We start from the raw sequence: 56,639 nt of genomic DNA, 5'->3' as shown, positions 1-56,639 counted from the left end.
CGATAATCTACACCTAATGCAGAGCTTTTTTCTTCTCTGCTCAGAGCATTCCATACAAGAGAAAAACGTGCCGAGAGCGTAGCCGCTTCAATTATGCTCCTAGCGATATTCACTTCAAATTGTGGAAACCTCACGAGCGCATTTACTGCGATTTCGGGGTTCAGCCACACGCATCCCTCCTCGACCAAGCGCTCGACTTGCATGATAGCGCTAAGGACCCAGCCAGCACACTGGAAACGGTCGAGCCTGACGATGGCGAATTCCTCACTAATACGAGAAAAATCCAAACACACCGTGCTGTGCGTCTCACATGTTGAAACACTTATTTCGTAGGCCAATCGAGAATCCTCAGCTTGCAATCATATGCTAATGATCCCTATAAACTTTATCGTGGTCAACTGATCAATATTACAATGGCAATGTGCTTCTAACTGGCAGAGGCAAGAATCCAGCACTGAGAGAAAAAATTAAAGCTGTTGTTCCTAGCTCAGCCAACCGCACACACAAGCAATAGCTAATATTTATAAATCATGCAAGACCACAATAATCCCTGCATGCAACTCACACCTAATTATATCGATACCTGGCAATTGAATTTCCAGACGATACTGAGCTGGTAAGACGATAGCCGAACCACAATTCAGGTCGGTCAGTCATGGCTTTCACCAAAACTGCTGCTTTTGCTGACTCTCCCGTATGCATCGTTTTGGAGAATGGCATCTCCTTCTTCCTCAAACATTACGCCAACCCATCGCGTCCGCTTCATGGTTGAAACCTGCACAAAGAAGCAGTTCTCGCATAGGTGCAGTTCGTACTCCTCACCGGAATGTGGGGAACCCTCGCCCCATGACGCATGCATCGTCCCGTACTGAAGCTCACCGGCCGCAACACGTGTTGAATCTCCACACATGTCGCAGATGACATCTGTGACCATACCTGGATCGGTTTCGCTAGCGACTTTCATCTGCTATTCCCCTCGCCGCTGTCAGGTGGTGAATTACCAAATCAAAAGCTGAGCTAGCAGTGCTAGTGCTGAGCCTTTGAGCCCCCTCTCGCACCATCTGCCGCCCAGTCGCAGACGACGTATGTGCTGTTGAGGGTGCGCGCAATCACATAGCCCAGGAGCTCTTCGTAGGTCACGATGTTGGAGGTGCGAATGGGATCACCATCATCAAACCGCCGCTCACGGTCACCGAAGACAACACCTCTCAGGAAAAGCTCGTGCGGCCCGTACTCCACCGAAGATAGGTACGCCGTGACCTCCAAATTGAAATCGATCTGCATCGCCTTGGCTACCGTGCTGGGCATGGCTGATGGCGAGACATTGACGATCTTGGACGTGGAAAGCGGCGCTCGGCGTTTAACCATTTTTCTCTCCTATACATGACGATCTCGGAGCACTCCTCACGAGACGCATACCAATGTACCCACCAGTAACAGGCGATTGAGCGCGAGCATGTTAGCCTACACAGAGGTTCAATCTGCGGAGCGCCTACTTGAGCAATCCTGTTCCTGGCTACTACGAAACTCTTCTCACCGCCCCTGTGTTCTCCGATGACCCGATTGGTGTTCGTCAGAACAAGCGCTGGCAACTCATCGTTGATGACATCCACCTCAGCAGCACGGAAGCTGACCTGCGTGAAGCTCGCGGCAAAGCTGAAGGCTACATCCAGGGCTTGGTGGATGCGGGGCATCTCACAACCGATCGACTTCGAGATTACAAAATTCTCAGCAGCGTTAATCGGAGGCGCATTGTCTTAAGAACCAGTTGAACTGCGCCTCGATTCGATGCTCTAGCGCATGGAGGCGCGTGGCTACCATGATCAAGCAGCTGGCAAATCTGGTTTGTCAGCAACAGCAATGAGCGCCCTCAAACTTCTCCTCCCATAACCTCGCTTGAACGTCGCCAACACGTAGTTGCCGCTGTTCGTAGACACCACCCAGAACCGGCCAAACCTTCGCAATTCGTAGATCGGGGCGGTCTGCAGAATGTGCCCGTCCGCGTGCTGCTCGTAGGGCCCCGGATCGCTATGGCCAAAGACGATTCCTGCGGCGCACTCTGATGAGATGAACACATCGCTCAGGTAGGCTGTGATCGGCACAGGATATTGCTGAGCCATGGCACGAGCGATCCGCTTGAGCTGGAAATCCGAGAGCTCTTTGACGTGATACTCCATGACGACTTCGTCTGACATTCGTTCTTCCTACTTCTGCCGCTGGTGCTCGTCGCTCGTGCAACGCCTCACGGCAATTTAAATCTCGATGGTGAAATCCGGCGAGAAGCCGGTGCGCTCGCCTGGATAGCCTCGAGGGTTCGATACAAGTCGGCAGCCGGAAATGACCGTGTCGACCGCGTGATGCGTGTGACCAAAAACCCAGACATCAGCTTGAGCGACCAGGTCATGCCACTGGTTGAAGTACGCCGCGCCGAGATGACCTTCATGACCATCGCCGGCGACTTCCTGGATGGGGCAATGATGGGTGATCACCACGGTTTTGCCGTCGAAATCCTTTGCCAGCTCTGTCGCCAGGAATTCTCGAGTGGCGATGTTCCGAGCGATGAGATCCACAGGCCGAAGCTTGCTGTACCCCTCCCCGATCCGGATCCTCTTGAAGTCGGTCATCCACTCGGCACACACCCTCATCGCAGCCTTGTAGTCGCCCGTGGCCGTGTAGTCCGTCCAGGCTGTCGCGACTAGGAAGCGCGTGTTACCGATGATGAGAGTCTGGTTATCCAAGATGTGCACGTGCTCAGCAGCAGCGTCACGCATTTTGGTGAGCGTCCGGTCGATGTGGCCCTTGTAGAACTCGTGGTTTCCGCAGACGTAGATCACCGGGCATTCGAAAGTGTCGTTCGCCCACGCCACTCCTCGCCCACGCACAGAGATATCGCCGGCCAAAACAATCAGATCGGCATCTATCGCTGGAGGTTGGAAGTCGGTGAACTCCAGATGGAGATCTGAGTAGACCGTGATTCTCATCGTATTGCGTGGTCTCCGTATCGGCAGGCTAATCGCTTATCCAGTGCCTCCAACGGAGTGGAGGCCTGGCTACCAGCAATTACTTGAACGCTTTACTGAACCGCTGAGAAAGCTCAGCAATGCCGATCGGCGCCCAACCCTCTGGGTCGTTGCTCTTCCGGATGAAGTTAATCGCAAATCCAACCATGACCAGACCCGAGATGATGCCTTCCCAGAACGCCCAGACGAAGGTGGTCGGCACGAGGTAATCCGGATTCTCGCTACCCGTAACCAGGTAGATGAAGTACGGAGATGCGAAGCAGCCGATGATGAAGGTCAAAATCATCACAGGAATGGCAGACACCAAGATGAGAATAGGCACCTTGACCTGATACTCACGGGCTGCCACCAGCGTGCCGTTCTCGCCCTTCATGGCGTAGATGACGGCTTTGTTCTCCATCTTGTCCTTCTTCTTGGTGAAGATGCCGTACAGGGTCACTCGCTGTCCCTTGTCGAGCTCCTCGTAGATCTTCCCTGGCAGCAGCACTTTGGGAAGCACCTGCCCATCGATGACCATGTAGGCCGTTACCGTGCCCTGCTCCGTGCTCGCGACATGGAGGGTTTCGATCACCCCAGTGACCTGCCTGCAATCAAATTTGAACAAAATCTGCTCCTGCAATTTTTACAGCGCGCAAGCATCCCCACCGCCTCGAAATCAGTGTGCGTCGATGTGCTGAGTCAGCTGCGCGATAAACGAAAAAACAGTGCTGAGGTCAGCCTGCTTCTTTATCCCTCTCCGCTACTGCGGGTTGTGGGAATTTTCCGATTTCTCAGATGCCCTGTGGCATTAGAACTTCTGGAACTTCGCACCCCTCGATCTGGTGAGAAATGCTCACAATTTTCAGATGCGAACTTGAAGGAAAATCGCATCGGCGTACTACACACTCGCTACACAGCTACCTGGCGCTCGAATAGATGTGGCCGTTCTGAGTGACGAACTCGTATACCGGGCGGGCCTCAGTACCAGGCTGCATTCGGATCTCGGAGAGCAGTTCCATAGCGTACGATCCATGCCGGTTCTTATCGGACGGCGTAATGAGATGGATCTTGCTCACGCTCAAAAAGTTACCGATCTCCGCATTACGCATTTTCTGCACGGTCGGGACATCCGTCACCAGGTGAGCTACAGGCCCGATGCAACCGTCCTCAAGCCCCATCCCCTCGATCAAAAACGAATACTCACACCGACTAATGTCAACTGTTCTCCAGAGCATTCGGGCCCCATCTGGGGCGTTGAACTGCCCCATAAGCTCGCTGCCATAGGTTACTAACACTGCTACTTGACCTCCTGAGTACCCGGGCTGATTTAGGCGTCGGTGCACGGTACTGCGGCAACCTGACTGCCTCCGGATAGCCGAACCGCTGGCACAACTGAGCTCATCAATCACCGCCGCACCCACCGGATGGCCATCATAGGGAAATCAACCACCAATAACAACGAAATGTATTTGGTGGTCGAAAGCAGCTGTGGCTTTATCCTGCCTTTTGAGACGCATAAAAGTGAAGGACGAGCTGGCCATAGCCATAAGAGCGGTGCGGCAGATGAAGGGTTTGAGCTTCGAGGCGATGTCAGGTGCCGCAACACAGAACAGTCTTAGCCTGATCGAAGGCGCAAAAATTCACCCGTCGCTCCCAACCCTACTGAAGCTTGCTCAGTCACTGGACATCAGCGTCCTCACGCTGCTGGCTCTGAGCTTAGGGGTGCGAGACGGTAATTCTCCTAAGGATCAGCTTCACAGTGCCTTGAAGGAAGTCGAAAACTTCATCAAAGCAGATGGCTTGCTACTCATTGAGGGTCAGATCAAAAACGGTGTGATGGTAAAGCGCCCCAGAGGCACAACTGCTGATGCTGAACGGGTGCAAGCAGTCCTTGACCTCAAACGGCAGGGCAAAACTCAAGCAGCAATAGCTCGAGAGCTTGGATTACCTCCGACGACTGTCAGGCGGTACTGGCTGCGTGACTCGTGATTGAGATTTATCAGGGATGCGGAAGGGATTGACGACGGGATCATGACCCTACAGGTATTGGATGTAGCTAAGGCTAGGGGAAACATCGAGCCGTTTAGGACAAACCAGCCAAGTCAGGGATCACGCCTTGAGAGGTTCTGTCCACTCCCCGTCATGATCGCACCTATCCTTTCTCATCCACGCATCACTTGGAGAATTGGGTCGTTCACCAGAATCGACAAAAGGTGGGGTGCTAGCCGTGATGACTGCTCAGAAATTGACACTGAAAGCCAGGTGTCCAGAAAACGGCTTCACTGCCAACGCCCCTCAGGAGCTGCCGGTGCCGGAAGGCAACGAGATCGCCCCGGACCTCAACGCCATGGCCTTGCGCGCCGACCTGCGCCTGGGCAGCAAGGACGCTCACCCTGCCAATGCGGCGTGGGTGGTGGCCGAGCCCGGCCAGATGCTGCAGCCGCTGACCCTGGCCAACGCCGACCTGACCTGGGTCAGCCACTGCGTCCCCGGCACTCCCGGCTTCGAACTGCTGCCCGGCCTGCCCGCCCCGATCGATTACGACTACTTCGTCTGGAAAGGCGTCGAGCCCGACCTGCACCCCTACGGCGCCTGCTTCCACGACCTCGCCGAGCGCCGCTCCACCGGGGTCATCGAATACCTGAAGGTGCAGGAGGTCGGCGCTGTGATCGTCGGCGGCCTGGCCCTGGACTACTGCGTCAAGACCACCGCCCGGCAACTGCGCCAGGCTGGCTTCCAGGTGCTGCTGTACCTGCCGGCCTGCCGCGCCCTGACCCAGGAAGGCGCTATCACCGCCTGCGGTGCGCTGGCCGCCGAAGGCGTGATCCTGTGCGGCGATGAAGCCGCGCTCGACTACCAGCTCTCTCTGATCAAGGAAGACCGCCCATGAGCGAAAGCGTTTTCGGCCCACGGATCATCCAGAACCTGCTGGACACCGACTTCTACAAGATCACCATGATGCAGGCGGTGCTGCACAACTACCCCAACGCCGAGGTGGAGTGGGAGTTCCGCTGCCGCAACAATGAAGACCTCTCCCCTTACCTGGCGGAGATCCGCTACCAGATCGAGCAACTGAGCGAAGTCACCGTCACCCACGACCAGCTGGCCTATTTGGAGAAGATCCCGTTCCTGAAGCCGGACTTCATCCGCTTCCTCAGCCTGTTCCGCTTCAACCTGCGCTATGTGCAGGTCGGCCTGGACGCCGCCGGGCAATTGGCGATCCGCGTGCGCGGGCCGTGGCTGCACGTGATCCTCTACGAGATCCCGTTGCTGGCGATCATCAGCGAGGTGCGCAATCGCTACCGCTATCGCGACGTGGTACTCGAACAGGTGGGCGAGCGCCTGTACCAGAAAATGGACTGGCTCAAGGCCGAGGCCAGTGCCGACGAGCTGGCCGGTTTCCAGCTGGCCGACTTCGGTACCCGGCGGCGCTTTTCCTACCGGGTGCAGGAAGAAGTGGTGTACCTGCTCAAGCACGACTTCCCCGGCCGCTTCGTCGGCACCAGCAACGTGCACCTGGCACGCGAGCTCGAACTCAAGCCGCTCGGCACCATGGCCCACGAATGGTTCATGGCGCACCAGCAGCTCGGCCCACGGCTGGTCGACAGCCAGGCCGCCGCGCTGGAAGGCTGGGTGCGCGAGTACCGTGGTTTACTGGGCATCGCCTTGACCGACTGCATCACCATGGACGCCTTCCTGGGTGATTTCGACCTGTACTTCGCCAAGCTGTTCGACGGCCTGCGCCACGACTCCGGGGACCCGCTGGTGTGGGCGGAGAAAGCCATCGCCCACTATGAACGGCTGGGGATCGACCCGAAGGGCAAGACGCTGATCTTCTCCGACGGGCTGGACTTCGCCAAGGCGCTGGGCCTGTACCGGGCGTTGCACACGCGGATCAACGTGAGCTTCGGCATCGGTACCCGGCTGACCTGCGACATCCCGGGGGTGGAGCCGATGAACATCGTGATCAAGATGACCGACTGCAATGGCGCGCCCGTGGCGAAGATTTCCGACAGCCCGGGCAAGACCCAGTGCCGGGACGAGAACTTCGTGGCCTACATGAAGCATGTGTTCAAGGTGAACTGACGGCAGTGCTGCTAAACCACCTCTGACGCCCCCACGCACAGCTCCATGAACCGCGCAGCCGCCCGCGACGGCGTGGCGGCATGGGGCAAGAGGATGGAAAAGCGCCGCACCAGCGGTTCAGGCGCAATTCTCAGCTGTCGCAGTACGCCATCCTCATGACGGATCGACATGGCCGAGACAAAGCCAATCCCCATGCCGGCCCGTACCGCCTCCTTCACGCCTTCCACCCCAGCGATCTCCAGCGCCACACGCATGGCCACACCGTGCCGGGCAAATGCCCGCTCGACGATCTGGCGCACCCCCGAACCACTCTCACGCAGCACCAATGGGTACGCCCCCAGCGCCTGCAGGCCTTGCTGCTCGGCACCTGCCAAAGGATGGTCGCGCGGCACGATGGCGACGATCTCGTCTTCGCGCCATGCCGTCACTTCGGTGCCCAGTGGCAGCTCCTGCCCTGGCGGGCCTTCGATGAGGGCGATGTCGACGCTGTCCAGTGCTGCGACGATTTCTGCCGTATTGCCGTGGGACGTGGTCACCAGCACCTCCGGATAGCGCCCATGGAAATCGGCGATCAGGTACGGCAGCAGGTAGCTGGCCGGCGTGGTGCTGGCGCCAATGCGCAAGGTGCCGCGTTCCAGCCCGCGCATGGCCTCGCACAGGGCCTGGGCCTGGCGGAAGGTGTCGCGCAGGCGTTGGGCATGGGCCAGCAGTTGCTCGCCGGCAGCGGTCAGGCGCACGCCACGGCCGGCACGCTGGTACAGAGGCTCGCCAAAGTCTTCCTGCAGCAACTTGAGCTGGCCGGACACCGCCGGTTGCGACAGATGCAGGGCCAGGGCCGCATGGCTGATGTTGCCGTGCTCGGCAACGGTGGCGAAGGTTATCAGCTGTTCTGGGGTCATATCTTCAAAGTATCAGCTAGACGGATATTTGCCATCCTAAATTACGATTTTTTATAAGCTTATAACCAGATTAACGTAGGCCATGTCGAAACACTTTCCCGGAGGACTCACATGGCCACGGCAACTTCCAACCCTGCGTTGGCGCCCACTCTCTCTACCCGAGGGCGGCTCAACGGCATCCTGTTCGTCGCGTTGTTCGCGCTGGCCGTCACCCAGCTGGCGGCCGTGCCCGCCATCGCCGGCCTGGGCATCAGCCCGCTGATCGTCGGTATCGTCGCCGGCGCCTTGTACGGCAACGCCCTGCGCGATGGCGTGCCGGCCAGCTGGGCGGCCGGTATCAACTTCTCGGCTCGCGGCCTGCTGCGCATCGCCGTGGCCTTCTTCGGCCTGCGCGTGAGCCTGCAGGAGATCGCCGAAGTCGGCTGGTCCGGCTTGACCGTCTCGCTGCTGGTGGTGACCAGCACCTTGCTGATCGGCCTGTGGTGCGGCACCAAGCTGTTCAAACTCGACCGCGACACCGCCCTGCTCACCGCAGCCGGCAGCGCGATCTGTGGCGCCGCCGCCGTGCTGGCCTTCGAATCGGCGCTGCGCAGCGCCCCGCACAAGAGCGCCATGGCAGTGGGCAGCGTGGTGCTGTTCGGGACCTTGTCGATGTTCCTCTACCCGCTGGCGATCAATGCCGGCTGGCTGCCCCTGGACACGATGGGTGCCGGCCTGTTCCTCGGCGGGACCATTCATGAAGTGGCGCAAGTGGTGGGCGCGGCCAGCAACGTCAGCCCCGAGGCCACGCACATCGCCACCATCGTCAAGATGACCCGGGTGATGCTGCTGGTGCCGGTACTGCTGGTGGTCGGCCTGTGGATCAGCCGTTCGCGCCAGCCGGGCCAGGCCCAAGGCAATGGCCGCATCGCCATGCCCTGGTTCGCCTTTGGCTTCCTCGCCCTGGTGCTGGTGAACTCGCTGCAGGTACTGCCAGGTAGCGTGACCCAGACCATCAACAGCCTGGACACCTTCGCCCTGACCATGGCCATGACCGCACTGGGCATGGAAACCCGCTGGGGCCAGATCCGCCAGGCCGGGCCCAAGGCACTGATCACCGGGGCGATCCTCAACCTGTGGCTGGTGGGTGGCGGCATGGCGATCACCCTGGGTGTACAACGCCTTTTAGGTTGACGTGCAGGGATCGGTATGGTGTTGTCTTGCAAGGATGTTTTTACCTGCACAGGAACGACTTAGATGCCTCAACGCCATGTCATCAATGCATCCGTCAGCCCCAAAGGCAGCCTGGAGACGCTGTCGCAACGTGAAGTCCAGCAACTGAGTGAAGTCGGTACCGGTAGCCTCTATACCTTGTTCCGCCAGTGCGCCCTGGCCATTCTCAATACCGGCGCCCATGTCGACAACGCCAAGACCATTCTCGAGGCGTACAAGGACTTCGAAGTCCGCATTCACCAGCAAGACCGCGGCGTGCGCCTGGAGCTGCTGAACGCTCCAGCCGACGCCTTCGTCGATGGCGAAATGATCGCCAGCACCCGCGAGATGCTGTTCAGCGCCCTGCGCGACATCGTCTACACCGAAAGCGAGCTGGCCAGCCAGCGCATCGACCTGGAAAGCTCCCAGGGCATCACCGACTATGTCTTCCACCTGCTGCGCAACGCCCGCACCCTGCGCCCTGGCGTGGAACCGAAGATGGTGGTGTGCTGGGGCGGCCACTCGATCAGCAGCGAGGAGTACCAGTACACCAAGAAGGTCGGCCACGAACTGGGCCTGCGCAAGCTGGACATCTGCACCGGCTGCGGCCCGGGCGTGATGAAGGGCCCGATGAAGGGCGCGACCATCGCCCATGCCAAGCAGCGCATGCACGGCAGCCGCTACCTGGGCCTGACCGAACCGGGCATCATCGCCGCCGAGGCGCCGAACCCGATCGTCAACGAACTGGTGATCCTGCCGGACATCGAGAAGCGCCTGGAAGCCTTCGTCCGTGTCGGCCACGGCATCATCATCTTCCCCGGCGGCGCCGGTACTGCCGAGGAATTCCTCTACCTGCTCGGCATTCTCATGCACCCGGACAACCAGGCCCTGCCCTTCCCGGTGGTGCTCACCGGGCCACGCAGCGCCGAACCGTTCCTGCAGCAGCTGCATGCGTTCGTCGGCGCCACCCTCGGCGAGGCGGCGCAGCGTCACTACCAGATCATCATCGATGACCCGGCCGAAGTGGCCCGGCACATGGTCGAGGGGCTCAAGGAGGTCAAGCAGTTCCGCCGCGAGCGCAACGACGCCTTCCACTTCAACTGGCTGCTGAAGATCGACGGCGGCTTCCAGCACCCGTTCGACCCGACCCACGCCAACATGGCCGAACTGGCCCTGCGCCGTGATTTGCCAGCGCATGAACTGGCGGCCAACCTGCGCCGGGCGTTTTCCGGGATCGTCGCGGGCAACGTGAAGGACAAGGGGATCCGGCTGATCGAGGAGCACGGGCCGTATCAGATCCGTGGTGATGCGGCGGTGCTGGAGCCGCTGGGGCGCCTGTTGCAGGCGTTTGTCGACCAGCACCGGATGAAATTGCCGGGCGGGGCGGCTTATGTGCCTTGCTATCAGGTTGTGACCTGAGATCGCCGGGGCCGCTTTGCGGCCCTTTCGCGACACAAGGCCGCTCCTACAAGGGAACGCGGTCTCCTGTAGGAGCGGCCTTGTGTCGCGAAAGGGCTGCAAAGCAGCCCCTTGCTATCTGACAGGACTCGCCACAGTCCGGTCCACCAGGCGAATGCTGTCACGCCCCCCCCGCTTGGACTGGTACAACGCCACATCCCCCTGCTCGATCAACGCCGCCAGGCTGGCCGGCGGCTGGTCGAACAGGTTGGCGCCGATACTCAAGGTCACCGCCTGCGGGGTCGGCATCGCCTCCCGGGCAAACTGCTGGAACTGGTCGCGCAGCTGGCTACCCAGCTCCACCACCTTCTCGCTGCTGGCATCGCTGAGCAGGATCACGAACTCATCGCCGCCCAGCCGCGCGGCCAACGACCGCTCCGGCAGCACGGCACGGATCATCTCGCTCAACGCGATAAGCAGGCGGTCACCCGCCGCATGGCCATGCAGGTCGTTGACCAGCTTGAAATTGTCGATGTCGATCAGCAGCAACGCCCCAGGTTGGGCCGGGCTGACCGCCTTGAACAGGTGCGTGGCCCGCACTTCCAGGGCACGCCGGTTGTACAGCGCAGTCAGGGGATCGCGGGCAGCCAGCCGGGCGATACGCTCTTCACGGCGATAGCGCACGGTGCCGGTCATCGACAACGCGATCAGCATGATCGCCATCGCCCCTTCGACCAGTGAAATCTGGATGATCAGGCCACCAAAGGTCGCCAGGTCGATCAGTGTGCCCGGCGTCACCGCCACGATCGCCTTGGCCACATAGAACAGGCCATGGATCAGCAGCACGTAGCGCAACTGCACCGCCCCTACGCTCAGCGACTTACCATGGGGCCGCAGCAGGTAACTGGCCTTGAGCGTGAGCAACGCCACCAGCAGCGAGTTGACCATCAGCATCACTTTCGACCACTGCGGCCCCACGGGCAGCAGCAACAGGCCGAACCACACGAGCACGATCAGCAACCACGCCCGCGACAGCCGGGCCTGAGTAAAGCGCACCACGCCCAACAGAAAGAACGCGTGGGCGACCACCAGCAAGCCATTGGCGAACCAGATACCGATCAGCAGCAGCCCGATCCCGCGCAACAGGGCCAGGGTCGAGCCGACGGTGATGGTGGCAAAACCGGCGCTCCAGAACAGCAGCGACGATTCGCGGACACTGCGCCACTCGATCGCCAGGTACAACGCCGCCGCAGCGGCCAGGGCGATGGTGATCGTCAGCATCGTGGGTGGATCAAGCGCCATATACGGATTGGCCTGTCTGGTTAACATGGAAAAGGCGTGATTGTATGCGCTTGAGATGACTTTTCAGAGGGGCGAAGCGTCGCGTTGCACGCAAATGAATGCATCCTTCCCACCGTCGTCATGCCCGTTGCGTAGCCCCGGCTAATGATAGCGCGTGCTACGCGGCGGTCACGTTCGTTGCCTGCACCGGCCTCTTCGCGGGCATGCCCGCTCCCACAGGAGAGTCACAGGGTTCGAGGGCTGCGCTTTACCTGTGGGAGCGGGCGTGCCCGCGAAGAGGCCGGAACAGGCGACCTCAGAGCACCCGCTTGATCAACGGCTCCAGCCGGCTGTAGCGCAGGCGCCGCAAAAACTTGCGCACTTCCTTGGGATGCTCGGCCTTCTCGCCCAGTTCATCCGCTGCACCGATCTGCGGCGCATGCCGGCGAATGCCCTCCAGCTCCACCGCCCGCGGCACCAGCCACTGCCCGTGCGGGTCATCGATCAGCAACCCGTTCTCCAGGTCGAGGTTGAACCCGCGCGGGTTGAGGTTGTTGCCGGTCAGCAGCGAATAGCGCTGGTCGATCCACACCCCCTTGGCATGGAAGGTATGGCCGGCATCGTTCCAGATCCGAATCTGCAATTGGCCGCTGGCAATCGCGGCGTGCCGCCGCCGGGCGAAGGCGCGCAGGTTGTCCTCGTACAGGTACGGCAAGGCGCCGCTGGCGCTGAACGGCTCGCCCGGGGCGATATAGAAGTCGTTGGCAGTACGATGGCCGACAATCAGCTCGATGCGCACACCCCGGTCCAGCGCATGGTCGATCTCGCGCATCACCACCCGCGGCGGGTTGAAATATGGCGTGCTGATGATGATCTGCGTGCGTGCCGCAGCCAGCAGCGCGCACAGCGTGCGGTTGAGCGGGTTGCCACGGCCGACGCCAAGCAGCGGAACAACGCGCAAGCCCTGCCCCGCCATGGCTGGCGGTGCCTCATAGACCATACGCCGCAAGCGTGCTCGCAGGCGCCGGATATCACCGCGCAGGCTACGGGTTGCCGGTGGTGCGGGCAGGTCCAGGCGCGGCGTGGCGGTGGAGTGCAACAGGCGCCGGACCAGATCGACCATGGCGTCGGCCAGGGCCGGTGACTGGAACAGGTGGTAACGGTCCAGCCGGTAACGATCGAAACGGTGCAGATAGACGTTGTTCAGGCTGGCGCCGGTATAGATCACGCAATCGTCGATCACGCTGCCTTTGAGGTGCAGCACGCCGAACAGCTCGCGGGTCTGCACTGGCACGCCATGGATCACCACGTCGAGCCCACGCAACTGGCGCTGGGCCTGGTACCAGGCCGCATTGCCCGGTTGGCGCCCGGCCCCCAGCAGGCCACGGCGGGCACGGAACCAGTCGACCACGATGACGATCTCCAGGCCCGGCCGCTCGGCCTTGGCCTGGTACAGGGCATCGAGCACCTCCTGGCCAGCCTCGTCTTCCTGCAGGTACAAGGCGACGATGACGATACGCCGGGTCGCGCTGGCGATGCGTTCGAGCAGGCAGGTACGGTAGGCCGCAGCATCGGGCAATACCTGGATCGCCTCAGGCGCAATGGCGAAACCTGGCAGCGCCGCCAGCATGGATTCGGGGTTCACGTAGATCACCTTCTTATTCTGCAATCAGGTCCATTCCTGGCCGTTGCGCGCGGGGTGTAAGATCAGCCCGGCGACGACCCATAACAACAAGAAACACGTGAGGCCTGTTTTTCCACTGCCCCTGACGAACAACGCCTCAGCTTGCACAGGAAGATCGCAATGGTCCACCCCGCGTCTACAAGCGTAATGCCTTACCCCACCAGGACCTTTGGTTTTCTGGTGTTGCCCAACTTCACCACCATTGGCCTGGCATCGGCGGTGGAAACCCTGCGCATGGCCAACCTGGCAGCGCGCCACCCCTTGTACCGTACCGTGCTGATTGCCGCCAGCCCTGAGCCGGTGGTGGCCAGCAATGGCATGCGCGTGCTGCCCGACCACAGTATCGCAGACGCCCCGGCGCTGGACGCCCTGTTCGTGGTCGGCGCCAACCCGATCGACCGCAGCCGTGGCAACAACCGGCCACTGATCGACTGGCTGCGCCAACTGGCCCGCCAGCGCCTGCCGTTGGGCGGGATCTGCACCGGCAGCTACCTGCTGGCCAAGGCCGAGTTGCTCGACGGCTACCGCTGCACCATTCACTGGGAAGACCTGCAGACCCTGCAGGAACATTTCCCCGACATTGTCATCTCCAGCCAGTTGTTCGAACTGGACCGCGACCGTTTCACCTGTTCCGGGGGCGTGGCGGCCATGGACATGATGCTGCAACTGGTCGCCCGCCAAGCCGGCGGCCAGGCCATCGCCGCCAAGGCCGCCGAGTTGTTGCTGTGTGACCGGGTAAGGGGTGAGCGCGAGCGCCAGCGCGTGCCGTTGCGCACCTTGCTCGGCAGTGGCCAGCCCAAGCTGAGCCAGGTGGTGGCGATCATGGAGGCGAACCTGGAGGAGCCGCTGGGGCTGGAGGAGCTGGCCAGCCTCAACGAAGTGACCGTGCGCCAGCTGGAGCGGTTGTTCCATAAATACCTGCAGCGCACTCCCAGCCAGTATTACCTGGAGTTGCGCCTGTCACGGGCACGGGAACTGCTGTTGCGCAGTGATGTGCAGGTGCGCGAAGTGGCGCTGGCCTGCGGGTTCAGCTCACCGGCGCACTTTTCCAAGAGTTACAGCCGCTTCTTCGGCCTGTCACCGTTGGGCGAACGGCGCCAGGCCTCGTTGCACTGAGGGGAGCGGCTCAGTCCTGCAGGGCTGAATGCGCCGTTTCCCGGCACATCAACATGGCCAGCAACGCGACCAGCGCTGCCGCCAGCAGGTAGCCGGCCGGGGCAAGCTTGCTACCGGTGGCCTGGATCAACCAGGTGGCGATGAACGGCGCGGTCCCGCCAAACAGCGCATTGGCCAGGTTGAAGCTCAAGGCGAACCCGCTGAAGCGCACCTGGGTCGGGAAGATCTCTGCCAGCAGGCACGGCAAGGTACCGTCGTTCATCGCCAGCATTGCGCCGAAGAGGATCTGGATGGCCAGAATCACCAGCAACGGCTGCCCGTCGAGCAGTTTGAACAAGGGTACGGTCAGGCCGAGAAACAGCAGCGAAGCCACCACCAGCATGGTCTTTCGGCCAAACTGGTCGGACAGCCGTCCCATCAGGAAAATCAGGCCGATGTAGGTTGCCAGCGATACCGTGGAGGCAATGAACGAATCGCGCTCGCTCATGCCCATCTCGCTGGACAGATAGGTCGGCATGTAGCTCAGCAGCAGGTAGAACGCCACGGCATTGAGGCAGGTGACGCCGAGGCCGATGGCCAGGCTGCGACGATGCCGGGCCAGCAGTTCGCGGATCGGCGCCGGGGTCATGCAGGCCTTGTTCTCCAGGCGCTGCTCCATCTCCAGAAACTTTGGCGTGTCCTGCAGGCTCATGCGGATGTAGCGGCCGACCAGGCCAAACGGTGCGGCCAGCAGGAACGGCAGGCGCCACCCCCAGCTGTGCAGGTCCTCGGTGCTCAGCAACTCGTGCAGCACCGCGACGAATGCCGCACCAAAGAGCAGCCCGGCCGCCGTGCTGGCCGGAACGATGCTGGTGTACAGGCCACGCCGGCCGGGCGGCGCATACTCGGCCAGAAACGCTGCAGCGCCGGCATATTCGCCCGAGGCGGAAAACCCCTGGACCAAGCGGATCAGCAACAGCAGGCCGGGCGCCCACAGGCCGATCTGCGCATAACCCGGCAGCAGGCCGATGCAAAACGTTGCAATCGACATGATCAGGATCGACAAGGACAGGGCGTTGCGTCGGCCATGGCGATCACCTACATGCCCCCAGACCACGCCGCCCAGCGGGCGTACGAGAAATGACAGGGCAAAGACGGCGAAGGTTGCCAGCAGGCCGCTGGTCTTGTCGGTCTGTGGGAAGAAGGTGGCGGCGATGATGGTGGCGAGGTAGCCGTAGGCGGCGTAGTCGAACCATTCGACGAAATTGCCCATGAAGCTGGCACGCGCGGCCTTGCGCAGGGCCTGGCGTTCGGCGTCGGGTGCGGCGCCGTCGAGGGAGGGAGCGTTGAAGGTGGTGCTGGACATGACGGGTACCCTCTGATTCTTCTAATTGGCGGCAGGGTCTGGTGGTCATACAGTGGCTTTTTTGTTGTCCGGGCCGGCCTCTTCGCGGGCAAGCCCGCTCCCACAGGTACACCACTGGTTTTGAACGATGTGCAGTACTTGTGGGAGCGGGCAAGCCCGCGAAGCAGGCGACGCCGGTGCTTATTTGCGAATGATGTTGTGCTCCGGGCCGTACGGGAACTTGGTGATGTTCTCGGCCCCGTGTTCATTGACGATCAGGATGTCATGCTCGCGATACCCACCCGCCCCCGGCCGCCCTTCGGGCAGCATGATCATCGGCTCGATCGACACGACCATGCCCGGCTCCAGTACCGTGTCGATGTCCTCGCGCAGTTCCAGCCCGGCTTCGCGGCCGTAGTAGTGGCTCAGCGTGCCGAACGAGTGGCCGTAGCCAAACGTGCGGAACTGCAGCAGGTCGTGGCGCAGGAAGATCTCGTTCAGCTCACGGGCGATGTCGCAGCAACGCATGCCCGGGCGCACCAGCTTGAGGCCCGCTTCATGCACCTCGACGTTGGCCTGCCACAGGCGCAGGTAGTCGTCCGGGCAATGGTCGAGGAACAAGGTGCGCTCCAGCGCGGTGTAGTAGCCGGCGATCATCGGGAAGCAGTTGAGGCTGAGGATATCGCCCTTGTTGACCTTGCGGCTGGTGACCGGGTTGTGCGCACCGTCGGTGTTGAGCCCGGACTGGAACCAGGTCCAGGTGTCCATCAGCTCGCTGTCCGGGAAGCTTCGGGCGATCTCGCGGACCATCGCCTGGGTGGCATGCAGCGCCACTTCATATTCCGGCACCTGGTCGCGCAGGGCCTCGACCACCGCCGCCCCTCCGATGTCGGCAACCCGTGCGCCATGGCGGATCAGCGCCTGCTCCTCGGCCGACTTGATCATGCGCATGCGCATGCATGGTGCACCGATGTCCAGCAACTCGGCCTTGGGGTAGCAGGCAGCGAGCTTGGCGTGGTTCTGCAGGTTGAGGTGGTCGTATTCGACGCCGATGCGCGAGGCCAGGGGCAGGGCCTGCTGGATGGCGACGAAGTAGTTGTCGCGCTGCCAGTCGGTGTAGACGATGTTGTCGGTGCCCACCGTGCGCCGCCAGGGCTGGCCGCCGTCGATGTTGGCGCTGATCGACACCACCTTGTCCTGGGTGACCACCAGCGCGTAGGGGCGGCCGAACGAGCAGTAGAGGAAGTCGCTGTAGTAGTTGACGTTGTGGTACGAGGTGAAGATGGCCGCCTCGATATCCTGCTCGGCCATGTAGGCCCGCAGGCGGGCATGACGGGCGGCGTACTCCTGCGCGGAGAAGGTCGGCTTGACCTTGTCGCCATTGCGGATTTTCAGGGTCTGGGGCATTTGCATGGTCGGTGTTCCTTGTCGTTGTGAGCACGCTGTTCAGGCCGGCCGCCTGACAAGCATTGCAACAGAACGAACGAGGACGCTTTTGTATCTATCCGACCTGGAATTGGCGAGATTGCCAATGGCCAGGGGGCTGCTCTGCAGCCCTTTCGCGACACAAGGCCGCTCCTACAAGTATCGCGCCATCTGCAAACCTGGCGCTGTCCTGTAGGAGCGGCCTTGTGTCGCGAAAAGGGCGCAAAGCGCCCTCCATTCACTTCAGATCAAAGCGATCCAGCTCCATGACTTTCACCCAAGCGGCAACAAAGTCTTTGACGAACTTGTCATTGCCATCGCTGCTGCCATACACCTCGCTCAACGCCCGCAACTGCGCATGCGAGCCAAACACCAGGTCGACCCGGCTGCCCGTCCACTTCACCTGCCCGGTCTTGCGGTCGCGGCCTTCGAAGCTTTCGTTGTCCGCCGACGTCGGCTTCCATTCCACGCCCATGTCCAGCAGGTTGCGGAAGAAGTCGTTGCTCAGGGTGCCGGGCTTGTCGGTAAACACTCCGTCCTTGCTGCCACCATGGTTGGCACCGAGCACGCGCAGGCCGCCGATCAGCACGGTCAGTTCAGGCGCGGTGAGGGTCAGCAACTGGGCCTTGTCCAGCAACAGTTTCTCGGCCTTGACGCTGTAGCGGTCCTTGCTGAAGTTGCGGAAGCCATCGGCCAGCGGTTCCAGCACGGCAAACGACTCGACGTCGGTCTGCGCCTGGGAGGCATCGACCCGGCCCGGGCGGAAGCCCACGCTGACGTTGTGCCCGGCGTCCTTGGCAGCCTTCTCCACGGCGGCCGAGCCGGCCAGGACGATCAGGTCGGCCAGGGAAACCTTCTTGCCACCGGCGTTGAATTCGCCCTGGATCTTCTCCAGCGCCGCCAGCACCTTGCCGGTGCCCTGGTTGGCCGCCCAGTCCTTCTGCGGTGCCAGGCGCAAGCGGCCGCCATTGGCGCCACCACGCTTGTCCGAGCCACGGAAGGTCGAGGCCGCCGCCCAGGCGGTGGAAACCAGTTCGGCGACGCTCAGGCCCGAGGCAAGAATCTTGGCCTTGAGCCCGGCGATGTCCTGCTCGCCCAGCACGGGCTGGTCGGCTTTTGGCAGCGGGTCTTGCCACAGCAGCTCTTCGTTGGGCATTTCCGGGCCCAGGTAGCGCGCCAGCGGGCCCATGTCACGGTGGATCAGCTTGTACCAGGCACGGGCGAAGGCGTCTGCCAGCTGGTCCGGATTGTCCTTGAAGCGCTTGGCGATCGGCCCGTAGATCGGGTCGAAACGCAGGGCCAGGTCAGAGGTGAGCATGGACGGTGCATGCTTTTTCCCCGGATCATGGGCATCCGGCACGGTGCCTGCGCCCTTGCCTTCCTTCGGTCGCCACTGGTGGGCACCAGCCGGGCTCTTGGTCAGTTCCCACTCGAAATTGAACAGGTTGTTGAGGTACTCGTTACTCCATTGGGTGGGCGTCGAGGTCCAGATCACTTCCAGGCCACTGGTGATGGCGTCACCACCCTTGCCGGTGCCGAACTTGTTGGCCCAGCCCAGGCCCTGGAGTTCCAGGCCGGCAGCCTCAGGCTCGGGGCCGACGTTGTCAGCCGGGCCGGCACCGTGGGTCTTGCCGAAGGCGTGGCCGCCGGCGATCAGCGCCACGGTTTCTTCGTCGTTCATGGCCATGCGGCCGAAGGTGTCGCGGATGTCCTTGCCCGAGGCCACCGGGTCAGGGTTGCCTTCCGGGCCTTCCGGGTTCACGTAGATCAGGCCCATCTGCACGGCAGCCAGCGGGTTTTCCAGGTTGCGTTCGGGAGGCAGATCGCGGCTTTGCTCTTCCGGGCGCTTGGCTGGCTCTGCCACCAGGTCACCTTGGCCTGGTGGCTGGGCTTTGACCTGTTCCTTGCCGTAGCGGGTGTCGCCACCCAGCCAGACCTTTTCCGAGCCCCAGTACACATCTTCGTCCGGTTCCCACACGTCGGCGCGCCCGCCCGAGAAGCCGAAGGTCTTGAAGCCCATGGACTCCAGGGCGACGTTGCCGGTGAGCACGATCAGGTCGGCCCAGGAGATCTTGTTGCCATACTTCTGCTTGATCGGCCACAGCAAGCGCCGGGCCTTGTCCAGGCTGACGTTGTCCGGCCAGCTGTTGAGCGGCGCGAAGCGCTGCTGACCGGAGCCGGCACCGCCGCGACCATCGCCGATGCGGTAGGTACCGGCGCTGTGCCAGGCCATGCGGATGAACAGCGGGCCATAGTGACCGAAGTCGGCTGGCCACCAGTCCTGGGAGTCGGTCATCAAGGCGGTCAGGTCTTTTTTCAGGGCCTGGAAGTCGAGGCTCTTGAACGCCTTGGCATAGTCGAAGTCCGGGTCGGGGCTGGACTTGGACGAGTGTTGATGGAGAATCCTGAGGTTGAGCTGGTCAGGCCACCAGTCACGGTTGGTGGTGCCGCCACCTGCGGTTTGATGGAACGGGCATTTCGATTCGTTCGACATCTGCTGTTACCTTTGGGTCGGTTATCCAGATTTCCGGTCTATGCCAGGTGTTCTTTCAGCCGAGCACTGGGCTCATGCCTACCCCTTCATCAGGTCTGGTCGGTCACGTGCCGACACGGGGCTTGCGAAGCTCTCACGCCACGCGCGGCGCAGTCTTGCACACAGGTGCTGACGCGCCGCCCGCAGGCGGATTACGTAGGGCCAGGGGAAAGACTAGTCGAGCTTGGGCAGAGTTCTAATAGAGTGGCTCTTCCAGGCTGATAGCCCCGGCACATCCATACAAGGCACAACCGCCAGCATCGTGCTTCAATACACCGCCAACCCCTCCAGCCCCGGTGAGCCAAGCCCCATGAACCGCAACGACCTGCGCCGCGTCGACATGAACCTGCTGGTGCTTTTCGAAGCCCTGATGATCGAACGCAACCTGACCCGCGTCGGCGAAAAGCTGTTCATCACCCAGTCCACCGTCAGCGCCGCCCTCGCCCGCCTGCGCGAACTGTTCGACGACCCGCTGCTGATCCGCAGCGGCCGGGCCATGGAGCCAACCCCGCGGGCCATGCAGATCTTCGCCGAGCTGGGCCCGGCCATGGACGTGATTTCCTCGGCCATCAGCCGCGCCCGCGACTTCGACCCGGCCAGCAGCTGCAACCAGTTCCGCCTGGGCCTGTCGGACGACGCCGAGTTTGGCCTGTTCCCCGCCCTGCTGCAGGCGCTGCGCGATGAGGCACCGGACATCAGCGTGGTAGTGCGCCGGGCCAACTTCCTGCTGATGCCGGGCCTGCTGGCCAGCGGCGAGATTTCGGTGGGCGTGAGCTACACCACCGACCTGCCGGCCACCGCCAAGCGCCGCAAGCTGCGCGATATCGGCGTGCGGGTGCTGCGCGCCGACGACCGACCGGGCCCGCTGACCCTCGACGAGTACTGCGCCCGGCCCCATGTGATGGTGTCGTTCTCCGGTGACATGAGCGGCAACATCGACCTCGACCTGGCGCGCATCGGCCGCTGCCGCAAGGTGGTGCTGGCCGTGCCGCAGTTCGGCAGCCTGCGCGCACTGCTGCGCAACACCGAAATGATCGCCACCGTGCCGGACTACGCCGCCTGTGCCCTGGCCGACGATGGCAGCCTGCGCGCCGACCCGGCGCCCTTCGAGATCACCGAGGCCGAGCTGTCGATGGTCTGGAGCGGCGCCCATGACAACGACCCCGCCGAGCGCTGGCTGCGCGAGCGCATCCTGCAGTACATGGCCCGCCCGAGCTGATCCATCGACCTCATCGATAGCCACCATGAATGCCATCAAGTTCCGCCGCAGCCACTGCGGGCGGAAGATGGCGGCATTCACTGATCGATGAGGCGCTACCCATGAAAACCGGCATGCTCGCTGCCCTGCTCGCCCTGTTCGCTGCCCTTGGCGGTTGTGCCGCGCCGGCTGGCCAGCAGGCTGCCCAGCCCTACGGGCACTTCTACTCGGCCACCGCTCTATCCAACGTGGCCCTGGCCCCGGGGCAGCACGTGGCCGTGCTGCTTGGGCGCAATGCCGACAGCACCCTCAGCTACCTGCAGCAGCACCGTGGCAACGCGGCGGCCAAAGTGCAGCCGCGCAGCATTCCGGTGGCCACCCTGCGCGGTGGCAGCCAGGCCTACGACTGGCTGGCACATTCGCTGGCCCAGCAGTTCGCCGAGGTGACCTTCTATGAAGACCTGGACAGCCTGCTCGCCGACCACCCGGACGTGATCGTGCTGCTGGACAGCGAAAGCCGCCTGGCCACGGCAGACGTTGAAAGCCGGGTGGTGGCGCGCTTCTTCGACAGCCAGCTGACCTACATCGGCCGCGCCGAAGGGCGTGCGCGCAAGGATGTCAGCAATGTGGCGCGGATGCTGGACGATGAACAGGCTGCCAAGGCCGATGCCCTGCGCGATTTCGACGCTTCGCTGCAGCGCCTGCTGGGCAGCAAGGTGTAAGGCGCAACGACGCTCCGGCAGAAAACAGGGAACTCCCGCCACTCGCCCGCCATCTTAAGCAGTGAGTGGTTTTTTCCTTGTACTTCACGTTACTGGAGAACACGACATGCGCCACCTACTCCTCGCCCCTGCGCTGCTGCTCCTGCTGCCTGCCGGTGCGGCCCTGGCCCGCGTCGATGCGGGCGACGTCGCCACCTCGGCCGGTGTTTCCGCCTCGCTGTATTCGACCTTCAAGGATGACAAACGGATCATCCCCGCACGCGACGAGCTTTCCGCCTTCGTCGCCAGCGGCGGTGCCATCCGTGGCGCCTATGTGGAGTCGGCGCTGGAACAGGCCCGCAAGGACAACCCTGGGTTGCAGGCCAGTGACGAAGAGCTGGCCCGGGCAATCCTGTCCCAGGATGATCCGATCGCTCATCATTGATGTAGCGCCTGCACAGGCCTCTTCGCGGGGCCCCGCTCCTGCACATAGCCTGTAGGAGCGGGCTTGCCCCGCGAAAGGGCCGGCACAGGATGACCTCAGCCCCAGCCATCCATGCGCATGGTCGCCCTGACCAAGCGCTGCTCTTCCTGCTCGATCTCCCGCAAACTGTCGCGAATCCCGTTGATATGCTCACGCGCCGCCCGCTGCGCCTGCTCGGGCATCTGCTCCATCACCGCGTGATACAAGCGCGCATGCTGGCGATCGATCTGGCGCTTCTGCGCCGGGCGGCAATAGAGGTTGTTGACCGAGGCGAACACCGTACTCAGGGTCAGGTCGCTCAGTGACTGCAGGGTATGCACCAGCACCGGGTTGTGCGACGCCTCGCTGATCGCCCGGTGGAAGGCATGGTCACGCCGGGCATGCTCGCGTGGGTCCAGCACTTCGACAGAAGCATGGGCATCCAGCATGTCTTCGTAGCGCCTGCGGATCAGCAGGCGGTCGATATCGGTGGCGCGCAACGCCGCCAGGCGCGCCGACTCGGCCTCCAGCAAGGCGCGCACCTCCAGCAAGTCAAACAATGTGCGCGGCTGCGAGCTGAAAAGGTGCATCAACGGCGTGGCACTGGCCTGCCCGGCAAGGTCGGCGACGAACGAGCCACGCCCCTGCTCGGTATCGATGATGCCGCGCCCACGCAGGATGCGCAGGCCTTCACGCAGTGCCGAGCGCGAACAGCCAAGTTTCTCCACCAGGCGCCGTTCCGACGGCAAGGCCTGGCCAACCTTGAGCACGCCTTCGACGATGAGCCGCTCGACCCGCTCGGCCACCTGGTCCGCGACCTTGGCCTTGCCTTCAATTCCCATGCACTGACTCCAACTGGTAGGACCACTGCTGTCGATGGCTCCAATCTAGCCGCTTGAACCCAGCGATAACCAGTATTTCGCGGAAAAACTGGTAGGACCAGTGCCCCGCACCCTCGACCACCCCCACTCAAGCGCGCAGGCTGCAAGCGTGACCGGTTTGCCCACAACAACAAAAACTGCCGCTGAGTGAGCCTGATGAACATCCTCTACGACGAACGTGTCGACGGAGCGCTGCCCGCCGTGGACCTGCCCGCGCTGCTGCAAGCGTTGCGTGATGCCCTCCCCGACCTTGAGATCCTGCACCGCGCAGAAGACCTCAAGCCGTACGAGTGCGACGGTCTCTCGGCCTACCGCACCGTGCCGCTGCTGGTAGTGCTGCCCGAACGCCTGGAACAGGTGCAAACCTTGCTCAAGCTCTGCCACTCCCGTGGCGTACCAGTGGTAGCGCGCGGCGCCGGTACCGGCTTGTCGGGCGGCGCGCTGCCGCTGGCCAAGGGCATCCTGCTGGTGATGGCGCGCTTCAACCGCATTCTCGAAGTCAACCCGCAAGGCCGTTTCGCCCGGGTGCAGCCCGGTGTGCGCAACCTGGCCATATCCCAGGCCGCCGCCCCCCACGGCCTGTATTACGCACCCGACCCTTCTTCGCAGATCGCCTGCTCGATCGGCGGCAACGTCGCCGAAAATGCCGGTGGCGTACACTGCCTGAAATACGGCCTGACCGTGCACAACCTGCTCAAGGTCGAGATTCTTACCGTCGAGGGTGAACGCCTGACCCTGGGCAGTGATGCCCTCGACAGCCCTGGCTTCGACCTGCTGGCATTGTTCACCGGCTCCGAGGGCATGCTCGGCATCGTCACCGAAGTGACCGTCAAGCTGCTGCCCAAACCCCAGGTGGCGCGGGTACTGCTGGCCAGCTTCGACAGCGTCGAGGACGCCGGCCGTGCGGTGGCCGAGATCATCGCCGCCGGCATCATCCCCGGTGGCCTGGAGATGATGGACAACCTGGCGATCCGCGCCGCCGAGGACTTCATCCACGCCGGCTACCCGGTGGATGCGGCCGCCATCCTGCTGTGCGAGCTGGATGGCGTCGAAGCCGATGTGCAGGATGACTGCGAGCGGGTGGACCAGGTGCTGAAGCAAGCCGGCGCCCGCGAAGTGCGCCTGGCCTGCGACGAAGCCGAGCGCGTGCGCTTCTGGGCCGGGCGCAAGAACGCCTTCCCGGCGGTGGGGCGGATTTCGCCCGACTACTACTGCATGGACGGCACCATCCCGCGCCGCGAGCTGCCGCGGGTGCTCAAGGGCATCAGCGAGCTGAGCGAGGAATACGGCCTGCGCGTGGCCAACGTGTTCCACGCCGGTGACGGCAACATGCACCCGTTGATCCTGTTCGATGCCAACCTGCCTGGCGAGCTGGAGCGCGCCGAAGCCATCGGCGGGCGCATCCTCGAACTGTGCGTGGCAGTGGGTGGCAGCATCACCGGCGAGCACGGCGTGGGGCGCGAGAAGATCAACCAGATGTGCGCGCAGTTCAACAGCGACGAAATCACCCTGTTCCATGCCGTGAAGGCGGCGTTCGACCCAAAAGGGCTGCTCAACCCGGGCAAGAACATCCCCACCCTGCACCGCTGCGCCGAGTTCGGTGCCCTGCACGTGCATCACGGGCAACTGCCCTTCCCTGAGCTGGAGCGCTTCTGATGAGCATGGACCGCGACATGAGCCAGGACCTGCTCGAACAGGTCAACCAGGCTCTGAACCTGGGCACGCCGCTGCGCATCCAGGGCGGCAACAGCAAGGCCATGCTCGGCCGCCCGGCGGCCGGCGAAATCCTCGATACCCGCAACCACCGCGGCATCGTCAGCTACGACCCGACCGAGCTGGTGTTGACCGCTCGGGCTGGCACGCCGTTGCTGGAGATCGAGGCGGCGCTGCACGAGGCCGGGCAGATGCTGCCCTGCGAACCGCCACACCTGGGCGCCGAGGCGACCCTGGGCGGCATGGTCGCGGCCGGGCTGTCCGGGCCACGCCGGCCCTGGGCCGGGTCGGTACGTGACTACGTACTCGGCACGCGGGTCATCACCGGGCACGGCAAGCTGCTGCGCTTTGGCGGCGAGGTGATGAAGAACGTCGCCGGCTTCGACGTCTCGCGGCTGATGGCCGGCAGCTTTGGCTGCCTGGGGCTGCTGACCGAGGTGTCGCTGAAGGTGCTGCCACGCCCACGGGAATGCCTCAGCCTGCGCCTGCCGATGGACCGCCACCAGGCCCTGGCCGAACTGGCCGAGTGGGGCCAGCAACCGCTGCCGATCAGCGCCGCCTGCCACGATGGCGAAGCACTGCACCTGCGCCTGGAGGGCGGTGCAGGCTCGGTGCAGTCGGCGCGCCAGCGCCTGGGCGGCGAGGTGCTCGACAGCCGCTTCTGGAGCGACCTGCGCGAACAGCGCCTGGCCTTCTTCAACGACCCGGCGCCGCTGTGGCGGCTGTCGCTGCCGACGGCCAGTGGCGAACTGGACGTGCCGGGGCAGCAGCTCATCGACTGGGGCGGCGCGCAACGCTGGCTGAAGTCGGCGGCACCGGCGCAACTGATCCGTGAACACGCGGCCAAGGTCGGCGGCCACGCCACCCTGTATGCCCCCGGCGACGACAGCAGCGCGCCGCTCCCGGCGGCGCTGATGCGCTACCACCTCGCGCTCAAGCAGCAACTCGACCCCCAGGGCGTGTTCAACCCTGGCCGCCTGTACCCGGACCTGTGAGGCCACGCCCATGCAAACCAACCTGAGCGAAAGCGCCAAGCGCCTGCCCCGTGGCGAAGAAGCCGAAAGCATCCTGCGTTCCTGCGTGCACTGCGGCTTCTGCACGGCCACCTGCCCGACCTACCAGTTGCTCGGCGACGAACTGGACGGGCCACGCGGGCGCATCTATCTGATCAAGCAAGTGCTCGAAGGCGCGCCGGTCACCGCCAGCACGCAACTGCACCTGGACCGTTGCCTGACCTGCCGCAACTGCGAAACCACCTGCCCATCGGGGGTGAAATACCACGACCTGCTGGACATAGGCCGCGCCGTGGTCGAGCAGCAGGTCCCGCGCCCACTCGGCCAGCGCCTGCTGCGCCAGGGCCTGCGCGTCGTGGTGCCACGCCCGGCGCTGTTCAAGGCCCTGACCCGCACCGGCCAGGCTCTGCGGCCGGTGCTGCCGGCCAACCTCAAGAGCAAGCTGCCGGCCCAGGTGACGCCGCCCGGCGAGCGGCCCGCACCCCGCCATGCCCGGCGCATCCTGCTGCTCGAAGGCTGCGTGCAGGCCGCCTTGTCGCCCAACACCAACGCCGCCACCGCGCGCCTGCTGGACCGCCTGGGGATCAGCGTGGAGCCGGCGTACGAAGCCGGCTGCTGCGGTGCAGTGGACTATCACCTGAATGCCCAGGAGCAGGGCCTGGAACGCGCCCGGCGCAACATCGATGCCTGGTGGCCGGCCATCGAGGCCGGTGCCGAGGCCATCGTACAGACCGCCAGTGGCTGCGGTGCCTTTGTGCGTGACTACGGCCACCTGCTGGAAAAAGACCCGCACTACGCCGCCAAGGCTGCACGGGTCAGCGCCCTGTCGCGGGACCTGGTCGAAGTGCTGCGCGACGAGCCGGTCGAACAACTCGGCCTGTGCGCCGAACAGCGCCTGGCCTTCCATTGCCCGTGCACCCTGCAACATGCGCTGAAGCTCGGCGGCCAGGTGGAAAGCCTGCTGACGCGCCTGGGCTTCACCCTCACCCCGGTGCCGGACGGCCACTTGTGCTGCGGCTCGGCCGGCACCTATTCGCTGACCCAGCCGGCGCTGTCGCGGCAATTGCGCGACAACCGCCTGAACGCGTTGGAAAGCGGCAAACCGCAAGTCATCGCCACCGCCAACATCGGCTGCCAGACCCACCTCGACGGGGCTGGACGTACACCGGTGCGGCACTGGATCGAAATTGTCGAAACAGCCTTGAGCCAGGAGAACAGCCATGCATAGCAAATCCGTGATCGGCCAGGCGGAAGTGACCCGCCTGCTCGCTGCCGCCCGCCAGGAAGCCCAGGCGCAACAGTGGAAGGTGACCATCGCCGTGGTCGACGACGGCGGCCATCCGCTGGCCCTGGAGCGCATGGACGGCTGTGCGCCGTCCAGCGCCTACATCGCCATGGAAAAAGCCCGTAGCGCCGCCCTCGGGCGCAAGGAAACCCGCGACTTCGAGCAGATGGTCAATGGCGGGCGTACCGCCTTCGTCACCGCGCCGTTGCTGACCAGCCTGGAAGGCGGCGTGCCTGTGCTGGTCGATGGCCAGGTCGTCGGCGCCGTCGGCGTGTCCGGGGTCAAGCCCGAGCAGGATGCCCAGGTGGCCAAGGCGGGCGTGGCGGCCCTTTGAATCGGCGCCGCCCCCTTCGCGGGTGAACCCGCCCCACAGGGACAGCACAGGTTTCAAAGGTTGCTCAGTACCTGTAGGAGCGGCTTTAGCCGCGAAGAGGCCGGCACAAGCAGCACATTTTCTGAATCTGTACACCGAGCGAGAAGACAATGACCCATCCCCTCAAGGTCGCCCCGATCCTGCAACGCTTCATCGAGGATGAAGTACTGCCCGGCACCGGCATCGACGCCGCCAGCTTCTGGCAAGGCTTCAGCAGCCTGGTCCACGACCTCGCCCCGCGCAACCGCGAACTGCTCGCCGAACGCGACCGCCTGCAGCACGAACTGGACACCTGGCACCGCCAGCACCCGGGCCCGATCAGCGACATGGCCGCCTACCAGGCGTTCCTGCGCAACATCGGCTACCTCGTTGAAACCCCACGGCAAGTGCGTATCAGCACCTCCCAGGTCGACCGTGAAATTGCCGAGCAGGCCGGCCCGCAACTGGTGGTCCCGCTGAGCAATGCCCGCTACGCGCTGAACGCCGCCAACGCACGCTGGGGCTCGCTGTATGACGCGCTGTACGGCACCGATGCCATCCCCGAAAGCGACGGCGCCGAGCGCGGCCAAGGCTACAACCCGGTGCGCGGCGCCCGTGTGATCGCTTTCGCCCGGGACTTTCTCGACCGCTCGGCGCCGCTTGCAGGCGCATCCCATACGGACGCCCAGGCCTACGCGATCCATCAGGGCAAACTGCAGGTGACCTTGAGCGATGGCCGCCAGGTCGGCCTCACAGCGCCTGCGCAACTGCGCGGTTATCAAGGTCAGCCCGGCCAGCCATCGGCCATCCTGCTGCAACACCATCGCCTGCATTTCGAGATCCAGATCGACCCGGCCAGCACCATCGGCAAGGCCGACCGCGCCGGGGTCAAGGACATCCTCGTCGAAGCCGCACTGACCACCATCATCGACTGCGAAGACTCGGTGGCGGCGGTGGATGCCGAGGACAAGGTCAACGTCTACCGCAACTGGCTGGGCCTGATGAAAGGCGACCTCAGCGAGCAGGTCAGCAAAGGCGGCAAGACCTTCACCCGCACGCTCGCCGAGGACCGCACATACCACGGCGCGGATGGCCAGCCCCTGTCCCTGCCCGGCCGCTCGCTGCTGTTCATCCGCAACGTCGGCCACCTGATGACCAACCCGGCGATCCACGACCGCGATGGCCGGGAGATCCCCGAAGGCATCCTTGACACCGTGGTCACCAGCCTGATCGGCCTGCACGACCTCAAGCGCCGCGGCAACTCCCGCGAGGGCAGCCTGTACATCGTCAAGCCGAAGATGCACGGGCCGGCCGAAGTCGCCTTCGCCGACCAGCTGTTCGGCCGTGTCGAGGACCTGCTCGGCCTGCCCCGGCACACTTTGAAGATGGGCATCATGGACGAAGAGCGGCGCACCAGCGTCAACCTCGCAGCCTGCATCGCCAGTGCGGCGGCGCGGGTGGTGTTCATTAACACCGGCTTCCTCGACCGCACCGGCGACGAGATGCACAGCGCCATGGAAGCTGGCGCCATGCTGCGCAAGGGCGACATGAAAGGCAGCGCCTGGATCCAGGCCTACGAACGCAGCAACGTACTGGTGGGCCTGGCCTGCGGCCTGCGCGGCAAGGCGCAGATCGGCAAGGGCATGTGGGCCATGCCCGACCTGATGGCGGCCATGCTCGAACAGAAGGTCGCCCAGCCCCGCGCCGGCGCCAACACTGCCTGGGTGCCCTCACCTACCGCCGCGACCTTGCATGCGCTGCATTATCACCAGGTGGACGTGGCGGCGGTGCAGGCACAGCTTGAAAATGTCGACCTGGGCGCCGAGCGCGAGCAGCTACTGCATGACCTGCTGAGCATTCCGGTGAGCCCGGATCGTCCCTGGAGTGCAACCGATATCCAGGCCGAGCTGGACAACAACTGCCAAGGCATCCTGGGTTACGTGGTGCGCTGGGTGGAGCAAGGCGTCGGTTGCTCGAAAGTGCCGGACATCCATGACGTAGGGCTGATGGAAGATCGCGCCACCTTGCGCATCTCGGCCCAGCACATCGCCAACTGGCTGCACCATGGGGTGGTCGGCAGTGACCAGGTCGAGGCGACCTTGCAGCGCATGGCTGCGGTGGTGGACCAGCAGAATGCCGGGGATCCGGCGTACCGGCCGATGGCCGGGAATTTCGCGGGTTCGCATGCGTTCCGTGCGGCGCAGGCGCTGGTGTTCAGGGGGCGTGAACAGCCGAGTGGCTACACCGAACCGTTGCTGCACGGGTGGCGCTTGAAGTTCAAACAGGAGATTCAACAATAACACGGGCCTTGTAGGAGCGGCCTTGTGTCGCGAAAGGGCCGCAAAGCGGCCCCAGGTTTCTGGGCTAACGCAGATATTGCCGGGGGCTGCTATGCAGCCCTTTCGCGACACAAGGCCGCTCCTACAGGAATGAGGCCAGCACGGGCTACCTCATTCGACCACCACCGGCTCACCAATCGCATAGAAATGCCCACCCGCCACATAGTGCAGGCTGCGCCACTGCGGGTCGGCATTTTCGTACGCCCAATGCCCCTCGCGGAACACCCGGTCATCCGCCCAGGCCGCCACCACTTCACCAATGAACAGGTCATAGGTGTTCTGGTTATGCGGCTCATCGATCACCCGGCACATCAGCCAGGCCGAGCATCCCTGCACCAGCGGCGCGACATGCCCCTCCACCCGCGCCAGCTCGACGCCGATGCTGGCCAGCTTGTCCGGCTGGTCGAACAGGCTGCGGGTACCCACCTGGTGGGTCAACTGCGCCTGAGCGGCGGTCGGCACCTGGATCACGAACCAGCCGCTGCCCTCGACCAGTTGCCGGGTGCGGGCACTCTTGTCCAGCACCACGGTGACCTTGGGCGGGTCGAAGTCCAACGCACAGGCCCAGGCGGCAGCCATGACATTGTCCACCCCCTCGTGGCTGGCCGACACCAGCACGGTCGGCCCGTGGTTGAGCAGGCGGTAGGCCTTTTGCAGGTCGACGGCTTGGAAGTGGCTGTTCATCGGGCTCCTCACTCAGCGCAGAAATCAGGCGAGGAATTGTGCCGCATCCCTGCCCGGCAAGCACCTTTCTCGTATTTGCAGAAAACTCCTACAGCGCATTCCGAAGCACCTTACTTGCCGCCTTGGGTTGGGTGAAAACAAGATCGACGTATTCGCCCCAAAGGAGGCTGTGCATGTATCCAGAGTCCCGCACCAACGCCGAACTGCGCAGTGCCCTGCGCGAACTGCTGGCCCACGACGTCAACAACCCGGACGACGACCCACACCTGTCAGGCGTACTGTTCTTCTGCGCCACAGACGAGCACACCCGGCAACTGGTCGAACGCATCGAACTGCTGGCCAGCGAGATCTTCTTCGATCCTTGCGGGCGAGCCATCCATCACCGGATGCGCGCCATCGGCGTCAAGGGCGTGCGCATCAAGCAGAAGCGCAAGGCTTCAGCGGATGAAACAGTGATACGCATTGACGTGAACGACAAGGGTTACATCACGGTGAGCACCGCACGGTTGTGATCCGCTATCCTCAGCACTCTCGTGCTTCGGACAGTGATCATGGAACTGCACATCCGCCTGGACGGCCGCAAAGGCCTGGCCGACCAGCTCTACCAGCAACTGCGCGCCGGCATCGACAGCGGCCACCTGGCCGCCGGCACGCAATTGCCGCCGACCCGGCTGCTGGCCGAGCAACTGGGCGTGTCGCGCAAGACCGTGGCCGAAGCCTATTCGCGGCTGACCTACGACAACCTGCTCAGCGGCGTGGTCGGCCGTGGTACCTTCATCACCCCGCGCCAACCGCAGCGCAGCGGTGAATCACAGACCGTGCCCCTGGCTGCTGCCGCGTCACTGGAGCGCTGGCAGCAACGCGCCACGGTACTCGCCCGGCGCACCCAGCAAGCCCCTTCGCGCTACGACTTCGTCGGCGGCGCCTCGAGCAAGGCGCAGTTCCCCTTCGACCAGTGGCGCAGCTGCCTGAACTACGCCTTGCGCCGCAGCCAGCGGCACCCCGAGCGGCAGTTTGCCGCCCAGGGCCTGCCCGAACTGCGCGAGGCCATCGCCCACCACATCGCCTACGCCCGCGGCGTGCATTGCAGTGCGGCGGACGTGCTGGTGTGCAACGGCGCCCAGCAGGCCCTGGACCTGATCGCCCGGGTACTGGTCGAGCCCGGCTGCCAGGTGGCCATGGAAGACCCCGGCTACCCGCCGGCCCGCCAGCTGTTCCTGGCCCTGGGTGCAAAGCTGCAGTCAGTACCGGTGGACGATGAGGGGATGTGCGTGGCGCAGATCGCCGAGGGCACGCGGCTGATCTACGTGACGCCTTCGCACCAGTTTCCGCTTGGCATGCCGATGAGCGAAGCCCGCCGTCATGCCTTGCTGGCACGGGCCGCCGAGCTTGGTGCGTTGATCATCGAGGACGACTACGACTGCGAATTCCGCTACCACGGCCCGGCCGCCGATGCCTTGCAGCGCCTCGATCGGCAAGGGCTGGTGGCGTATGTCGGGACCTTCTCCAAGACCTTGTTGCCGGAACTGCGCCTGGGTTACGCGGTGCTGCCCCCGGCGGTGCTCAGCGCAGCGTGCGTGGCCAAGCACCTGAGTGACTGGCACAGCCCGACCTTGCTGCAGTGGGCACTGGCGCGGTTCATTGGCGAGGGCCACCTGAACAAGCACATCCGCCGCTGCCATGACATCTACAGCGGCCGCCGCGAGCGCATCCTGGCGCGGCTGGAGGGCGACCTGGCGCCCTGGTTCAGCGCCGTGCCCGCCAGCGCCGGGTTCCATCTGAGCGCCCTGGCGCGGCCGGGGGTGGACGTTGAACTGCTGGCCAACCTCGCCCGCAAGGTGGAGGTCGGCCTGTACTCGCTGGCGCCGTTCTTCAACGAAGCACCGGTGCGCCAGGGGTTGCTGCTGGGCTTCGGCGCCATCGAACTGCTGGATATCGACCCGGCGCTGGACCGGGTTCGCGATACCCTGCAGCGCCTCAGTTGACCTGCGCCGCCTGGCCAGCCTGGCGTGGCCGGGCGATCGCCGCGGCATAGCCGCGCGGGGCGAAACAGGCAGTCACCAGCAACATCGCCAGCACAGTGACGGTGAGCAGCGTCCAGGATGCCTGGAAGTCGCCGCTGACATCGCGCAACCAACCGGTGATGTACGGGATGATCCCAGTGATGATGAAGCCGATGCCCTGCACGAAGGCCGCCAGGCTGCCGGCCTCTGCAGGGGTCTTGAGGTGCTCCAGGGTCAAAGTCAGGCTCAGGCTGAAGCAGGCGCCCAGGCCAAAGCCGATCATCGCGACCCACAGTCCCATGGCCAGCGTCGGTGCCAGCAGCAAGCCGAGGAAGCCCGCCAGCTGGATCGACAGCGCCAGCCACAAGCCCGGCCGACGGTCGGCAAAACCGCGCAGCAACAGCGGCAGGCCCAGGGCGCCGCACACCTGGAAGATGGTCATCAGGCCGACCAGGTCACCGCCGCCCTGCGCCGTGCCACCGTGTTCCAGGTGGTAGGCCGGCAGCCACGCGACCATGCTGGTATAGCCGCCATTGATCAGGCCGAAGTACAGCGCCAGCAACCAGGCCCGGCGCGTGCCGAACCAGTGCCCGCCCGTGGCGCCGGCCAGCGTTGGCGCGCTGTCACGAGGACGCAGTGCGGCCCAGGCCAGCACCGCCAGCACCGCCGGGATCGCCCACACGCCAAGCCCGGCCTGCCAGTGGCCGAAGTGCCCGCTGATGTGCGGGCCAAGCACCGCCGCCAGGCCACCGCCACTCATCAGCGCCGCCGAGTACAGGCCCATGGTCCCGGCCAGGCGGCTGGGGAACCAGCGATTGACCAGGCCCGGCATCATGCCCTGCACCACTGCCACGCCCAACCCGGCCAGCACCGCGCTGGCGATCAGCGCCCAGGCGCTGTCCAGTTGCAGCCGCCACAGGCAGGCCAGGGCAATGGCGCCGAGGCCACCGAGCATGCCACCGTGTTCGCTGATCCAACGCCGCAGCCAGGGCTGCAGCAACGGCACCAGGCCCATGCACAGCACCGGCAACGCGGTCAGCAATGCCGCCTGCTGGTAGCCCAGCCCGGTGCTGGCGCGCATCGGCTCGAGCAACGGGCCGATACTGGTCAGGATCGGCCTCAGGTTCAATGCCAGCAAGATCACCAGCAACAGGTTCAATGCCCCTCTCATCACGAATCGATACTCCCAACGCTTGAGCCGGCCATTATCCTGTCCAGGCAGTCAGGGTAGAAATGAAGAGATTGGATGCAGGTCAGTGGCCACCTTAATGGCCCGATTGGCCTCCCGGCAAAACGTGCGATTGGCTATCGGGCCAATGTGCAGTGGGCGCTAAGGTAGCGTCATATCCACAACGCATGTCCTGGAGCACACCATGCATAACCGTATCGAATGGGCCAAGCACTCGCCGGAAGCCTACAAGGCCATGGTCGGCCTGGAGCAGGCCCTGGCCAAGAGTGGCCTGGAAAACTCACTGCTGGAGCTGGTGCGCCTGCGGGCTTCGCAGATCAACGGCTGCGCCTACTGCGTGAACATGCATGCCAATGATGCGCGCAAGGCCGGCGAGACCGAGGCGCGCTTGCAGACCCTGTGCGTCTGGCAGGAAACGGCTTACTTCACCCCGCGTGAACGTGCCGCACTGGCCTGGGTGGAGTGCCTGACCCGTCTGCCCGAGCGTGGCGCACCGCAAGCGGAATACGAAGCGCTGCAGCAGCACTTCGAGCCGGCCGAGGTGGCCAACCTGACCTTGGCCATTGCCACCATCAATGCCTGGAACCGCTTTGGCGTAGGCTTTGCCATGGTTCCGGCCTGAGTCATCCTGCACTGGCCTCTTCGCGGGCTTGCCCGCTCCCACAGGGACACCACAGCGCTCAAGCCTTGTGCAGTACCTGTGGGAGCGGACGAGCCCGTGAAGAGGCCGGTGCAGGAATACTCAGGCCAGGGCGCGCCGCCGGGTCAGGCAGGCATACCCCATCCCCAGCACACCCAGCAGCAACGCCCCCAGCAGCCCCACCAGCTCGCTGCTATAGCGTGCCACCAATGCCGGGAACCCGGTGAACTCGCGGTAGACCCGCACATTGGCTTCGCCACCGGCAAAGCTGACACCGATGCCACTCTGGCGAATCTGCGAATAGTCGGCGTCGAAATACACCCAGACCCTGCACTCCCCGCCCTTCTCGATGGCCGGTATCTGCACCTGCGCCGTCGCCGCCTCGTAAAGGGTGTCGTTACCTGCCGCATCGCGCACCTGTACCAGGCCCTTGGCCGGCAGGCGGATCTTCACCTCACGCACATCACTGTCGCCACGGTTGTGCAGGTCGATGAGCAAGCCGGTGCGGTGATCGACCAACCCGGCTTCGAACGGCTTGGCAAACAGCTGCAAATAAGGAGCCTGGGCCAGTTCGATCAGCTTGTCGACCTGATACGGGCTCAGCGCACCGCCGCTGATGGTGTTGATGCGCGGCTGCAACTGCTCGTACTTGAGTTGCTCGTTGGCCTTGCTGATGCGCTCGCTGAACTGGCTGGGATAGGTGAGGTAGGCGTAGGTCAGGGTCGCCTCGAGCCGTGGATGGTCCTTGAGCAGCCCATACGCCACCAGCAAGACCAGCAGGCCAAGCAGCAGGGTGACCAGGCGTTTGCCGACTTTGTCCCAACTCAACGGTGCGCTTCCTTCTGTTACGGCACGGAGGATCGATGCGGCGCAAAGGGTGCCAAGTTCAGCGCCGCCAGGCAAGCGCTCAACGGCTCAACAACTGCGGCAGCGCCATGGCCAGCAGCAGCCGAACGCGGGCAGGATGTTGCGGGTCACCACGCCGGTGCCGAGGTAGGTGAGCAGGGTCACCAGCAGCATCGACAGGTTGAAGTTCTGGATCACCGCGCGCTCGCTATCGCGCTCGAAGCCGCGCAAGGTACACCACAGTGTAGGCACTGTGCCGGTAAAGCCACCGATTCCGCCCAACGGCCCACCCAGCAGGCCCAGCGGGATGCCGCCGAGGGCGATGAGGTATAAGGCATCCATGAGGCTATTCGAGCCTGGCGTGGTCGGCGTTCCACCTTGCCAGAGCCGGGGGCGAATGCCTGCTTCAGATCTGGCTTGACCAGAAAGACACCGTCGTCGACGATCAGCGTTCACCCCATCAAGGACGACCGCATGTTACGGATACTCGGCAGGGCCTCTTCGATCAACGTGCGCAAGGTGCTGTGGGCCTGCGCGGAATTCAACATCCCCTTCACGCGTGAAGACTGGGGCATCGGCTTCCAGCCCACCGACGCGCCCGAGTTCCTCACGCTCAACCCCAACGCCATGGTCCCGGTGATCCAGGACGGCGACTTCACCCTGTGGGAATCCAACAGCATCATCCGCTACCTGGCGAACCGCTATGGCGATGCGGCCTTTTATCCCACCGAGGCGCAGGCACGGGCCCGTGTCGATCAGTGGATCGACTGGCAGGCCTCGGATCTGAACCGGGCGTGGAGCTACCCGTTCATGTCGCTGGTGCGCCAGTCGCCTGCACACCAGGATGCCAAAGCCCTGGCTGCCGGTTGTGCCGATTGGGCCCGTTACATGGGCATCCTCGAACAGCAGTTGGCCAAAACTGGCGCCTTCGTTACCGGCGAGCACTTCACCTTGGCCGACATTCCTATCGGCCTGTCGGTGCAGCGCTGGTTCGCCACACCGCTGAACCACCCTGACCTGCCTGCCGTGAGCGCTTACTACGAGCGCCTCAGCCAACGACCGGGCTATCTCGCCCACGGGCGCAACGGCCTGCCTTGACCGGGGAACGCGCAGTTCAGGCTCAGGAGAGGTTCGTGACCTGATAATTCTGCCAGGTGTACGGTGCAAGCCTGGGCCTTAGACTCGCCCATGAGCATTTCCCCTTGTTAGAGCCTGCCGATGCGCAACACCGCACTTGCTGCCCTTCATGCCCATACGCCAGATGTGGTAGCCAAATCCAGCCTCGACCTGCCAGTGCTGGCCCTGCGCCTACTGCGCCATCCGGATATTCCGCTGGCCCGCTGGCTGCTCACGCGCACCGAGGCGGACCTGCTGACGCGCACGGCCAGGGTGTTCGGCGCCCGACCGCTCAGGGTGGCCCCCGGGTCGCCATTGCTGCCGGATTCCAGCACCGTTGTCCAGCTCGACGGGCAGCAACTCAAGCTGCATACCGCCGACGGCGACTCCACGCGGACCCTGACCGACAGCGCCGGCCGGCCCCTGTGGGCTCAAAATGCCCAGGACACTTTCAATACATACATGTACGAAGCGCCTAACGAAGGGGGGCGACCGAGCACGACACTCGAGCAGGCAGCCGGTGGTGTGTCGCGCCAGCGAGAACGTGTTGACTATGCAGCGGTTGAAGCGGCCAATCGAAGCCGCAACCTGGCTGGCTGCCCCATCGAGCAGTTCGACAATGCCGGCGTCATTCATACCCGCTCGCGTTCTTTGACCGATCAGGTGCTGGAAACTCGGCGGCACTTGTTATGTGTCGATGCGGGCCTGCCAGACTGGGCAGGTGACAGCGAAGATGAGCTAGAAACTTCGCCCTGGCTCATGAAGGCTCGCCACGACGCCACAGGCGCCGTACTGGAAAAGACCAACGCCGCCGACGTCACCACACTGACAACCTATGACATCAGCGGCGCGGTGTGCGAAGTTTTGCTGGGTGATGCCAACGACCAGGCCGTGGTGCTCAGGGACGTACGGCGCAGGGCAGATGGAACAGTGCTGTCACAGACAGCGGGCAACGGCGTGGTGGATACCTATGCCTACTCACCCATCACCCATCGCCTGAGTCGTCACCAGACGGCGCGCCCCTCTGCCCATCCACAAGGTGCTCTGGTGATCTGCGACCTGCACTACCAGCACGACCCGGTCGGCAACCTCCGGACCCTCGATGATCAGGGCGCCGACCCGGGGTGGTTCCGCAATCGGCAGGTCAGCGGCCTGCGTGAATTCCGTTATGACACCCTGTACCGCCTGGCCAGCGCGACCGGGCGCGAACGCGTACCGGTAGCTGGTTTCTGGTCCGCCGCGTTCAGCGCTGCGGACCGCCAGGGCGGGAGTGTGTGGAACCGGTACAGCGAGCGGTATGGGTACGATGACGGCGACAACCTGACCCACTTGGAGCACAGCAATGGCTGGCGTAGCCGCGCGCTGATCGTTTCCAGCCAAAGCAACCGGGCATTACCGCAGGGCCACGACCTGCTGCCTGACACGGGTTTCCTCCCCGGCGGGTTGCAAAAACAACTGGCCGACGGCAGGCCGCTGGAGTGGCTGGCGGACAACCAGCTACGGCAGGTACGCCTGGTGGTCCGTGATGGTGGGGCTGGGGATGACACCGAGCGCTACCACTACGCCGATGGCGGCACACGCACGCGCAAGGTCACTACGGCGACCACCGCAAGCGCCAGGCAGACAACGATCACGACTTATCTCGAGGGTTGCGAAATACGCCAGCGACGGCTCGACGGCCAGACACTCCCGCAGCAGCACGTGGTCATCAGTGAAACGTCGGAGGTACGCTGGGTTCATGACCGCGTTAGCGGTGAGGTTCATGTGCGTTACGCCATCAGCGACCACCTGGGCAGCGTGGGCGGCGAAACCGACCACGAAGGCAAGCTGGTCAGCCGTGAAGAGTATGCGCCGTTCGGCGAGAGTACGGGCCTGGATGAGGGCAAGTCCGATGCGGATGGGCTGACCCTGCGAACCTGGCGCTACTCCGGCAAGGAGCTCGATATCACCGGACTCTATTATTACGGCTGGCGTTACTACCAACCGGGACTGGCAAGATGGTTGAGTGCAGATCCTGCGGGGCTGGTCGATGGTGCCAACCTGTATCGGATGGTCAGGAGCAATCCATTGCGCTATCAGGACAACGCCGGGTTGAGCCCGACTGAAGCCCCCGATGACTCGGGCTGGTTCAGCTCCGAGGCATCGGGTTCCACCCCACCCGCTCCCACGGATGTGGATGCATTTACCATTGCCAGCAGGGTAATTGGCATTACCATTGGCATTGCTTCGTTCGTGCTGGCCAATCTTCCATACATTGTCAGGGCTTATCACATAGCGACAGAAGACAGAACCAGGCCCTTTTCAATGAGACGCCTACGCTCGGCAGTCGCCAGAAACGCGAGAACTTTGAAGGGAGCCACATCTGTTGCTACTGCTATCGGCGATGGCATTGGCTTGATACTCGAAGTTACCGGTTTACTGCTGATGACTATCGGCGCAAACGAATCTGGCGCCATGAGTACATTCATGGCAGGGGCATTTCTCAGCTGGATCGTACGAGGGGCTTCGGGTGTGGTTAACATCACTCAATACGCTCGAGATCCCGAGTCACTAATGGACATTCCACTTGCCCATGCCAGAACGTTCTCGCCACATACTGCCACCGATCGTTCGGGTGGACAAATTAGAGCGGACTACCTTGCGGGGGATTACCGTAGTAATGAATCCACGCTTGGCACCGATCCCCAGCCCTCAGTCGAGCAGTCAAACCCTTCGGGCCTAGACAGCATCAGACCGTCAACATCTGGGCCCCCTCCCGGTGGAGTTGGTAATCAGTCTAACGTTCAGCGCATGTCACAAAGGAACTCGCGCCAGCAACTATTTATGAATAGTCCAGCAAAAAAAACACCACGTAGAAATCGTCGTCTCAGCCTTTGAGATGGCAGGTCGCCGAGGGTGAGGGCCTGCTGGTTCTTCACCTGGTCGCTGGTGTAGGTGGTGATGCTGAAGGGGGTTTCCATGAAGTCCCGCGAGCCGAGCAGGCCTTGCGAGCCCTTGCGGGCGACCTGGGCACCGGCTGCATACGCAGGCCGATGGCGCGCAGCTTGGGGCTGCCTTGCAGCCCACTGTCAGTTACACCGCGGCCTGCTGCACCGGCACCACCGGCCGCGTCCGCCAGGCGATGGTCAGCACCAGCCCCAGCAGCGCCATCCCTGCCCCGGCATACGAAACCGCCGGATACCCCAACCCCGCATTGATCACTGCGCCACCCAGCGCCGCGCCAATCGCGTTGCCCAGGTTGAACGCGCCGATGTTCACCGCCGACGCCAGGTTCGGCGCGTCCTTGGCAGCTTCCATCACGCGCATCTGCAGCGGTGGTACCAGGGCGAAGCTGGCGATGCCCCACACCAGAATTGCCACCGCGGTCGGCAGCGACCAGCCCAAGGTGGCCGGAAACACCAGCAGCACAGCGATCAGCACCGCCAGCGACACCATCAAGGTTCGCTCGATCGAGCGGTCCGCCGCCTTGCCACCCCACATGTTGCCCAGGGTCAAACCGATGCCGAACAGCACCAGCATGGCTGTGATGAAGGTCGTCGACGCCTGTGCCTGGGCATGCAGGATTGGCGCGATGTAGGTGAACACGGTGAACATCGCACTGGAACCAACCACGGTCAGCGCCAGCGCCGACAATACCGGCCCGCGGCCGAGCACACGGATTTCGGCCATCGCACCGCCACTTTTCGGCAGCGGCAGGTTGGGCAGTGCGAACCACAGCGAGACCATCGCGACCAGGCCCAGGCCGGCAATACCCCAGAATGCCGTGCGCCAGCCCAGCAGTTCACCGAACCAGGTCGCCAGTGGCACGCCGCCGATGGTCGCCAGGGTCAGCCCCATGAACATCGCCGCCACCGCGCCAGCCCGCTTCTCGGGTGGCACCACGCTGGCCGCGACCACCGAGCCGACGCCAAAGAACGCACCATGGTTAAGCGAGGTGACGATGCGTGCGACCATCAGGCTTTGATAATCGGTGGCCATCGCCGACAGCAGGTTGCCCAGGGTGAAGATCGCCATAAGCCCGATCAGCAGGTAGCGCCGCGGGATCTTGCCGGTGGCCAGGGTCATCAATGGCGCGCCAAGCAGCACGCCGACCGCGTAGGCGCTGACCAGCAGCCCGGCGGCAGGGATGGACACGCCGAGGTCGGCGGCGATGCTGGGCAGCATGCCCATGGGGGCGAACTCGGTGACACCGATACCGAAGGCACCGATGGCAAGTGCCACGAGGGGTGGATTGATACGCATGGGGAAGGCTCCTTATCTATGCCGCAAATGCTACGATCAGCGCTTTCAATGCACTAGATCGCTTTTGCGGCAATCACCTTTGCGCTGGAGGCACAGATGGATATCAACGGGCGATCCGGGGAGATGGAGGTGTTTGCCAGGGTGGTGGATGCCGGTAGCCTGTCTGCCGCTGCCCGCGAGCTGGGCCTGACGCCCTCGGCGGTGAGCCGCATCATCGCCCGCGCCGAACAGCGCCTGGGCACCCGCCTGCTGCTGCGCACCACCCGGGCGATCACCCTGACCACCGAGGGCGAGGCGTACCTGCGCGGGGCGCGGCGCATCCTCGCCGACCTGCTGGAAGTCGAAGAGGCGATCACCGACCAGGGCGTGCCACGCGGGCGCTTGCGGGTCAGCGCGGCGCTGGGGCATGGGCGGCAGACAGTGGTGCCGTTATTGACCGCGTTCAGCACGCTGTATCCGCAGGTGCTGGTGGACCTGACACTGAGTGACGAAATCGCCGATATCCATGGCGGTCAGGCCGATGTGGCGCTGCGCTTTGGCCTGCTGCCGGACAGCTCGCTGAGTGCACGTTGTATCGGCCATACCGGCCAGGTGGTGGTGGCTTCGCCCGAATACCTGGCACGTTGTGGCACGCCGCAGGTGCCGGAGGACCTGGCGCAGCACAACTGCCTGCGCTTCAACTTCCGACGGGCAGTCGCGAATTGGCCATTTCGTCGGGCGGGCGAGGACTTTTCACTGAAGGTGACGGGGAATATCGAGTGCAGCAGTGGCGAGGCGTTGGCGCAACTGGCCAGGCTGGGAGCGGGTATTGCCAGGATCGGGACCTTTACCGTGGCCGATGAGCTGGACAACGGCCAACTGGTGGCGCTGCTGGAGGACTACAACCCGGGCGATCGCGAGCCGCTGCATGCGGTGTTCGTCGGCGGGCCGGCGATGCCGGCGCGGGTGCGGGTGTTTGTGGATTTTCTGGTGGAGCATCACCAGGGCTGGCCGTTGACTTCAGCCTGACGCTGCATTGTAGGAGCGGCCTTGTGTCGCGAAAGGGCTGCGAAGCAGCCCCGGCAACAACTGCATCGCTGATGAAATCATGGGGCCGCGCTGCGGCCCTTTCGCGACACAAGGCCGCTCCTACAAAGACCGCGTTATGCTTTGTGGCAAACTCAACACACCGTCAGAGCACCCAACATGCGCATTGCCATTCCCGATGACTACCAGGACGTAATCCGCTCACTCGACTGCTTCAAGCGTCTGGCCGGGCATGAAGTGACAGTGTTTCACGAGAAAGAGCCCGCCTCGCTGGACGACCTGGCCGCCCGCTTCGCCGATGCCGACGCCTTGGTCCTCACCCGCGAACGCACGCGCATCGATGTCGCCCTGCTCGACCGGCTGCCGAACCTCAAGCTGATCAGCCAGACCGGCAAGGTCGCTGGCCATCTGGACCTTGAAGCGTGCACCGCCCGCGGCGTCGTCGTGACCGAAGGCCGCGGCTCGCCAGTGGCACCGGCGGAGCTTGCCTGGACACTGATCCTCAATGCCCGGCGCCAGCTGGTGCCGGCGATCGAAGCGTTCAAGCAAGGTCAGTGGCAAGTCAATCTGGGCCAGGCGGTGGCCGGCCAGGTGCTGGGGATCTGGGGCTACGGCAAGATCGGCCAGCGCCTGGCGCGCTATGCCCAGGCGTTCGACATGCCTGTGCTGGTGTGGGGTAGTGACGGCAGCCGGGCGGCGGCCGAGGCGGATGGGCACCGGGCAGCGACATCACGCGAGGCATTCTTTGCCGAGGCGGATATCGTCAGCCTCAACCTGCGGCTGTCAGAGACAACGCGCCACGGGGTGACCTTCAACGACCTGTCGCGAATGAAACCTGATGCCCTGCTGGTAAACGTCAGCCGCGCCGAGCTGATTGCACCCGGGGCCCTGCTGCAGGCGCTCGACGCCGGCAGGCCGGGCTTCGCCGCCGTGGATGTATTCGAACAGGAGCCGGTACTCGAGCCGAACCACCCCCTGCTTACGCATCCGCGGGTGCTGAGCACGCCGCACCTGGGCTATGTGGAGAAGAACGGCTACGAGCTGTATTTCGGCGATGCCTTCGACAACGTGGTGGCGTTTGCCCAAGGCATGGCGAAGAACGTTGCCAACCCTCAGGCGCTGACAGTGCAGCACTGATCTGGAGGATTGAGCGTTATTGCTTACGCCTTGTCAGGCAAGGCCATGTGCAACAACGGGAACGGCCGGCCTTCGCCGTCCAGCGGCGAACGCCCGGTCTGCACGAAGCCGTAATGAAGGTAGAACCCCACTGCCTGCGGATTCTGCTCATTCACGTCGACACTCAAGGTATGGCGTGTTTTACGGCAGTAATCCAGCAGCGCCCGGCCAATGCCCTGACGCTGCAGGTCGGGATCGACGAAGAGCATTTCCACGTGGTTCTCGTTGAGCCCAATAAAGCCCAGCGGCTTGTCTTCGGCGTCGACCCTACCCACAGCTGGACGGCATGCAGAATAAAGGCGCTTACGGCGCCGCTACCTGCTCCTGGGCCGCAGCGCCGAACGACACGTAGTACGCCAGGCCGACGAAGATCGCCCCGCCCACTGCATTGCCGAGGAACACCGCGACCAGGTTGTGCGCCAGCGCGCCCCAGCTCAGGTACCCGGCAAAGATCGCCGCCGGGATCAGGAACATGTTGGCCACCACGTGCTGGAAGCCGATGGCGACGAAGGCCATGATCGGGAACCAGATGCCGAGGATCTTGCCGCTCATCTCACGGCTGGCAAAGGCCAGCCACACCGCCAGACACACCAGCCAGTTGCAGCCGATGCCGGAGACGAAGGCATGCACGAAATCGGCGCTGGCCTTGCTGGTGGCGGCGGCCACGGTCTTGTCCAGGTAGGCGCCCTCGGTCAGGCCGAGCAGGTGGCCGAAGAAGTACGCCACGAACAGCGCGCCCAGCAGGTTGGCCAAGGTCACAAGCAGCCAGTTACGCGCCACCGCGGCCAGGCGAATGCGCCCGGCAAACATGGCCAGCGGCAGGCTCATCATGTTGCCAGTGAGCAGCTCGCCCCCGGCCAGAATTACCAGGATCAGGCCAATCGGAAACACCGCGGCGCCCAGCAGGTTGCCCAGCGAAGCCCATTGCCCGGGAATCATCGCGCTGACATGGATGGCCAGGATGAAACCCATCGAGATGAAGCCGCCGGCGAGGAAACCGAGGATGAGCAACGCGCGGGTAGGCAATTGGGCTTTCTTGGCACCGGCTTCGATGACGAGCTCGGTGATCCGGGAGGGGGCATTGACAGACATTTCAGAAACTCGAACACAGGGACGACAGCCATGCCCAGGGGCATGCCGGAAGTCAGGAATTAACGGGTTGCGGGGTAATGCGGGGGTGGTTCAGGGGGAAGGCAAAACGGGTGGTCTCTGGGGCTACAACGAAGAGCCGCGCACGTTACTGAGGCAGAATGTCGCAGTCAAATTGATAAGGTGGATGGGTTGATAGATGGGGTCGATGAGGGCTCTGGCATGCGCCCGTGGGACTGCCTTGTTAACCAATCGTCTGGCATGAAGCAAGCAATTGTTTAAATCTCACGCGGTCCCTGTGGGAGCAGGCTCGCCCGCGAACACCGGCGAAGCCGGTGCCATCCACCGCGTCGCATCGTTCGCGGGCACGCCCGCTCCCACATCCAAGCGCGTCAGCGGAAGATCAAGGAGTGATGAGCCGCGCCACCTGTTCTGGCGCCCTCGCCCACCGCGATGGCCACGTTGCCAGCCGCCACTGCCGCATCACCACAGGCAAAAACCCCCGGCACACTGGTTTCACGCATCGCATCGACCTTGATGAACGCCCCCATCGGCCCGTCTTCGAACGCGCAGCCGAGCATCGCCGGCAATGGGCTGGCCATGCGCGTACGCGGTTGGGTGAACAGACCCGCCGATTCGACCACGCGGCCGCTGGCGAGGCTCACATTGGCGCGGTCCCCTTCCACGGCCACAACACCGTCCCGCTCCAGCTGCACGCCGCGCCGATGCAGTTGCGCCAGCTGCTCGGCATCAGGTTCGAACACGCCGTTGAGGAAGAACGTGGTCGGCCCCCAGTCGGGCAGCATCATGGCGTGATGGATCGCCACCGGCGACGCCGCCAGCACACCAATAGGCCCGCCACCGAGCTCGTAGCCATGGCAGTACGGGCAGTGGAACACGCTCTGGCCCCAGCGATCTGCCAAGCCAGGGATCGCGGGCAACTCATCCACCACACCGGAGGCCAGGATCAAGCGGCGCCCGCTGTACTGCTCGCCGTTCGCAGTGCCCACCACGAATCCAACGCCCTCCTTGACTGCCGAAACCGCCGACTGCGTCAGCCACTGCACCGTCGGGTAAGCCAGCAGCTGGCCACGCGCCTCTTCGGCAATCGCACCGGGGTTGCGCCCATCCTGGCCGAGGAAGCCATGGGAGCTGTGGGCGAAACGGTTGCGCCGCACGCCCGCGTCGATCACCAGCACCTTGCGGCGCGCCCGCGCCAGCTGCAAACCCGCAGAAATTCCGGCATAGCTGCCACCCACAATGATCACGTCGAACATTTGCTCAAACTCCCAGGGCCGAAGACCCGCTCATAGCACTCACGACACAACGTAAGTTACATGACTGCGATACGTCAATGGTCTTGTAACCTTTGTTGTTTCGTGTGAGGCTGCCCGGTATCTCCCGAACGCCGATTACCCATGAGAAACGACACCCGCCTGTCCCGCATGCTGCATGTGCTGATCCACATGGCCCGGCACGACAAACCCGCCACCTCAGAAACCATCGCGCAGATGCTCGGGACCAACCCGGTGGTGGTGCGCAGGACCATGGCCCTGCTCAAGGAACAAGGCTACGTTAGCTCGGTAAAGGGGCACCGGGGCGGATGGACGCTGGCCAAGCCGCTGGCCGACATCACCTTGCTGGATATTCATGAGGCCCTGGGCGGGGCGTCGATCTTTGCCATCGGGCTGTCGACGGACCACCCGCAGTGCCTGGTGGAACAGGCGGTGAACGCGGCGCTGACCGATGCCTTCGAGGCGGCGCAGGCGTTGCTGCTGGAGCGCCTGGGGAGCGTGACGCTGGAGCAGTTGGCGAGTGACTTCGAGGGGCGCTACCAGGCGTTGTAGCCTGCCGGTTGCGCCGCTGCCTCGGCAAATCAAGGTACACTGCCGGCCGACATGGAAGCCGACAGGACAAGGAATGCTCTTCTCTTCTTCAGCGCACCCCGCTGTGCGCCGTGCATTGGTGCGCTGGCTGCAAGCCGCAGCGCTGATGCACTTGCTGATTGGCCTGGGCCTGACCTGGGCCGGCCATAGCCCGCTGCTGGGCAACTACCAACTGAGCATCGAGCAGGCCTTCTGGGGCCAGGCGGCGCCAGCCCCTGCCCGCGAGCAACAGGTGTGGTGGCTCGCGCTGTTCGGCGCCACCTTGCAAAGCTATTCACTGTACATGCTCGGCCTGATCCAGCTGGGCGACCGCCTGCGCAGCCACAACGCCTGGGCCTGGCTGGCATTCGGCATCGTGCTGTGGGCACCGCAGGACATGCTGGTGTCGCTGCAGGCCGGCATGTGGTCGCACCTGGTCATCGATAGCATGGCCCTGCTCGCCCTGCTGCCGCCGTTGCTGTGGCTGTATCGCCACGACCGCCCCACCACCACGTTGAAAGGACTTGAACGTGGCTGAACTGCCGATCCTGACCTGGGCCCTGAACCTGCTGCTGATCCAAGCTTTGCTAGGCGCGCTGGACACCATTTACCACCACGAACTGACCGTGGCCCTGCCTCAGCGCTACAGCGCGCGGCTGGAGCTCGCGATCCACGCGGTGCGCTCGTGCTGCTACGGCATCCTGTTCCTGGGCATCGCCCATGTGGCCTTCCAGGGCGTCTGGGCGATCATCGTGGCGGTGGTCTTCACCCTGGAAATCGGCCTTACACTGTGGGACTTCGTGGTCGAGGACCGCAGCCGAAAGCTGCCGGCCATCGAGCGCATCATGCACACCGTGCTGGCGATCAACGCTGGTGCCTTCTTTGCCTTGTACGGCCTGCAACTGCTGCAGTGGTCGAGCCTGCCCAGCGGCCTGGTGGCCATCGACCTCGGCTGGCGCGGCTGGCTGCTGACCCTGTTCGCCCTCGGCGTGACTGCGTCGGGCATTCGCGATGCCCTGGCGACCCTGCGCATGCAACGCCAGGGGCCGCCGGCCAACCCGTTCGCCGGCGGCTCCTACCAGCAGGTGCTGGTCACTGGCGGCACCGGCTTCATCGGCGAGACCCTGGTCAACCAGCTGCTCGATGCCGGCCATAGCGTCAGCGTGCTGGCCCGCGACCCGCTGCGCGCCGCCTACCTGTTCGACGGCCGCGCCCGTTGCCTGCGCAGCCTCGACAAGCTCGGCCACGGCGAGCGCTTCGACGTGGTCATCAACCTCGCCGGCGCCCCCGTCGCCGGGCCACGCTGGACACCACGCCGCCAGGCCCAGCTGCTCGCCAGCCGGGTCGGTACCACCGAGGCCTTGCTGCGCTGGATGCGCCAGGCCCGGCACAAACCGGCGCTGTGGATCCAGGCCTCGGCCATCGGTTATTACGGCGTTCGTGACGGTAGCCAGCAACTGGACGAAAGCGCCAGCAAAGGCGGCGGTTTCATGGCCGAGCTGTGCGATCGCTGGGAAACCTCCGCCAGCCCGGCCAGCGCCCTCGGCGCCCGCCAGGTGGTGCTGCGCCTGGGCGTGGTGTTTGGCCCGGGCGGCGCCCTGACGCCCCTGCTGATGCCGTTCCGTCTGGGCCTGGGCGGGCGCATGGGCGATGGCCAGCAGATCATCAGCTGGGTGCACCGTGACGACGTGCTGGCGGTGATGGCACGGGCCATGGCCGACAGCGACATGCAGGGCACCTACAACTTGGTCGCCCCCGAGCCGGTCAGCCAGGCCACCTTCGCCCAGACGGCCGGCCAACTGCTCAAGCGCCCGGTGTGGCTGCATATCCCGGCCGCACCGGTACGGGCCCTGGCCGGCGAAATGGCCGAGCTGTTCTTCGATGGCCAGCGCGTGCAGCCGAGCCGCCTGGAGCAGGCCGGCTACCGCTTCCGCTACCCGAACCTGGACAGCGCGCTGCGCGACCTGGCCTGAGGACCCTCGATGAACAAGCCCCTGCTGTACCTGCTGGCCGGCAATGGAAGCGCCGCCGACTGGTGGGACGATGCCCTGCCGCACTTCCGGCATTACCGGGTACAGGCGCTGGAGCTGCCCGGCTTCGGCGACAACCCGGCACCACCCTGTGCCAGCCTGGACGAGTACGCCCAAGCCCTGCTCACGCTGACCGAGCGCGGCCACGCGATCATGGCCGTAGGCGTCAGCGCGCTGATCGTGCTGCATGCATTGCAGCGCAGCTCCGGGCACTTCAGCCGCAGCGTGCTGCTGGCCCCGGTCGGCGCCTTTCTCTGGCAACGTCGCCTACCGGCACTGATGTCGCCGCTGCCGCTGCGCAAGGCTATCCACGGGCTGCTCAGCCACAAGCCGCACTGGTTCGCCAGCAAGTTCTCCAGCCAGCGCTGGACGCCCGCGCAATACCAACGCATGGGTGCCGGCTACGCCCGCTGTCGTGCCTTCGTGCCGTCCTGGGCGCAACTGCGCGCCGACACCGCGCTGCCGCTGCTGGAGTGGGTCACCGACCCGATCGAACTGGTGTGGGGCGACCACGACCGCCTGCTGGGGATCGCCCAGGCCGCTGCCTGGTCGGCGATCCTCGCCCGCGCCGACCTGCGCATCAGCCTGCAACCTGGTTGGGGCCATTACCCCTGGATCGACACGCCGGCCGAATTCGCCGCCTGGCTGGAGTCGGGCACCCAAGGCTTCGTCGCCCACACCAAAGGCGGCCGCCTGCAACTGGCAGCAATGGCCGGCCAAGCCGTGCCCGAAGCCCTGAGCCTCGACGACAGCCATGACCCGCGCCTTGCAAGATTGCTGGGCTCGGCCCCGGATGCCCTGTGGGCCGTGCGCTCCTCCAGCTACGCTGAAGACCAGGCCGATGCCGCCAACGCCGGCCTGAGCACCACCTACCTGCGCGTGCCCGGCGACGCCGTCGCCGGCCGGGTCAGCGAACTGCGTGCAGCCGGCGTCGAGGAAGTGGTGGTGCAGCGCTTCATCCAGCCGACGGTGTCCGGCATCGCCTTCGTGCGCCATCTTTCGGTGGAGCTGGAGTGGCTCGAAGGCCACCTGGAAGCCCTGGCCGACGGCCAGGCCACACCCCAGCGCGCAACCCTGTCGCGCTTGGGCCCTGCCTGGCAAAGCGGTCAGTTCGCCGGCTTGCACGGTCTGACAGCCAAAGCGATCTGGGACTTCCTGCAAGCCGTGCTGAAGGTGTTCCACTACGTTCCCGGCGATATCGAATGGGCCTGGGACGGCCAGCAACTGTGGCTGCTGCAGTACCGCCCGATCAGCGAGCACGGCTGGCGCCGCCACCTGACCTCGGCCAACATCGCCGAGATCCTGCCGCCGCAACCCAGCCGCTTCGTCGAATACGCCCAGCGCCGCGCCGCCGCCAGCATTCCGGCAGTCATGGCGCGCTGGGACAGCCGCGTGCTGCAAGACAACGAACCGTTTACCGCCGTATTCGGCGGCGCTTCCTACATCAACAACGACCTGTTCCTCGCACGCCTGGCCGACTGGGGCATCTCCGCTGCCAACTACGCCGGTGAAGTCGGCGGTGCCACACCCGCCCTGCCCTGGCGCCCGCTGCGCCTGCTGCGCTCGCTGCCCCGCCTGTGGCGCATGCAGCACGCCGCACGCCGCCACCTGCAAGCCCTGGCTCCGGGCCTGCAACGCTTCGACGCGGAACTGGCGCAGCTGCAGGCCGCCAGCGCCGACGGCCAGCAATTGGCCGACTGGTTCAGCCGCTTCTACGTCTTCGTGGTGCAAGGCAACCTGTGCATCGCCACGGCCCTGGCCAGCAGCGGCGGCGCCTGGCTGGGCCGACCACCAACTGCCTACGACAACCTGCAGCACAGCCCCCACCGCCTGCCGTGGGAAACCGACCCTGGCACACCGCGCCCGGCGCCGAGCGAACTGCCCCTGCAGCCACTGCCGGCCTGGCCAGGCGCCTTCACCCTGGCCCACCGCCTTGGCCTGCCCGGCTTGCGGGGTTACTACCTGCAAGTACGCGAATGGTACCGGGACAACCTGATGCGGATTTTCTTCCGCGTGCACCACGCCATGCCTGAGGCCGAGCGGGCACATTGGTTCGCCCCGCATCCGGATGTGCGCAGCCGCGACGGCAGCTTCTGGCAGGACGGCAGCCAGGGCAGCGAACAAGCCAGTGGTTTCATGATCTACCCCGGCGAGGTGCAAGGCATCCTGGGCCAGGACATCCTCCTCGAAGACAGCCTCGACCCCGGCCGCCACGCCCACTATCAGGCCGCACGAGCTGTAATTGCGCGCATGGGTGGGCGGTTGTCCCATGGTTCGACCTTGCTGCGCGAACTGCGCAAGCCCTCGGCGGTGCTGCCCCAGGTGAGCAGCGATTGGCTGGGGCGCAAAGTGCTGTATCGGGATGGGGAGTTGCGGCTGGTTGAAGGGCAGCCCTTATGACCTGACGGCGTTTCTACCTGAAGACATGGGTGGAGATAAACACACCTGCAACATGGACGGTTCGATCAAGGTGATGTAACCCGCTCATAGGCGGCCAGAAGATCATCCAGCTGGGGGAAGATCGCCTGCTCACCCAGCAGTTGCTTGATGTAGTAACGGGAGTGGTCTGCAACATCCGACATGACATTGACCAGCACCAGGCGCACACCCTGGGTCTTCAACGTGGCTGCCAGGCCGCGGATGGTTTCTACCGCTGAATAGTCGATATCATCGATTGCCGAGCAGTCGATACAGAACCAGCGCAAACCGGGCGTTGCCTGCTTCACCAATTGCGTGACTTCTTCACGCAACTGGCGGGTATTGGCGTAGTAGATGCTGTGGGTGAAGCGATAGATGAGCAGCCCCGGCCTCGCCTGGGCGCCACTGGTCAGCACAACCGGTTGCAGCTTCCCGGACTCGGCCGTGGCCAGCAGCACGTTCTTCGGGTGATAGCCCCGGCGCAGGTGGTCAATGATGGACAGCAGCATGGCCAGGATGATGCCCTCCTTCACCCCCACCAGCACCACGATCACCAGGGTAATCAGGGCGACCCAGAACTCATTGCGGCGCTCCCTGTAGATGTTCTTCAGGTGCTTGAAGTCGGTCAGTTCGATACCGATCATGAACACCACCGCAGCCAGCACAGACTCCGGCAGATAGGCAAGGGGCGCGGTGAGGAACAGCAGCACCATCAGCACGACCAGTGCAGTGACCAGCAACGACAACTGGCTTCGCCCGCCCGCGCTATCGACCATCTGCGTCTTGGTCGGGCTGCCATTGACCACGAAGGTGCCCGACAGCGCGGCACCGACGTTGGCGATCGACAAGCCGACCAGGTCGGTGTTTTCACTGAACGTCTCGTTGTAGCGGCAGGCGTAGGCGCGTGAGGTTGCCGCGCTTTGGGTGAGGATCACCACAAACATGGCAAACGCCGTTGGCAGCAATTGGCCAAGCAGGTCCAGGCTCCACTGCACCTTGGGCAAGCCGATGTGCGGCAGCCCGCTGGGCACTGGGCCAAGGACCGGCACATAGCCGGCGAAGTCGAACAGCCAGCTGAGCGCAATGGTGCTGGCCACGGCCACCAATGCGCCGGGAAACTTGTGCGAGAGCTTCCGGCCGCCAATGATCACGATCAGCACCAGTGCTGCCAGGGCAACGGCATGCCAGTTGAGCTGGTCCAGCCGCTGCAAGGTTGACCAGAGTTTGCCAGGCACGCCATGGCCCTCGGCTGGCAAGCCGAGCATGCCATCGAGCTGGCCAAGTGCGACTTGTAGCCCGACCCCGGTGAGAAAGCCGACGAGCACGGTGCGTGACAGAAAGTCCGCCATGAAGCCCAGGCGCACCAGTCGTGCCAGCAGCAGCAGGCCGGCCGCCATCAGGGCAAGCAGTTGGGCAAGCGCCAGGTATTCATCGGACCCGGTTGCAGCGACCCCGACCAAGGCGCCCGAAAGAATGGCAGCGGTCGCCGAGTCGGCGCCCACCACCAGGTGACGCGATGAACCAAAGAGGGCGAACAGCACCATGGGCACCAGCATGGTGTAGAGGCCGGTGACGACGGGGGTGCCGGAAATCTTCGTGTAACCCATCACCTCTGGGATGGCGATTGCGGCCAGGGTGAGGCCTGCAACCACCTCCGCGGGAATCTGCTTCGCGTTCAACGGCAGTAGGCCCTGCAGAATAGGGAGGCGAAAGCGCTTGAACTTGTTGGTATTGGCCATATCACCTTCGCCCTGCAGATGCACCCTTCACGCCTCCTCGATCGCGGACCACTGCGCTCGGCTAGCGCCTGCCCAGCGCCAGCCGAGCCGCAAACAGCACGAATACCAGGCCGGTCGCACGGTCCATCCACTGAATGACTTTATCCCGACGCAACAGCCCCGCCAAAGGCTGAGTCGCCGCAATCAGGATCATCGCCCAGAGCAGCCCGAGCAGCACATGGATGCCAACCAGGCCGAAGGTCCAGGCCACCAGGGGCTGACCTTGCGGGATGAACTGGGGCAGGAACGACACGTAGAAGATCCCGACCTTGGGGTTGAGCAGGTTACCCATCATGCCCTTGAGGAACCAGTTGGCCACGCGCTGGCCCTGCGCCCCGGCGGGTGCCAGCGCTTGGCGCGGGCGCAGCAGCATGTTGATGCCAAGCCAGGCCAGGTAACCAGCACCGCAGTATTTGAGGATGTTGTAGGCAAGCTCTGATACCGCGATCAATGCGCCCAGGCCAAAGGCCACGGCTGCCCCCCACAACAGGCAACCGGCGTTGATGCCCAGGGCTGCACGCATGCCCTGCTTGCGACCCTCTACCGTGGCGGTCCTGAGAATCAGGGCCGTGTCCAGGCCCGGCGTCAGGGTCAGCAGCGTGGCTGCCAGGGTGAAAGCAATCAGGTTATCGGCGATGGGCATACGGGCTCGGGCCTTGGTTGAACTGGGGCGCAGATTAGCATGGCGTTAGCCTATGATGGTGGCTGGTCCCCGCCTTTCTCAGGACAGCCCATGCCCTACCCCATCGAGCAGAAACTCGTCGTCGGCGTCGCCTCCAGCGCCCTGTTCGACCTGACCGTCTCCGACAACATCTACCAGCGCGACGGTGTCGAAGCCTATCGCCTGCACCAGGAAGAAAACCTCGACGTGCCCTTCCCCAAGGGCGTGGCCTTCCCGTTCATCCGCCGCTTCCTGAGCATCAACAAGGCCTTCCCCGAGCAACTGCCGGTGGAAGTGGTGCTGCTCTCGCGCAACTCGCCGGAAACCGGGCTACGGGTGTTCCGCTCGATCAATCACTACGACCTGGACATCACCCGCGCCGCGTTCATGTCTGGCCGTTCGCCGTACGAATACATCCCAGCGTTCAATGCCTCGCTGTTCCTCAGTGCCCATGAAGGCGATGTGCAGCGGGCCATCGATGCCGACTACCCGGCAGGCCTGGTACTGCCGACGAAGATCTACGATGACGAGATCGACACCGAACTGCGGGTGGCCTTCGACTTCGATGGTGTGATTGCCGATGACGAGGCGGAAAGCGTGTACAAGCAGCGCCTGAACCTGGATGAGTTCCAGGCCCATGAGCGGGACCGCAAGGCCATCCCGCACCAGCCGGGGCCGCTGGCGGACCTGTACCGCAAGCTGTCGTTGATTCGCAAACTGGAAGACCGCAAGTTGGCGCAAGACCCGGCGTACAAGCGCATCCTGCGCATCGCCATCGTCACGGCGCGCAATGCGCCGGCCCATGAGCGGGTGGTGACGACGCTGAAGAACTGGGGGGTTTCGCCGGATGAGTCGTTCTTCCTTGGCGGGATGGAGAAGGACCGGGTGCTGCAGATTCTCAAGCCGCACATGTTCTTCGACGACCAGCGCAGTCACTTGTTCTCGGCGGCGGGGGACCTGCCGATGGTGCATATTCCATTCGGCGTGGCGAACAAAGAGAAGCAGCTGAGTGGTGCCGAACCGTTGGCAACGGAGAATCCAGCTACGCCGTCCGCCAATCTTCGCCCGGCCTGATACGCGGCCGGCTGATGAACACGCTTGGCCTCTGGCGCCTTGGCCTGAAGCTGGCGCGATACCCTGCGGGGGCCGCGCTTGCCTTGGCGACGAGCCACGACGATGCGCTCACGGAGACTGCCGAGGCATGCACTTCTCGACCAGCGTATCGCGATTGGCATTGCTGGGGAGTGTCTTCAAACGATCGGGCTGGCAGTGCTCATCGGACACTGCGTAGTGGGAGGAGTCATCGCCACAGGCCTCCAGAAGGACAACGCTGACAATCACAAGTAGGGCTTTGCGAATCATCTGCTCACTCCATTGACGGGCGGAGGTCTGGCAAAAAGAAAGATTCCTGCACAAAGCGTAGCGCGTCACAGGACGAGTTCAATGCCAGACTGTCACTGAGCCCCCCCTACAGCCCCAGGAGGCACTGCATGAGCCTGATACCCAGCCTGAATGGCAAGGCCGAAGTCCTGATAGGCGGCGCAAGCCGGGGCATCGGCCTGGCGCTGTGTGCGGCATTGCTGGCTCGCGATGATGTGGCCAAGGTCTGGGGCGTTTCACGCAACGCCACAGGCAATGGCGACCTCGCGCTACTCGCCAGACATCACCGTGAGCGCTTGGTGCTGATGGATTGCGACGCGCGTGATGAGCAAGCGCTCGCAGCACTGGCAGCAGGGCTTGCACAGACCTGCGCTCACCTTCACCTGGTCATCAGCACCTTGGGCATCCTCCATCAGGAAGGCGCCAAGGCAGAGAAGTCATTGGCACAGCTGGACCTGGCCGGCCTGCAGGCAAGCTTCGCGACCAATGCCTTCGCGCCAATACTGCTGCTCAAGCATCTGTTGCCCTTGTTGCGCAACGCGCCCGCCACCTTTGCGGCGCTGTCAGCCAGAGTGGGATCGATCGGCGACAACCGCCTGGGGGGCTGGTACAGCTATCGGGCCAGCAAGGCGGCGCTCAATCAGTTGCTGCACACCGCCAGTATCGAGCTGAGGCGCTTGAACCCGGCAGCCACCGTGCTGGCGCTGCATCCCGGGACCACTGACACGCAGCTGTCGCGGCCGTTTCAAGGGAATGTGCCAGCGGGGAAGCTGTTTGACCCTGGGTTCGCCGCGCAATGTGTCATCGAGCAGGTCGGACGCTTGGGGCCTGCCGAGAGCGGAGGGTTCTGGGCATGGGATGGACGCGCCATTGAATGGTGAAGCTATCGCCAGTGCACAAAGCGTTACCGCAGGCTTGAGCCGCTTACCCGGATGTCAAGATCAGGCAAGTACGATGTAATCGTTGCGCTGGACGATCCCGGCATGCGGCCCTTCAACCAGATGTACATATCGCCCGCACACTTCATCGATGGGCAGGCAGTCGTCAACGTCCAGCACCGCATCGGTGTGGGCTTGAGCCCAATGCGAGAGGATCTGCCGCTTGCCTTTTGCCTTGGCCTCGCGCTTGTCCCTGGCCACGACCAGCAGATAATGATGCGCTTCACCAAACGTCTGCGACTCGTAGCCACCCAGGTTGATGAAGTAGAGGCGAGGCGCCTCCGGCGATGGCGCCAACGTACTGAATTCCACACGCCACCCCTCGACGCCATCGATGGCCATCCAGGCGTCGATGTGCAGGCCTTTGGGGCTGCCGAACCAGCTGTCACGCAGTTGCGGGTAGGCTTGCTCCAGCGTATCGGCGACGACGAAGGCAATGTCGTGCACCTCAATTCTTGCCCGAGGATGTTTACCGCCAAGCAGCACTACGAAAAGCATTCGATACCTCTGTCATCGTGTTCGTCACCCATTCAAGCATACCGGGAAAGCCATCCGCCTCCAGGCCGGCGACGGCCGCGAAGCGGCACGTCATGAAATGAAAAACCACTGACGCGCGATGAGAAGTGGCCGCTGACACTGCTGCCTTAGAGTCGGAGCACAACAACACCGTGCCCGGAGTTACCAGAGCAGCCATGAGCAGATCCACCGAAGCGCGCGAGACCACCTCGCTCAGCCAGCCTACCCCAGCAACCGGCCGAAGGCGCCGCACACGCAAGCAGGCCGATCGACCGGGCAACACGCAACAGTAGGCGCTGATCGATACTGCTGCCAGCCATACCCCGGCGGCCAACCCGCTGGTCAGCGTGGGGAAAACATCGCCACGGCCAAGGGCGAAGTAGTGTTTCGCATGGCGCGTTGAGGCGCCTGTATTCTGGCCTGCAACCCGCATGGGAATGCTATCCATGCGGGAGCGGGCTTACCCACGCAGAGGCGGGCTCACGTTCAGCAGCATACATACCCGTTGAGCCGTCTCATCTGAGTTATCAGGAACAAATACTGAAATGCCCAAATAGTGCTCAAGGTGCAGGGTAAGCGTCTGTTCACCTACCACCAGATCCCAGTAGCGCTGGTCCAGTCCATCGAGTTTTTCTTTCCAGCAACCGCCCAGGCCTTGCTCGAGAACCTGAGCCACGCTCTCGAAATACTCCCAGTCAGCGATCTCTGATATTTCCATCGTCGGCATATGACACCTCACCCGCTAGGCACAGATTTTCGTGCCTCCCGCGAACGTTGGCAAACTTCGATGGCTGCAGGTCGTGGACGACCGCTTTCGACCCAGGCTGTGTGAAAACGCAGTAAATACATCGAAACTCAGAGTCGAGCTGACTGCCTGTGGAATCAGCACGCGAGAGCGCGAATAGCCTCACCCGGCGAAAAAGACGTTTGCAGCGCTATATGGGCCGCGTCAGCGGCCCATATAGCTGTTTGCGGGCCAGCAAACAGCGGGGTTTACGCCCTGATCGCCTCAAGTAACCCTGCGATGCCGAAGATACTCATCATTCGTTTGAGGTTGTAGGCGAGCACGTGAAGGCTCATTTCGGTGCTTACCCTCGGCAGGGTTTTGGTCAGGAAGTGGGTACTTCCCATCCAGAATTTGAGCGTGCCAAAGGGATGCTC

Annotated in this window: 53 protein-coding genes and 2 pseudogenes (1 of these 55 running past the window's edge); 28 read left to right on the top strand and 27 right to left on the bottom strand. The window is 63.8% G+C overall.

The genetic code is table 11. The annotated features are described in order from the left end of the window. The 3 genes from N430_RS29220 to N430_RS05740 all read right to left on the bottom strand — a co-directional run. Positions 1-338: the 5' portion of a hypothetical protein gene (locus N430_RS29220; protein ID WP_133248821.1), read on the bottom strand. Its footprint begins 118 nt before the window's first position; 338 of the gene's 456 nt are visible here — the first part of the coding sequence; its start codon is at positions 336-338; its stop codon lies beyond the left edge, outside the window. A gap of 311 nt (positions 339-649) precedes the next feature. Continuing rightward, positions 650-964, bottom strand: a complete 315-nt coding sequence (locus N430_RS05745) for a hypothetical protein (RefSeq protein ID WP_110634461.1) — start codon at positions 962-964, stop codon at positions 650-652. Between the two features lie 62 nt (positions 965-1,026). Further along, positions 1,027-1,368: a hypothetical protein gene (locus N430_RS05740; protein ID WP_256592086.1), complete on the bottom strand. Its 342-nt coding sequence runs from the start codon at positions 1,366-1,368 to the stop codon at positions 1,027-1,029. Positions 1,369-1,496: 128 nt separating this feature from the next. Between N430_RS05740 and N430_RS05735 the strand changes: the two genes are divergently transcribed. Beyond that, a complete protein-coding gene (locus tag N430_RS05735) occupies positions 1,497-1,772 on the top strand; it encodes a hypothetical protein (protein ID WP_110634463.1) in 276 nt (91 codons plus the stop codon). Between the two features lie 51 nt (positions 1,773-1,823). On the opposite strand, the gene N430_RS05730 is transcribed toward N430_RS05735, so the two are convergent. The 3 genes from N430_RS05730 to N430_RS05720 all read right to left on the bottom strand — a co-directional run bounded on the left by N430_RS05730 (position 1,824) and on the right by N430_RS05720 (position 3,591). Continuing rightward, the gene (locus N430_RS05730; protein ID WP_110634466.1) at positions 1,824-2,195 is read right to left on the bottom strand and encodes a hypothetical protein; all 372 of its coding nucleotides are present in this window, start codon (positions 2,193-2,195) and stop codon (positions 1,824-1,826) included. Between the two features lie 57 nt (positions 2,196-2,252). Continuing rightward, positions 2,253-2,981, bottom strand: coding sequence for a metallophosphoesterase (locus N430_RS05725; RefSeq protein ID WP_110634469.1), 729 nt, complete (start codon positions 2,979-2,981; stop codon positions 2,253-2,255). Between the two features lie 79 nt (positions 2,982-3,060). Then, the gene (locus tag N430_RS05720) at positions 3,061-3,591 is read right to left on the bottom strand and encodes a hypothetical protein (protein WP_256592085.1); all 531 of its coding nucleotides are present in this window, start codon (positions 3,589-3,591) and stop codon (positions 3,061-3,063) included. A 929-nt stretch (positions 3,592-4,520) separates the two neighbouring features. On the opposite strand from N430_RS05720, the gene N430_RS05710 reads away from it, so the two are divergent. The 3 genes from N430_RS05710 (at position 4,521) to pncB (ending at position 7,085) form a co-directional block, all read left to right on the top strand. Next, positions 4,521-4,988, top strand: a complete 468-nt coding sequence (locus tag N430_RS05710) for a helix-turn-helix domain-containing protein (protein WP_256592084.1) — start codon at positions 4,521-4,523, stop codon at positions 4,986-4,988. Between the two features lie 241 nt (positions 4,989-5,229). Then, positions 5,230-5,889, top strand: a complete 660-nt coding sequence (locus tag N430_RS05705; protein WP_110634475.1) for an isochorismatase family protein — start codon at positions 5,230-5,232, stop codon at positions 5,887-5,889. Further along, positions 5,886-7,085, top strand: coding sequence for a nicotinate phosphoribosyltransferase (pncB, locus tag N430_RS05700; RefSeq protein WP_110634478.1), 1,200 nt, complete (start codon positions 5,886-5,888; stop codon positions 7,083-7,085). The genes N430_RS05705 and pncB overlap by 4 nt, the downstream gene beginning before the upstream one ends. Positions 7,086-7,096: 11 nt before the next feature. Here pncB and N430_RS05695 read toward each other — a convergent pair whose 3' ends face one another. Further along, the gene (locus N430_RS05695) at positions 7,097-7,984 is read right to left on the bottom strand and encodes a LysR family transcriptional regulator (RefSeq protein WP_110634481.1); all 888 of its coding nucleotides are present in this window, start codon (positions 7,982-7,984) and stop codon (positions 7,097-7,099) included. A 111-nt stretch (positions 7,985-8,095) separates the two neighbouring features. Here N430_RS05695 and N430_RS05690 point away from each other — a divergent pair, with 111 nt between their 5' ends. Together N430_RS05690 and ppnN are read left to right on the top strand one after the other, a co-directional pair. Then, the gene (locus tag N430_RS05690; RefSeq protein WP_110634484.1) at positions 8,096-9,157 is read left to right on the top strand and encodes a YeiH family protein; all 1,062 of its coding nucleotides are present in this window, start codon (positions 8,096-8,098) and stop codon (positions 9,155-9,157) included. 63 nt (positions 9,158-9,220) lie between these two features. Beyond that, positions 9,221-10,594, top strand: coding sequence for a nucleotide 5'-monophosphate nucleosidase PpnN (gene ppnN, locus N430_RS05685; protein WP_060513345.1), 1,374 nt, complete (start codon positions 9,221-9,223; stop codon positions 10,592-10,594). A gap of 114 nt (positions 10,595-10,708) precedes the next feature. Here ppnN and N430_RS05680 read toward each other — a convergent pair whose 3' ends face one another. Together N430_RS05680 and pssA are read right to left on the bottom strand one after the other, a co-directional pair. After that, positions 10,709-11,875, bottom strand: coding sequence for a diguanylate cyclase (locus N430_RS05680; protein WP_110634487.1), 1,167 nt, complete (start codon positions 11,873-11,875; stop codon positions 10,709-10,711). Positions 11,876-12,170: 295 nt separating this feature from the next. Continuing rightward, positions 12,171-13,499 carry a CDP-diacylglycerol--serine O-phosphatidyltransferase gene (gene pssA / locus N430_RS05675; protein WP_110634675.1) on the bottom strand — a complete coding sequence of 443 codons (1,329 nt, stop codon included), beginning with the start codon at positions 13,497-13,499 and terminating at the stop codon, positions 12,171-12,173. Positions 13,500-13,658: 159 nt separating this feature from the next. On the opposite strand from pssA, the gene N430_RS05670 reads away from it, so the two are divergent. Next, positions 13,659-14,654 carry a GlxA family transcriptional regulator gene (locus N430_RS05670; RefSeq protein WP_110634490.1) on the top strand — a complete coding sequence of 332 codons (996 nt, stop codon included), beginning with the start codon at positions 13,659-13,661 and terminating at the stop codon, positions 14,652-14,654. 10 nt (positions 14,655-14,664) lie between these two features. Here N430_RS05670 and N430_RS05665 read toward each other — a convergent pair whose 3' ends face one another. The 3 genes from N430_RS05665 to katG all read right to left on the bottom strand — a co-directional run bounded on the left by N430_RS05665 (position 14,665) and on the right by katG (position 19,897). Beyond that, positions 14,665-15,999, bottom strand: coding sequence for an MFS transporter (locus tag N430_RS05665; protein WP_110634494.1), 1,335 nt, complete (start codon positions 15,997-15,999; stop codon positions 14,665-14,667). Between the two features lie 180 nt (positions 16,000-16,179). After that, entirely contained in the window at positions 16,180-17,391 is a 1,212-nt protein-coding gene (locus tag N430_RS05660) for a M24 family metallopeptidase (RefSeq protein WP_110634497.1), read from the bottom strand. Positions 17,392-17,641: 250 nt separating this feature from the next. Next, the gene (gene katG, locus N430_RS05655) at positions 17,642-19,897 is read right to left on the bottom strand and encodes a catalase/peroxidase HPI (RefSeq protein ID WP_110634500.1); all 2,256 of its coding nucleotides are present in this window, start codon (positions 19,895-19,897) and stop codon (positions 17,642-17,644) included. 349 nt (positions 19,898-20,246) lie between these two features. Between katG and N430_RS05650 the strand changes: the two genes are divergently transcribed. From N430_RS05650 to N430_RS05640, 3 genes are all read left to right on the top strand, one after another. After that, positions 20,247-21,155: a LysR family transcriptional regulator gene (locus tag N430_RS05650; RefSeq protein ID WP_110634503.1), complete on the top strand. Its 909-nt coding sequence runs from the start codon at positions 20,247-20,249 to the stop codon at positions 21,153-21,155. 101 nt (positions 21,156-21,256) lie between these two features. Then, positions 21,257-21,856 (top strand): hypothetical protein, encoded by a 600-nt coding sequence (locus N430_RS05645; protein WP_110634505.1) that lies wholly within the window; start codon positions 21,257-21,259, stop codon positions 21,854-21,856. A 106-nt stretch (positions 21,857-21,962) separates the two neighbouring features. Continuing rightward, positions 21,963-22,280 (top strand): DUF2388 domain-containing protein, encoded by a 318-nt coding sequence (locus N430_RS05640; protein WP_110634508.1) that lies wholly within the window; start codon positions 21,963-21,965, stop codon positions 22,278-22,280. Positions 22,281-22,375: 95 nt separating this feature from the next. Here N430_RS05640 and glcC read toward each other — a convergent pair whose 3' ends face one another. Then, positions 22,376-23,140, bottom strand: a complete 765-nt coding sequence (gene glcC, locus N430_RS05635) for a transcriptional regulator GlcC (protein WP_110634511.1) — start codon at positions 23,138-23,140, stop codon at positions 22,376-22,378. Between the two features lie 195 nt (positions 23,141-23,335). On the opposite strand from glcC, the gene glcD reads away from it, so the two are divergent. From glcD to N430_RS05605, 5 genes are all read left to right on the top strand, one after another. Further along, positions 23,336-24,835 carry a glycolate oxidase subunit GlcD gene (gene glcD / locus N430_RS05630; protein WP_110634514.1) on the top strand — a complete coding sequence of 500 codons (1,500 nt, stop codon included), beginning with the start codon at positions 23,336-23,338 and terminating at the stop codon, positions 24,833-24,835. After that, positions 24,835-25,887, top strand: a complete 1,053-nt coding sequence (glcE, locus tag N430_RS05625; RefSeq protein ID WP_110634516.1) for a glycolate oxidase subunit GlcE — start codon at positions 24,835-24,837, stop codon at positions 25,885-25,887. Before glcD ends, glcE begins: the two co-directional genes overlap by 1 nt. Positions 25,888-25,897: 10 nt before the next feature. Further along, positions 25,898-27,133, top strand: coding sequence for a glycolate oxidase subunit GlcF (gene glcF / locus N430_RS05620; RefSeq protein WP_110634519.1), 1,236 nt, complete (start codon positions 25,898-25,900; stop codon positions 27,131-27,133). Continuing rightward, positions 27,126-27,524 (top strand): heme-binding protein, encoded by a 399-nt coding sequence (locus N430_RS05615; protein ID WP_110634522.1) that lies wholly within the window; start codon positions 27,126-27,128, stop codon positions 27,522-27,524. The genes glcF and N430_RS05615 overlap by 8 nt, the downstream gene beginning before the upstream one ends. A 149-nt stretch (positions 27,525-27,673) precedes the next feature. Next, complete coding sequence (locus N430_RS05605; protein ID WP_110634528.1) at positions 27,674-29,842, top strand: malate synthase G; 2,169 nt, start codon at positions 27,674-27,676, stop codon at positions 29,840-29,842. 150 nt (positions 29,843-29,992) lie between these two features. On the opposite strand, the gene N430_RS05600 is transcribed toward N430_RS05605, so the two are convergent. Further along, a complete protein-coding gene (locus tag N430_RS05600) occupies positions 29,993-30,565 on the bottom strand; it encodes a flavin reductase family protein (RefSeq protein ID WP_110634531.1) in 573 nt (190 codons plus the stop codon). Positions 30,566-30,738: 173 nt separating this feature from the next. Here N430_RS05600 and N430_RS05595 point away from each other — a divergent pair, with 173 nt between their 5' ends. Further along, positions 30,739-31,077: a hypothetical protein gene (locus N430_RS05595; protein WP_110634534.1), complete on the top strand. Its 339-nt coding sequence runs from the start codon at positions 30,739-30,741 to the stop codon at positions 31,075-31,077. 39 nt (positions 31,078-31,116) lie between these two features. Then, positions 31,117-32,550, top strand: a complete 1,434-nt coding sequence (locus N430_RS05590) for a PLP-dependent aminotransferase family protein (protein ID WP_110634537.1) — start codon at positions 31,117-31,119, stop codon at positions 32,548-32,550. On the opposite strand, the gene N430_RS05585 is transcribed toward N430_RS05590, so the two are convergent. Continuing rightward, positions 32,543-33,739 carry a cyanate transporter gene (locus N430_RS05585; protein WP_110634540.1) on the bottom strand — a complete coding sequence of 399 codons (1,197 nt, stop codon included), beginning with the start codon at positions 33,737-33,739 and terminating at the stop codon, positions 32,543-32,545. The two genes, N430_RS05590 and N430_RS05585, sit on opposite strands and share 8 nt — an antisense overlap. 202 nt (positions 33,740-33,941) lie before the next feature. On the opposite strand from N430_RS05585, the gene N430_RS05580 reads away from it, so the two are divergent. Further along, positions 33,942-34,379 (top strand): carboxymuconolactone decarboxylase family protein, encoded by a 438-nt coding sequence (locus N430_RS05580; protein WP_110634544.1) that lies wholly within the window; start codon positions 33,942-33,944, stop codon positions 34,377-34,379. A 120-nt stretch (positions 34,380-34,499) separates the two neighbouring features. Here N430_RS05580 and N430_RS05570 read toward each other — a convergent pair whose 3' ends face one another. Then, the gene (locus N430_RS05570; RefSeq protein ID WP_110634547.1) at positions 34,500-35,225 is read right to left on the bottom strand and encodes a hypothetical protein; all 726 of its coding nucleotides are present in this window, start codon (positions 35,223-35,225) and stop codon (positions 34,500-34,502) included. Positions 35,226-35,312: 87 nt separating this feature from the next. After that, positions 35,313-35,585, bottom strand: a complete 273-nt coding sequence (locus N430_RS05565; protein WP_256592083.1) for a hypothetical protein — start codon at positions 35,583-35,585, stop codon at positions 35,313-35,315. Positions 35,586-35,717: 132 nt separating this feature from the next. Between N430_RS05565 and N430_RS05560 the strand changes: the two genes are divergently transcribed. Beyond that, positions 35,718-36,341 (top strand): glutathione S-transferase family protein, encoded by a 624-nt coding sequence (locus N430_RS05560; RefSeq protein ID WP_110634550.1) that lies wholly within the window; start codon positions 35,718-35,720, stop codon positions 36,339-36,341. 120 nt (positions 36,342-36,461) lie between these two features. Beyond that, positions 36,462-39,236 (top strand): RHS repeat-associated core domain-containing protein, encoded by a 2,775-nt coding sequence (locus N430_RS05555; RefSeq protein ID WP_110634553.1) that lies wholly within the window; start codon positions 36,462-36,464, stop codon positions 39,234-39,236. A gap of 195 nt (positions 39,237-39,431) precedes the next feature. Here N430_RS05555 and N430_RS05550 read toward each other — a convergent pair whose 3' ends face one another. After that, positions 39,432-40,601, bottom strand: coding sequence for an MFS transporter (locus N430_RS05550; protein WP_110634556.1), 1,170 nt, complete (start codon positions 40,599-40,601; stop codon positions 39,432-39,434). 96 nt (positions 40,602-40,697) lie between these two features. On the opposite strand from N430_RS05550, the gene N430_RS05545 reads away from it, so the two are divergent. Together N430_RS05545 and N430_RS05540 are read left to right on the top strand one after the other, a co-directional pair. Beyond that, on the top strand, positions 40,698-41,609 hold the full coding sequence (locus N430_RS05545) for a LysR family transcriptional regulator (RefSeq protein WP_110634560.1): 912 nt from the start codon (positions 40,698-40,700) through the stop codon (positions 41,607-41,609). Between the two features lie 177 nt (positions 41,610-41,786). Next, the gene (locus tag N430_RS05540; RefSeq protein WP_110634562.1) at positions 41,787-42,764 is read left to right on the top strand and encodes a D-2-hydroxyacid dehydrogenase family protein; all 978 of its coding nucleotides are present in this window, start codon (positions 41,787-41,789) and stop codon (positions 42,762-42,764) included. Positions 42,765-42,787: 23 nt separating this feature from the next. Here N430_RS05540 and N430_RS05535 read toward each other — a convergent pair. From N430_RS05535 to N430_RS05525, 3 genes and pseudogenes are all read right to left on the bottom strand, one after another. Next, positions 42,788-43,089 (bottom strand): annotated as a pseudogene (locus N430_RS05535) (GNAT family N-acetyltransferase); the annotation flags it as partial. Between the two features lie 17 nt (positions 43,090-43,106). Further along, on the bottom strand, positions 43,107-43,895 hold the full coding sequence (locus N430_RS05530; RefSeq protein WP_110634569.1) for a formate/nitrite transporter family protein: 789 nt from the start codon (positions 43,893-43,895) through the stop codon (positions 43,107-43,109). Positions 43,896-44,284: 389 nt separating this feature from the next. Continuing rightward, positions 44,285-45,169, bottom strand: coding sequence for an NAD(P)/FAD-dependent oxidoreductase (locus tag N430_RS05525; protein ID WP_110634572.1), 885 nt, complete (start codon positions 45,167-45,169; stop codon positions 44,285-44,287). A 141-nt stretch (positions 45,170-45,310) separates the two neighbouring features. Between N430_RS05525 and N430_RS05520 the strand changes: the two genes are divergently transcribed. The 4 genes from N430_RS05520 (at position 45,311) to N430_RS05505 (ending at position 50,187) form a co-directional block, all read left to right on the top strand. Further along, positions 45,311-45,739, top strand: coding sequence for an Rrf2 family transcriptional regulator (locus tag N430_RS05520; RefSeq protein ID WP_110634575.1), 429 nt, complete (start codon positions 45,311-45,313; stop codon positions 45,737-45,739). 73 nt (positions 45,740-45,812) lie between these two features. After that, the gene (locus tag N430_RS05515; protein ID WP_110634578.1) at positions 45,813-46,295 is read left to right on the top strand and encodes a cell division protein; all 483 of its coding nucleotides are present in this window, start codon (positions 45,813-45,815) and stop codon (positions 46,293-46,295) included. Then, entirely contained in the window at positions 46,288-47,730 is a 1,443-nt protein-coding gene (locus tag N430_RS05510; protein ID WP_110634581.1) for a TIGR01777 family oxidoreductase, read from the top strand. Before N430_RS05515 ends, N430_RS05510 begins: the two co-directional genes overlap by 8 nt. 9 nt (positions 47,731-47,739) lie before the next feature. Next, positions 47,740-50,187 (top strand): PEP/pyruvate-binding domain-containing protein, encoded by a 2,448-nt coding sequence (locus N430_RS05505; protein ID WP_110634584.1) that lies wholly within the window; start codon positions 47,740-47,742, stop codon positions 50,185-50,187. A 65-nt stretch (positions 50,188-50,252) separates the two neighbouring features. Here N430_RS05505 and N430_RS05500 read toward each other — a convergent pair whose 3' ends face one another. After that, positions 50,253-51,944, bottom strand: coding sequence for a SulP family inorganic anion transporter (locus tag N430_RS05500; protein WP_110634679.1), 1,692 nt, complete (start codon positions 51,942-51,944; stop codon positions 50,253-50,255). Between the two features lie 61 nt (positions 51,945-52,005). Continuing rightward, positions 52,006-52,626 carry a LysE family translocator gene (locus N430_RS05495; protein WP_110634587.1) on the bottom strand — a complete coding sequence of 207 codons (621 nt, stop codon included), beginning with the start codon at positions 52,624-52,626 and terminating at the stop codon, positions 52,006-52,008. Positions 52,627-52,716: 90 nt separating this feature from the next. Here N430_RS05495 and N430_RS05490 point away from each other — a divergent pair, with 90 nt between their 5' ends. Then, on the top strand, positions 52,717-53,718 hold the full coding sequence (locus N430_RS05490; RefSeq protein WP_256592082.1) for a 5'-nucleotidase: 1,002 nt from the start codon (positions 52,717-52,719) through the stop codon (positions 53,716-53,718). A gap of 108 nt (positions 53,719-53,826) precedes the next feature. Here N430_RS05490 and trbK read toward each other — a convergent pair whose 3' ends face one another. After that, positions 53,827-54,006 (bottom strand): entry exclusion lipoprotein TrbK, encoded by a 180-nt coding sequence (trbK, locus tag N430_RS05485; RefSeq protein ID WP_110634590.1) that lies wholly within the window; start codon positions 54,004-54,006, stop codon positions 53,827-53,829. A gap of 128 nt (positions 54,007-54,134) precedes the next feature. Here trbK and N430_RS05480 point away from each other — a divergent pair, with 128 nt between their 5' ends. Beyond that, positions 54,135-54,905 (top strand): SDR family NAD(P)-dependent oxidoreductase, encoded by a 771-nt coding sequence (locus N430_RS05480; RefSeq protein ID WP_110634593.1) that lies wholly within the window; start codon positions 54,135-54,137, stop codon positions 54,903-54,905. 60 nt (positions 54,906-54,965) lie between these two features. Here N430_RS05480 and N430_RS05475 read toward each other — a convergent pair whose 3' ends face one another. The 3 genes and pseudogenes from N430_RS05475 to N430_RS05465 form a co-directional block, all read right to left on the bottom strand. Then, entirely contained in the window at positions 54,966-55,460 is a 495-nt protein-coding gene (locus N430_RS05475; protein ID WP_110634596.1) for a DUF1543 domain-containing protein, read from the bottom strand. 478 nt (positions 55,461-55,938) lie between these two features. Further along, positions 55,939-56,205, bottom strand: coding sequence for a DUF3630 family protein (locus tag N430_RS05470; RefSeq protein WP_110634598.1), 267 nt, complete (start codon positions 56,203-56,205; stop codon positions 55,939-55,941). Positions 56,206-56,471: 266 nt separating this feature from the next. Next, positions 56,472-56,639 (bottom strand): annotated as a pseudogene (locus N430_RS05465) (IS5/IS1182 family transposase); the annotation flags it as partial.

Source organism: Pseudomonas sp. CC120222-01a, from assembly GCF_003097235.1.
GTDB lineage: Bacteria > Pseudomonadota > Gammaproteobacteria > Pseudomonadales > Pseudomonadaceae > Aquipseudomonas.
The sequence above is the reverse complement of the archived record's forward strand: the minus strand, read 5'-3'. Positions and strand labels throughout refer to the sequence as shown.

Excerpts from the sequence above, each read along its gene's own strand:
- N430_RS05475 (WP_110634596.1), bottom strand. The coding sequence starts at position 55,460 with ATGCTTTTCGTAGTGCTGCTTGGCGGTAAACATCCTCGGGCAAGAATT.
- glcD (WP_110634514.1), top strand. The coding sequence starts at position 23,336 with ATGAACATCCTCTACGACGAACGTGTCGACGGAGCGCTGCCCGCCGTG.
- N430_RS05615 (WP_110634522.1), top strand. The coding sequence starts at position 27,126 with ATGCATAGCAAATCCGTGATCGGCCAGGCGGAAGTGACCCGCCTGCTC.
- N430_RS05530 (WP_110634569.1), bottom strand. The coding sequence starts at position 43,895 with ATGTCTGTCAATGCCCCCTCCCGGATCACCGAGCTCGTCATCGAAGCC.
- N430_RS05490 (WP_256592082.1), top strand. The coding sequence starts at position 52,717 with ATGCCCTACCCCATCGAGCAGAAACTCGTCGTCGGCGTCGCCTCCAGC.
- ppnN (WP_060513345.1), top strand. The coding sequence starts at position 9,221 with ATGCCTCAACGCCATGTCATCAATGCATCCGTCAGCCCCAAAGGCAGC.
- N430_RS05660 (WP_110634497.1), bottom strand. The coding sequence starts at position 17,391 with ATGCAAATGCCCCAGACCCTGAAAATCCGCAATGGCGACAAGGTCAAG.
- N430_RS05590 (WP_110634537.1), top strand. The coding sequence starts at position 31,117 with ATGGAACTGCACATCCGCCTGGACGGCCGCAAAGGCCTGGCCGACCAG.
- N430_RS05690 (WP_110634484.1), top strand. The coding sequence starts at position 8,096 with ATGGCCACGGCAACTTCCAACCCTGCGTTGGCGCCCACTCTCTCTACC.
- pncB (WP_110634478.1), top strand. The coding sequence starts at position 5,886 with ATGAGCGAAAGCGTTTTCGGCCCACGGATCATCCAGAACCTGCTGGAC.
- N430_RS05640 (WP_110634508.1), top strand. The coding sequence starts at position 21,963 with ATGCGCCACCTACTCCTCGCCCCTGCGCTGCTGCTCCTGCTGCCTGCC.
- N430_RS05650 (WP_110634503.1), top strand. The coding sequence starts at position 20,247 with ATGAACCGCAACGACCTGCGCCGCGTCGACATGAACCTGCTGGTGCTT.
- glcF (WP_110634519.1), top strand. The coding sequence starts at position 25,898 with ATGCAAACCAACCTGAGCGAAAGCGCCAAGCGCCTGCCCCGTGGCGAA.
- N430_RS05545 (WP_110634560.1), top strand. The coding sequence starts at position 40,698 with ATGGATATCAACGGGCGATCCGGGGAGATGGAGGTGTTTGCCAGGGTG.
- N430_RS05520 (WP_110634575.1), top strand. The coding sequence starts at position 45,311 with ATGAGAAACGACACCCGCCTGTCCCGCATGCTGCATGTGCTGATCCAC.
- N430_RS05680 (WP_110634487.1), bottom strand. The coding sequence starts at position 11,875 with ATGGCGCTTGATCCACCCACGATGCTGACGATCACCATCGCCCTGGCC.
- N430_RS05515 (WP_110634578.1), top strand. The coding sequence starts at position 45,813 with ATGCTCTTCTCTTCTTCAGCGCACCCCGCTGTGCGCCGTGCATTGGTG.
- N430_RS05560 (WP_110634550.1), top strand. The coding sequence starts at position 35,718 with ATGTTACGGATACTCGGCAGGGCCTCTTCGATCAACGTGCGCAAGGTG.
- N430_RS05600 (WP_110634531.1), bottom strand. The coding sequence starts at position 30,565 with ATGAACAGCCACTTCCAAGCCGTCGACCTGCAAAAGGCCTACCGCCTG.
- N430_RS05470 (WP_110634598.1), bottom strand. The coding sequence starts at position 56,205 with ATGCCGACGATGGAAATATCAGAGATCGCTGACTGGGAGTATTTCGAG.
- glcC (WP_110634511.1), bottom strand. The coding sequence starts at position 23,140 with ATGGGAATTGAAGGCAAGGCCAAGGTCGCGGACCAGGTGGCCGAGCGG.
- N430_RS05740 (WP_256592086.1), bottom strand. The coding sequence starts at position 1,368 with ATGGTTAAACGCCGAGCGCCGCTTTCCACGTCCAAGATCGTCAATGTC.
- N430_RS05480 (WP_110634593.1), top strand. The coding sequence starts at position 54,135 with ATGAGCCTGATACCCAGCCTGAATGGCAAGGCCGAAGTCCTGATAGGC.
- N430_RS05605 (WP_110634528.1), top strand. The coding sequence starts at position 27,674 with ATGACCCATCCCCTCAAGGTCGCCCCGATCCTGCAACGCTTCATCGAG.
- N430_RS05550 (WP_110634556.1), bottom strand. The coding sequence starts at position 40,601 with ATGCGTATCAATCCACCCCTCGTGGCACTTGCCATCGGTGCCTTCGGT.
- N430_RS05695 (WP_110634481.1), bottom strand. The coding sequence starts at position 7,984 with ATGACCCCAGAACAGCTGATAACCTTCGCCACCGTTGCCGAGCACGGC.
- N430_RS05725 (WP_110634469.1), bottom strand. The coding sequence starts at position 2,981 with ATGAGAATCACGGTCTACTCAGATCTCCATCTGGAGTTCACCGACTTC.
- N430_RS05500 (WP_110634679.1), bottom strand. The coding sequence starts at position 51,944 with ATGGCCAATACCAACAAGTTCAAGCGCTTTCGCCTCCCTATTCTGCAG.
- N430_RS05525 (WP_110634572.1), bottom strand. The coding sequence starts at position 45,169 with ATGTTCGACGTGATCATTGTGGGTGGCAGCTATGCCGGAATTTCTGCG.
- N430_RS05540 (WP_110634562.1), top strand. The coding sequence starts at position 41,787 with ATGCGCATTGCCATTCCCGATGACTACCAGGACGTAATCCGCTCACTC.
- N430_RS05580 (WP_110634544.1), top strand. The coding sequence starts at position 33,942 with ATGCATAACCGTATCGAATGGGCCAAGCACTCGCCGGAAGCCTACAAG.
- N430_RS05505 (WP_110634584.1), top strand. The coding sequence starts at position 47,740 with ATGAACAAGCCCCTGCTGTACCTGCTGGCCGGCAATGGAAGCGCCGCC.
- glcE (WP_110634516.1), top strand. The coding sequence starts at position 24,835 with ATGAGCATGGACCGCGACATGAGCCAGGACCTGCTCGAACAGGTCAAC.
- N430_RS05730 (WP_110634466.1), bottom strand. The coding sequence starts at position 2,195 with ATGTCAGACGAAGTCGTCATGGAGTATCACGTCAAAGAGCTCTCGGAT.
- katG (WP_110634500.1), bottom strand. The coding sequence starts at position 19,897 with ATGTCGAACGAATCGAAATGCCCGTTCCATCAAACCGCAGGTGGCGGC.
- N430_RS05595 (WP_110634534.1), top strand. The coding sequence starts at position 30,739 with ATGTATCCAGAGTCCCGCACCAACGCCGAACTGCGCAGTGCCCTGCGC.
- N430_RS05555 (WP_110634553.1), top strand. The coding sequence starts at position 36,462 with ATGCGCAACACCGCACTTGCTGCCCTTCATGCCCATACGCCAGATGTG.
- trbK (WP_110634590.1), bottom strand. The coding sequence starts at position 54,006 with ATGATTCGCAAAGCCCTACTTGTGATTGTCAGCGTTGTCCTTCTGGAG.
- N430_RS05670 (WP_110634490.1), top strand. The coding sequence starts at position 13,659 with ATGGTCCACCCCGCGTCTACAAGCGTAATGCCTTACCCCACCAGGACC.
- N430_RS05665 (WP_110634494.1), bottom strand. The coding sequence starts at position 15,999 with ATGTCCAGCACCACCTTCAACGCTCCCTCCCTCGACGGCGCCGCACCC.
- N430_RS05645 (WP_110634505.1), top strand. The coding sequence starts at position 21,257 with ATGAAAACCGGCATGCTCGCTGCCCTGCTCGCCCTGTTCGCTGCCCTT.
- N430_RS05585 (WP_110634540.1), bottom strand. The coding sequence starts at position 33,739 with ATGAGAGGGGCATTGAACCTGTTGCTGGTGATCTTGCTGGCATTGAAC.
- N430_RS05705 (WP_110634475.1), top strand. The coding sequence starts at position 5,230 with ATGACTGCTCAGAAATTGACACTGAAAGCCAGGTGTCCAGAAAACGGC.
- N430_RS05565 (WP_256592083.1), bottom strand. The coding sequence starts at position 35,585 with ATGGATGCCTTATACCTCATCGCCCTCGGCGGCATCCCGCTGGGCCTG.
- N430_RS05745 (WP_110634461.1), bottom strand. The coding sequence starts at position 964 with ATGAAAGTCGCTAGCGAAACCGATCCAGGTATGGTCACAGATGTCATC.
- N430_RS05495 (WP_110634587.1), bottom strand. The coding sequence starts at position 52,626 with ATGCCCATCGCCGATAACCTGATTGCTTTCACCCTGGCAGCCACGCTG.